General features: G+C 72.3%; 50 protein-coding genes, 1 other RNA gene, 6 pseudogenes and 1 riboswitch (1 of these 58 running past the window's edge). Of the genes and pseudogenes, 25 read left to right on the forward strand and 32 right to left on the reverse strand.

Features of this window, described 5'->3' with window-relative positions; all coding sequences use genetic code 11:
* Positions 1-190: 190 nt before the first annotated feature.
* From BN1555_RS22395 to BN1555_RS22420, 6 genes are all read left to right on the forward strand, one after another.
* Positions 191-2,326 carry a bifunctional glycosyltransferase 87/phosphatase PAP2 family protein gene (locus BN1555_RS22395; protein ID WP_093801049.1) on the forward strand — a complete coding sequence of 712 codons (2,136 nt, stop codon included), beginning with the start codon at positions 191-193 and terminating at the stop codon, positions 2,324-2,326.
* A gap of 332 nt (positions 2,327-2,658) precedes the next feature.
* The gene (locus BN1555_RS41335; protein ID WP_304364357.1) at positions 2,659-4,425 is read left to right on the forward strand and encodes an ATP-binding protein; all 1,767 of its coding nucleotides are present in this window, start codon (positions 2,659-2,661) and stop codon (positions 4,423-4,425) included.
* A 53-nt stretch (positions 4,426-4,478) separates the two neighbouring features.
* Positions 4,479-4,898: a roadblock/LC7 domain-containing protein gene (locus BN1555_RS22405; RefSeq protein ID WP_176710300.1), complete on the forward strand. Its 420-nt coding sequence runs from the start codon at positions 4,479-4,481 to the stop codon at positions 4,896-4,898.
* On the forward strand, positions 4,895-5,254 hold the full coding sequence (locus BN1555_RS22410) for a DUF742 domain-containing protein (RefSeq protein ID WP_093801051.1): 360 nt from the start codon (positions 4,895-4,897) through the stop codon (positions 5,252-5,254). Before BN1555_RS22405 ends, BN1555_RS22410 begins: the two co-directional genes overlap by 4 nt.
* Complete coding sequence (locus tag BN1555_RS22415) at positions 5,235-5,861, forward strand: GTP-binding protein (RefSeq protein ID WP_093801052.1); 627 nt, start codon at positions 5,235-5,237, stop codon at positions 5,859-5,861. Before BN1555_RS22410 ends, BN1555_RS22415 begins: the two co-directional genes overlap by 20 nt.
* Positions 5,858-7,129, forward strand: coding sequence for a cytochrome P450 (locus BN1555_RS22420; protein ID WP_093801053.1), 1,272 nt, complete (start codon positions 5,858-5,860; stop codon positions 7,127-7,129). Before BN1555_RS22415 ends, BN1555_RS22420 begins: the two co-directional genes overlap by 4 nt.
* Before the next feature lie 160 nt (positions 7,130-7,289).
* On the opposite strand, the gene BN1555_RS22425 is transcribed toward BN1555_RS22420, so the two are convergent.
* The 7 genes from BN1555_RS22425 to BN1555_RS22455 all read right to left on the reverse strand — a co-directional run bounded on the left by BN1555_RS22425 (position 7,290) and on the right by BN1555_RS22455 (position 15,185).
* Positions 7,290-7,808: a hypothetical protein gene (locus BN1555_RS22425; RefSeq protein WP_093801054.1), complete on the reverse strand. Its 519-nt coding sequence runs from the start codon at positions 7,806-7,808 to the stop codon at positions 7,290-7,292.
* A gap of 218 nt (positions 7,809-8,026) precedes the next feature.
* Complete coding sequence (locus tag BN1555_RS22430; protein ID WP_093801055.1) at positions 8,027-9,250, reverse strand: cytochrome P450; 1,224 nt, start codon at positions 9,248-9,250, stop codon at positions 8,027-8,029.
* A gap of 242 nt (positions 9,251-9,492) precedes the next feature.
* The gene (locus BN1555_RS22435; protein WP_093801056.1) at positions 9,493-10,347 is read right to left on the reverse strand and encodes an ECF transporter S component; all 855 of its coding nucleotides are present in this window, start codon (positions 10,345-10,347) and stop codon (positions 9,493-9,495) included.
* A complete protein-coding gene (locus BN1555_RS22440; RefSeq protein WP_093801057.1) occupies positions 10,344-12,134 on the reverse strand; it encodes an ABC transporter ATP-binding protein in 1,791 nt (596 codons plus the stop codon). Before BN1555_RS22440 ends, BN1555_RS22435 begins: the two co-directional genes overlap by 4 nt.
* Positions 12,131-13,255 (reverse strand): energy-coupling factor transporter transmembrane component T, encoded by a 1,125-nt coding sequence (locus BN1555_RS22445; RefSeq protein ID WP_093803563.1) that lies wholly within the window; start codon positions 13,253-13,255, stop codon positions 12,131-12,133. The genes BN1555_RS22440 and BN1555_RS22445 overlap by 4 nt, the downstream gene beginning before the upstream one ends.
* Positions 13,255-13,932 (reverse strand): SCO2322 family protein, encoded by a 678-nt coding sequence (locus tag BN1555_RS22450; RefSeq protein WP_369688990.1) that lies wholly within the window; start codon positions 13,930-13,932, stop codon positions 13,255-13,257. Before BN1555_RS22450 ends, BN1555_RS22445 begins: the two co-directional genes overlap by 1 nt.
* Positions 13,929-15,185 carry an SCO2321 family membrane protein gene (locus BN1555_RS22455; RefSeq protein ID WP_093801058.1) on the reverse strand — a complete coding sequence of 419 codons (1,257 nt, stop codon included), beginning with the start codon at positions 15,183-15,185 and terminating at the stop codon, positions 13,929-13,931. The genes BN1555_RS22450 and BN1555_RS22455 overlap by 4 nt, the downstream gene beginning before the upstream one ends.
* Positions 15,186-15,298: 113 nt before the next feature.
* Positions 15,299-15,373, reverse strand: a riboswitch (cobalamin riboswitch).
* Between the two features lie 240 nt (positions 15,374-15,613).
* Here BN1555_RS22455 and lanKC point away from each other — a divergent pair.
* From lanKC to BN1555_RS22475, 4 genes are all read left to right on the forward strand, one after another.
* Complete coding sequence (lanKC, locus tag BN1555_RS22460) at positions 15,614-18,193, forward strand: class III lanthionine synthetase LanKC (RefSeq protein WP_093801059.1); 2,580 nt, start codon at positions 15,614-15,616, stop codon at positions 18,191-18,193.
* Between the two features lie 79 nt (positions 18,194-18,272).
* A complete protein-coding gene (locus BN1555_RS22465) occupies positions 18,273-18,395 on the forward strand; it encodes a SapB/AmfS family lanthipeptide (protein ID WP_093801060.1) in 123 nt (40 codons plus the stop codon).
* A 146-nt stretch (positions 18,396-18,541) separates the two neighbouring features.
* The gene (locus tag BN1555_RS22470) at positions 18,542-20,320 is read left to right on the forward strand and encodes an ABC transporter ATP-binding protein (RefSeq protein WP_093801061.1); all 1,779 of its coding nucleotides are present in this window, start codon (positions 18,542-18,544) and stop codon (positions 20,318-20,320) included.
* The gene (locus BN1555_RS22475) at positions 20,310-22,193 is read left to right on the forward strand and encodes an ATP-binding cassette domain-containing protein (protein ID WP_255306126.1); all 1,884 of its coding nucleotides are present in this window, start codon (positions 20,310-20,312) and stop codon (positions 22,191-22,193) included. The genes BN1555_RS22470 and BN1555_RS22475 overlap by 11 nt, the downstream gene beginning before the upstream one ends.
* Here BN1555_RS22475 and BN1555_RS22480 read toward each other — a convergent pair.
* Both BN1555_RS22480 and BN1555_RS22485 read right to left on the reverse strand, forming a co-directional pair.
* Positions 22,119-22,697 (reverse strand): annotated as a pseudogene (locus BN1555_RS22480) (DNA-binding response regulator); the annotation flags it as partial. The gene BN1555_RS22475 and the pseudogene BN1555_RS22480 overlap by 75 nt on opposite strands.
* Positions 22,698-22,807: 110 nt before the next feature.
* Entirely contained in the window at positions 22,808-23,449 is a 642-nt protein-coding gene (locus BN1555_RS22485) for a TetR family transcriptional regulator (RefSeq protein ID WP_093801062.1), read from the reverse strand.
* A gap of 227 nt (positions 23,450-23,676) precedes the next feature.
* On the opposite strand from BN1555_RS22485, the gene BN1555_RS22490 reads away from it, so the two are divergent.
* From BN1555_RS22490 to BN1555_RS22500, 3 genes are all read left to right on the forward strand, one after another.
* Positions 23,677-24,993, forward strand: coding sequence for a glycosyltransferase family 4 protein (locus tag BN1555_RS22490; protein ID WP_093801063.1), 1,317 nt, complete (start codon positions 23,677-23,679; stop codon positions 24,991-24,993).
* 106 nt (positions 24,994-25,099) lie between these two features.
* The gene (locus BN1555_RS22495) at positions 25,100-25,846 is read left to right on the forward strand and encodes a class I SAM-dependent methyltransferase (protein WP_093801064.1); all 747 of its coding nucleotides are present in this window, start codon (positions 25,100-25,102) and stop codon (positions 25,844-25,846) included.
* Positions 25,843-26,910 carry a prenyltransferase/squalene oxidase repeat-containing protein gene (locus BN1555_RS22500; protein WP_093801065.1) on the forward strand — a complete coding sequence of 356 codons (1,068 nt, stop codon included), beginning with the start codon at positions 25,843-25,845 and terminating at the stop codon, positions 26,908-26,910. The genes BN1555_RS22495 and BN1555_RS22500 overlap by 4 nt, the downstream gene beginning before the upstream one ends.
* 13 nt (positions 26,911-26,923) lie before the next feature.
* Here BN1555_RS22500 and BN1555_RS22505 read toward each other — a convergent pair whose 3' ends face one another.
* Positions 26,924-27,217 carry a hypothetical protein gene (locus tag BN1555_RS22505; RefSeq protein ID WP_093801066.1) on the reverse strand — a complete coding sequence of 98 codons (294 nt, stop codon included), beginning with the start codon at positions 27,215-27,217 and terminating at the stop codon, positions 26,924-26,926.
* Between the two features lie 73 nt (positions 27,218-27,290).
* Between BN1555_RS22505 and BN1555_RS22510 the strand changes: the two genes are divergently transcribed.
* Entirely contained in the window at positions 27,291-28,076 is a 786-nt protein-coding gene (locus BN1555_RS22510; RefSeq protein WP_093801067.1) for a maleylpyruvate isomerase family mycothiol-dependent enzyme, read from the forward strand.
* A 99-nt stretch (positions 28,077-28,175) separates the two neighbouring features.
* On the opposite strand, the gene BN1555_RS22515 is transcribed toward BN1555_RS22510, so the two are convergent.
* The 4 genes from BN1555_RS22515 to BN1555_RS22530 all read right to left on the reverse strand — a co-directional run bounded on the left by BN1555_RS22515 (position 28,176) and on the right by BN1555_RS22530 (position 32,100).
* Complete coding sequence (locus tag BN1555_RS22515) at positions 28,176-29,414, reverse strand: IS30 family transposase (RefSeq protein WP_093801068.1); 1,239 nt, start codon at positions 29,412-29,414, stop codon at positions 28,176-28,178.
* An 87-nt stretch (positions 29,415-29,501) separates the two neighbouring features.
* Entirely contained in the window at positions 29,502-30,341 is an 840-nt protein-coding gene (locus BN1555_RS22520) for a DUF5336 domain-containing protein (RefSeq protein WP_093801069.1), read from the reverse strand.
* Between the two features lie 120 nt (positions 30,342-30,461).
* Positions 30,462-31,430 (reverse strand): N-acetylmuramoyl-L-alanine amidase, encoded by a 969-nt coding sequence (locus BN1555_RS22525; RefSeq protein ID WP_255306127.1) that lies wholly within the window; start codon positions 31,428-31,430, stop codon positions 30,462-30,464.
* A 22-nt stretch (positions 31,431-31,452) separates the two neighbouring features.
* Positions 31,453-32,100, reverse strand: a complete 648-nt coding sequence (locus tag BN1555_RS22530) for a class I SAM-dependent methyltransferase (RefSeq protein ID WP_093801070.1) — start codon at positions 32,098-32,100, stop codon at positions 31,453-31,455.
* Between the two features lie 195 nt (positions 32,101-32,295).
* Here BN1555_RS22530 and BN1555_RS22535 point away from each other — a divergent pair, with 195 nt between their 5' ends.
* Positions 32,296-33,144, forward strand: a complete 849-nt coding sequence (locus BN1555_RS22535) for a helix-turn-helix domain-containing protein (RefSeq protein WP_093801071.1) — start codon at positions 32,296-32,298, stop codon at positions 33,142-33,144.
* The gene (locus tag BN1555_RS22540; RefSeq protein WP_093801072.1) at positions 33,104-33,451 is read left to right on the forward strand and encodes a DUF397 domain-containing protein; all 348 of its coding nucleotides are present in this window, start codon (positions 33,104-33,106) and stop codon (positions 33,449-33,451) included. The genes BN1555_RS22535 and BN1555_RS22540 overlap by 41 nt, the downstream gene beginning before the upstream one ends.
* A 320-nt stretch (positions 33,452-33,771) precedes the next feature.
* Here the strand turns inward: BN1555_RS22540 and BN1555_RS39095 are convergent, their stop codons facing one another.
* Positions 33,772-34,047 (reverse strand): hypothetical protein, encoded by a 276-nt coding sequence (locus tag BN1555_RS39095; protein WP_176710101.1) that lies wholly within the window; start codon positions 34,045-34,047, stop codon positions 33,772-33,774.
* 9 nt (positions 34,048-34,056) lie between these two features.
* On the opposite strand from BN1555_RS39095, the gene BN1555_RS22550 reads away from it, so the two are divergent.
* Positions 34,057-34,986, forward strand: a complete 930-nt coding sequence (locus tag BN1555_RS22550) for a hypothetical protein (protein ID WP_176710102.1) — start codon at positions 34,057-34,059, stop codon at positions 34,984-34,986.
* A 215-nt stretch (positions 34,987-35,201) separates the two neighbouring features.
* On the opposite strand, the gene BN1555_RS22555 is transcribed toward BN1555_RS22550, so the two are convergent.
* From BN1555_RS22555 to BN1555_RS22565, 3 genes are all read right to left on the reverse strand, one after another.
* On the reverse strand, positions 35,202-35,951 hold the full coding sequence (locus tag BN1555_RS22555; protein ID WP_093801074.1) for an NIPSNAP family protein: 750 nt from the start codon (positions 35,949-35,951) through the stop codon (positions 35,202-35,204).
* Between the two features lie 89 nt (positions 35,952-36,040).
* On the reverse strand, positions 36,041-36,469 hold the full coding sequence (locus tag BN1555_RS22560; RefSeq protein WP_093801075.1) for an Rrf2 family transcriptional regulator: 429 nt from the start codon (positions 36,467-36,469) through the stop codon (positions 36,041-36,043).
* A 142-nt stretch (positions 36,470-36,611) separates the two neighbouring features.
* The gene (locus BN1555_RS22565) at positions 36,612-36,896 is read right to left on the reverse strand and encodes a hypothetical protein (protein ID WP_255306128.1); all 285 of its coding nucleotides are present in this window, start codon (positions 36,894-36,896) and stop codon (positions 36,612-36,614) included.
* Between the two features lie 246 nt (positions 36,897-37,142).
* Here BN1555_RS22565 and BN1555_RS22570 point away from each other — a divergent pair, with 246 nt between their 5' ends.
* Positions 37,143-38,579 (forward strand): MFS transporter, encoded by a 1,437-nt coding sequence (locus BN1555_RS22570; protein ID WP_176710103.1) that lies wholly within the window; start codon positions 37,143-37,145, stop codon positions 38,577-38,579.
* Between the two features lie 34 nt (positions 38,580-38,613).
* Here BN1555_RS22570 and BN1555_RS22575 read toward each other — a convergent pair whose 3' ends face one another.
* The 4 genes and pseudogenes from BN1555_RS22575 to BN1555_RS22590 all read right to left on the reverse strand — a co-directional run bounded on the left by BN1555_RS22575 (position 38,614) and on the right by BN1555_RS22590 (position 41,880).
* Positions 38,614-39,219 (reverse strand): response regulator transcription factor, encoded by a 606-nt coding sequence (locus tag BN1555_RS22575; protein ID WP_093803568.1) that lies wholly within the window; start codon positions 39,217-39,219, stop codon positions 38,614-38,616.
* A pseudogene (locus BN1555_RS40515) lies at positions 39,216-39,545 on the reverse strand (ATP-binding protein); the annotation flags it as partial. The gene BN1555_RS22575 and the pseudogene BN1555_RS40515, both read right to left, overlap by 4 nt.
* Before the next feature lie 28 nt (positions 39,546-39,573).
* A pseudogene (locus BN1555_RS22585) lies at positions 39,574-40,245 on the reverse strand (ABC transporter ATP-binding protein); the annotation flags it as partial.
* A 471-nt stretch (positions 40,246-40,716) separates the two neighbouring features.
* Positions 40,717-41,880 carry a hypothetical protein gene (locus BN1555_RS22590; protein WP_093801078.1) on the reverse strand — a complete coding sequence of 388 codons (1,164 nt, stop codon included), beginning with the start codon at positions 41,878-41,880 and terminating at the stop codon, positions 40,717-40,719.
* A gap of 675 nt (positions 41,881-42,555) precedes the next feature.
* Between BN1555_RS22590 and BN1555_RS22595 the strand changes: the two are divergent.
* The 3 genes and pseudogenes from BN1555_RS22595 to BN1555_RS22605 form a co-directional block, all read left to right on the forward strand.
* Positions 42,556-43,404: pseudogene (locus tag BN1555_RS22595) on the forward strand (Nif3-like dinuclear metal center hexameric protein); the annotation flags it as partial.
* A gap of 31 nt (positions 43,405-43,435) precedes the next feature.
* Positions 43,436-44,179 carry a zinc ribbon domain-containing protein gene (locus BN1555_RS22600; protein WP_093803569.1) on the forward strand — a complete coding sequence of 248 codons (744 nt, stop codon included), beginning with the start codon at positions 43,436-43,438 and terminating at the stop codon, positions 44,177-44,179.
* A gap of 2 nt (positions 44,180-44,181) precedes the next feature.
* Positions 44,182-45,416, forward strand: a pseudogene (locus BN1555_RS22605) (bifunctional RNase H/acid phosphatase).
* A gap of 86 nt (positions 45,417-45,502) precedes the next feature.
* On the opposite strand, the gene eda reads toward BN1555_RS22605, so the two are convergent.
* The 4 genes from eda to BN1555_RS22625 form a co-directional block, all read right to left on the reverse strand.
* Positions 45,503-46,120, reverse strand: coding sequence for a bifunctional 4-hydroxy-2-oxoglutarate aldolase/2-dehydro-3-deoxy-phosphogluconate aldolase (gene eda / locus BN1555_RS22610; protein ID WP_093801079.1), 618 nt, complete (start codon positions 46,118-46,120; stop codon positions 45,503-45,505).
* Positions 46,121-46,179: 59 nt separating this feature from the next.
* Positions 46,180-46,983, reverse strand: coding sequence for a peroxide stress protein YaaA (gene yaaA, locus BN1555_RS22615; RefSeq protein ID WP_093801080.1), 804 nt, complete (start codon positions 46,981-46,983; stop codon positions 46,180-46,182).
* A gap of 98 nt (positions 46,984-47,081) precedes the next feature.
* Positions 47,082-47,786: a hypothetical protein gene (locus BN1555_RS22620; RefSeq protein WP_255306129.1), complete on the reverse strand. Its 705-nt coding sequence runs from the start codon at positions 47,784-47,786 to the stop codon at positions 47,082-47,084.
* A gap of 85 nt (positions 47,787-47,871) precedes the next feature.
* Positions 47,872-48,621, reverse strand: coding sequence for a MerR family transcriptional regulator (locus BN1555_RS22625; RefSeq protein ID WP_093801081.1), 750 nt, complete (start codon positions 48,619-48,621; stop codon positions 47,872-47,874).
* Between the two features lie 76 nt (positions 48,622-48,697).
* Here BN1555_RS22625 and rnpB point away from each other — a divergent pair.
* Positions 48,698-49,098: RNase P RNA component class A (gene rnpB / locus BN1555_RS22630), an RNA gene on the forward strand.
* A 282-nt stretch (positions 49,099-49,380) separates the two neighbouring features.
* On the opposite strand, the gene BN1555_RS22635 is transcribed toward rnpB, so the two are convergent.
* Complete coding sequence (locus BN1555_RS22635; protein ID WP_093801082.1) at positions 49,381-49,653, reverse strand: YrhB domain-containing protein; 273 nt, start codon at positions 49,651-49,653, stop codon at positions 49,381-49,383.
* Between the two features lie 58 nt (positions 49,654-49,711).
* Here BN1555_RS22635 and BN1555_RS22640 point away from each other — a divergent pair, with 58 nt between their 5' ends.
* The gene (locus BN1555_RS22640; RefSeq protein ID WP_093801083.1) at positions 49,712-50,479 is read left to right on the forward strand and encodes a transposase; all 768 of its coding nucleotides are present in this window, start codon (positions 49,712-49,714) and stop codon (positions 50,477-50,479) included.
* A 201-nt stretch (positions 50,480-50,680) separates the two neighbouring features.
* Here the strand turns inward: BN1555_RS22640 and BN1555_RS22645 are convergent, their stop codons facing one another.
* The 3 genes from BN1555_RS22645 to BN1555_RS22655 all read right to left on the reverse strand — a co-directional run bounded on the left by BN1555_RS22645 (position 50,681) and on the right by BN1555_RS22655 (position 52,731).
* Positions 50,681-51,466: a hypothetical protein gene (locus tag BN1555_RS22645; protein WP_141662878.1), complete on the reverse strand. Its 786-nt coding sequence runs from the start codon at positions 51,464-51,466 to the stop codon at positions 50,681-50,683.
* Positions 51,467-51,518: 52 nt separating this feature from the next.
* A complete protein-coding gene (locus BN1555_RS22650; RefSeq protein WP_255306130.1) occupies positions 51,519-52,058 on the reverse strand; it encodes a class I SAM-dependent methyltransferase in 540 nt (179 codons plus the stop codon).
* A 202-nt stretch (positions 52,059-52,260) separates the two neighbouring features.
* Positions 52,261-52,731: a glycine-rich domain-containing protein gene (locus BN1555_RS22655; RefSeq protein WP_218058198.1), complete on the reverse strand. Its 471-nt coding sequence runs from the start codon at positions 52,729-52,731 to the stop codon at positions 52,261-52,263.
* Between the two features lie 288 nt (positions 52,732-53,019).
* Between BN1555_RS22655 and BN1555_RS22660 the strand changes: the two are divergent.
* A pseudogene (locus BN1555_RS22660) lies at positions 53,020-53,784 on the forward strand (XRE family transcriptional regulator).
* A gap of 545 nt (positions 53,785-54,329) precedes the next feature.
* Here BN1555_RS22660 and BN1555_RS22665 read toward each other — a convergent pair.
* Positions 54,330-54,596 (reverse strand): putative antibiotic biosynthesis monooxygenase, encoded by a 267-nt coding sequence (locus BN1555_RS22665; RefSeq protein WP_093801086.1) that lies wholly within the window; start codon positions 54,594-54,596, stop codon positions 54,330-54,332.
* A 113-nt stretch (positions 54,597-54,709) separates the two neighbouring features.
* On the opposite strand from BN1555_RS22665, the gene BN1555_RS22670 reads away from it, so the two are divergent.
* The gene (locus BN1555_RS22670) at positions 54,710-55,306 is read left to right on the forward strand and encodes a TetR/AcrR family transcriptional regulator (protein WP_093801087.1); all 597 of its coding nucleotides are present in this window, start codon (positions 54,710-54,712) and stop codon (positions 55,304-55,306) included.
* Between the two features lie 89 nt (positions 55,307-55,395).
* On the opposite strand, the gene BN1555_RS22675 is transcribed toward BN1555_RS22670, so the two are convergent.
* Positions 55,396-55,779 carry the 3' portion of a PhzF family phenazine biosynthesis protein gene (locus BN1555_RS22675; RefSeq protein WP_093801088.1) on the reverse strand. The gene runs 504 nt beyond the window's last position, so the window shows 384 of its 888 coding nt (coding positions 505-888); its start codon lies off the right edge, out of view — the gene reads right to left on this strand; it ends in the stop codon at positions 55,396-55,398.

Genomic DNA, 55,779 nt, shown 5'->3' on the forward strand with positions numbered 1-55,779 from the left:
CGCACCCCTCGTCTGTGATCCATCTCGCGCTCCACCGGTGGAACGAGGATCGTGGAAGGAGTCGTCCTTCGGACAAAACCGGATGACGGCCAGGCGAATCGGGGGTTGCCTGCGTCTTCCGTACGGGGCAGTGCGACGCTCTACGCACCGTGCACGCGGGTGCGGGACAGGTGGGGAGGGTCGGCGCGACATGGCGAATGCGGAGCGGGGCGGACCGGGCGGAGCCGTCGGTACGATCGGCGCCGGTGGCAGGGTCGGCGCGGCACGGATCGTGCTGTGGGCCGTCGTGGCCGCACTGGCGGTGCGGCAGGTCGCGACGGTCCTGCGCACGCCGCCGGGCGAGCGCTTCACCGATCTGGAGACCTGGATCGGCGACCGGGGTGTGCTGCACGTCACCGGCTCCCTCTACGACACCGACCGCTTCAACGGCACGCCCTTCGCCGGCCTCGTCCTGAAACCGCTCGCCCGCTCGGCCGAGCAGAGCCTCGGTGTGGCCTGGACCTTCGGGACGCTGCTGCTCGTCGCCGTACTGGGCGTGGTCGCCGCCCGCGCCCTGCCGGGGCCCGTCTCGCGGCGTACCGCGCTGCTCGCCGCGCCCGTCGCCATCAGCCTGCTGATGCTGTCGCTGCCCGTGCGCAATACGCTCCACCTCGGCCAGACCAGCGTCATCCCCGTCCTCTTCGTCCTCCTCGGCTGCTTCCAGGCGCGCGGGGAACGCGGTTCCGGCGTCCTCATAGGGATCGCCGCCGCCCTCCAGCCCACCGTGCTGCTGTTCGCGCCGCTGCTGTGGCTGACGGGACGAAGACGCGCCGCGCTCACCACGGGCGCCACGTTCGCCGTCTGTTCGGGCCTGGCCTGGGCGGCGATGCCGCAGGACTCCTGGACGTACTGGGTGCACCACATGGCCGGCGCCGGGCTCGGCGCGCGCCCCGACAGCCTCGCCAACCAGTCACTGCACGGAGCGCTGCTGCGGCTCGGCCTGGAAGGCCCGCTGGAGATCGCCCTCCTCCTCCTGCTGGCCGCGGCCGTCGTCGTCCTGGGACTGCGCCGCGCGGTCCGCTACGCCCAGGACGGCCAGCTGCTGCTCGCCGTGGCGCTGACCGGCTGCGTCGCGGTCGCCGTGTCGCCGACGGCCTGGCAGCACCAGCTGCTGTGGGTGCTGCTCGCGGTGGTCGGACGGGTCGGCAGGCGGGCATCGGACCGCATGGTGTGGCCGACGGCCGTCGTACTGGTGATGACGCTGCCGGGCACGATGCTGCTGCCGAACGTGGCGCCGCTCGTGCCGGTCCGCGACAACGCGCTGCTGGTGGCGGCGGTGGCGGCGGCCTGCGCGGTGCCTTTCGTGTCGCGGACCTCGCCGTACTGGAGCCGGCCCGTCCCCACCGACTGCGCGGCGCCGGCGCCGGCCCGCTGGAGCCGGGTGCCGCTGGCGCCGTTCTGGCGCCGGGTGCTGACTCGCCCCAACCTGCTGCTCGAACTGCTGCTGATCCGCGCCGGCTACTCCCTCTACTCGCAGGTGCGCACCGCCGCGGCGGGCGGGCGCGCCACCGCCGAGGAGCACGCCCGGCAGATCGTCTCGGTGGAGCGGTTCCTGCACATCGACATCGAGCGCTGGGCCAACCACGCGGTGGTGAAGACGGACTGGCTGGAAGCCTTCTTCAACTTCTACTACTCGTCGTTCCACTTCGTCGTACCGCTGGCGATCCTCGGCCTGCTGTACGCCCGCCGCCCCGCCGACTACCGCTGGGCCCGCAGCTCGCTGGGGTTCGCGACCGTGCTCGCGCTGGTCGGCTTCTGGCTCTACCCGCTGGCGCCGCCCCGCCTGGTGCCGGGGCTCGGCTACATCGACACGATCCACGGCCCGCAGGACCTCGCGAGCCCGGAGTACGGCGCGCTGACCGCCCTGACCAACCAGTACGCGGCGATGCCCTCCCTCCACTTCGGCTGGTCGCTGTGGTGCGGGCTGGTCGTGGTCCTGATCGCGCCGAAGCCGTGGATGAAGCTGCTGGGCCTGCTCCACCCCCTCTTCACGGTGTGCGCGATCGTCGCCACCGCCAACCACTGGGTGCTGGACGCGGTGGGCGGGGCGGCGGTGGTCGGCGCGGGCTTCGGCCTGACGTACGTCCTGGCCGGCCCGCGCAAGCTCCTCCGGCCCGTGCCGCAGCTGCCGTCCGTGCCGCAGCCGTCGTCCGGGCCGCCCGCGCCGCAGCCGTCGTCCGCGCCGCAGCTGCCCGCGCCCGGAGCTCCGCTCCCCGGCGCCGGCAGGTCCGACGGCAGGGAAGTCCCGGCGGGCAGCGCGGGATCCGGCTCCGGTACGCCGAAGTAGGCGCGCACCGGCACGACTTCCGCCCACCGCCCCGGCCCCCGTCGGGGCGGTGGGTCACGGCCCGCTGCTGATTCTGTTGCCCGGATCCCCTTTCCCCGCCGATCCAGTCCAGTTGATCTGCTGGACCGACTATTTCAGTCGGGCGGGGCAAAACGGGACGATCTCCGCAGGAGCCGGGGGCAAAGGCGGACGTGGCCCTGGTGCATCACGTTCCGTGGTTACCATGGCCACGGCCCAGCGGAACATCACCGTCAACTCTCCTTGCTCCGCCACCACATGGTGTCTCCGCTGCCGGCCGGTCACCCCCACACACCGTCTGAGGGATCCGCGCTATGACCATGCCTGCCGCCGTCCGCCCGCGCCGCGCATCGAAACGGCGGCCGCCCTGGACTGCGCCGGTAGCAGGTCTCGTCGTCGCCGCCGCGGCCGGTGGCGCCGCGGTGGGGGCCGCTCCGGACGAGGCGCGCCCGTGGGTGCTCGGTACGGCCGCCGCCGGCGTCCTGTGCGTCCTCGCGCTCTCCGTCGTCGCCGCGGTACTGACCGAACGGCTCGCCGCCGCCAGGCGCGCGGCCCACGAGGAGCAGACCGCACTGCGCGAGCGAATAACCCGCAGCACCGGTGACACCGCGCACCTGGTGAACGTCACGCTGCCGCAGATGGTCCAGCGCCTGCGCGACGGTTCGGACACCGGCGAAGCGCTCGCTTCCGCCCAGCGGCCCGCCGACCCCCAGCTGGAGAACCTGCTGCGCGTCTTCACCACCGAACTGGGTGAGACGGCCCGCCGTACGGCGGCGGCGGAAGCCGACCACAGGGCAGCCGTACAGCGGATGACCCGGGGCGCGGCCGACCTGGAGCGCCTGACGGCCACCGCGCTGCCCGCAGCCGTGGCGGCACTGCGCCAGGGCGCCTCCGCCGACACGGTCCTCGCCGGACTGGACCTGCCCGCTGAGGAACGGCTGCGGGCGCTGCTGGAGCAGATGGTGCGCGAACTCGGCGTCAGCGAGCGCCGCGCGGCCGCCGCGCAGGCCGCCAGCGCCAAGGCGCTGGGCCGGGTGCAGGCCAGGGCCGTCAGCATGCTGGCCGACCTGCGCGAGATGCAGGACCGGCACGGAGCCGATGTCTTCAGCGACCTGCTCAAGCTGGACCACAGCACCTCGCAACTCGGGCTGCTCACCGACCGGCTGGCCATTCTGATGGGCGGCCGGGCGAGCCGGGCGTGGAACAAGCCGATCGTCATGGAGAGCGTCCTGCGCGGCGCGGTCGGCCGCATCGCCGACTTCCGCAGGGTACGGCTGCACTCGGCCAGCACCGCCGCGGTCGCGGGCTTCGCGGCCGAGGGCGTGATGCACCTGCTGGCCGAACTCATGGACAACGCCGCGAACTTCTCGCCGCCCATCGACGAGGTCCACGTGTACGTGGAGGAGCGCAGCGCCGGCATCGTGGTCACCATCGAGGACAGCGGCCTGCGCATGGCCGACGCCGCGATGCGCCGCGCCGTGGAAGCCGTGTCGGGCCGGTCCACCGACCTGGCGGCCCTTCAGGGCACCCGGCTCGGCCTGGCGGTGGTCGGCATCCTGGCCGCCAAGTACGGCATCTCCGTGAACTACCGGCCCTCCTCCCGGGGCGGCACCGGAGTGGTGGTGCTGCTCCCGCCGCAGCTGCTGGCCCAGCAGCGTGTCCCGGCCCCGTACCGGCCCGGACGCCCACGGCCCCCGCGGCCGTCCCGCGCCGCTGTCCGAGCCCGCCCCGCGGCCGGCGCTCCCGCCGGCCCCCGAGACCCCGCCGGTGCCCGCCTTCCCGCCGGCGCCCGCGCGCACCGACGCCACCGGGAGGGCACAGCGCCCCGCGACCGCGGGCGGCCTTCCGGTACGCCCGCCGGGACGCACGATGGCCGCCGCGGACCAGAAGCGCCCCGAGACCCCGGACGCCCGGCCCGCCCCGCCCGCCCGCAACGCCGGGTCGAGCTTCGGCGCCTTCCACCAGTCCCAGCGCCGCAAGGACCCGCGCCCGCCCGCCTGAGCGCCACGGTCCCACCTCCGCGCGCCGCATCTCCGCGCGCTGCCGTCCCGCAGACGACCGACCTTTCCCATGACCCTTGAGATTGGAGGCACGGGCCGACCGGAGCACCGCGCCGCACCGGCCCATGACCACCGTGCAGACCACCGACACCAGCCTGACCTGGCTCCTGGACAACCTCGTGGAGCGCACCCCCGGCACCCGGCACGCCCTGGTGCTCTCCCGCGACGGCCTCAAGCTGTGCCGCAGCAGCCACCTCACCCTCGACCAGGCCGACCAGCTCGCGGCCATCTCCTCCGGAATGCAGGCCCTCGCGCACGGTGCCTCGGTGGAGTTCGGTGACGGCACCGGAGGCGTCAACCACCTGATGGCCGAGTTCCGCGGTGGGCTGCTGCTCATCGTCGAGGCCGGCGAGGGCGCCCACCTCGCCGTCGTGGCCGGCGACGGCGCCGACCCGGGCGTGGTCGGGCACAACATGAGCGAGTTGGTCGAGCAGATCGGTGAGCACCTGCGGGCCGAACCCCGCACCAGTGCGCAGGACACCCCGACGTCATGATCCGCCGCCCCGTCGACACCGGGTCTCCGGACCGCCTCTACACGGTGACCGGTGGCCGCAGCCGCCCCGTGGACACCGCGGTGTTCGATCTGGTCACCCTGGTGGTCAGCGAGTGCGACCCGACGCCGGGCATGCAGTCGGAGCACGTCCGCATCCTCACCCTGTGCCGTCACCCCGCCGCGGTGGTGGAGATCGCCGCCGACCTGCAACTGCCCATCACCGTCGTACGGATCCTCCTGGAGGACCTGCTGGACGCCGGACGGATCACCGCCCGCCGTCCTCGTGCCGCGGCCGCCGCCGACCTGCCCGAATCCGCCCTGCTGAAGGAGGTGCTGCATGGACTCCGCAATCTCTGAGGCGACCTCCCCGGCGCCGGAGCGCACACCGCTCGCCGATGCCGCCGACACCGGACTGAAGATCGTCGTCGTCGGCGGGTTCGGCGTGGGCAAGACCACGCTGGTCAGGTCCGTGAGCGAGATACGCCCGCTGAACACCGAGGAGTACATGACGCAGGCCGGTGTCGGCGTCGACGAGACATCGGGGGTCGCCCAGAAGACCACCACGACGGTGGCCTTCGACTTCGGGCGGATCAGCCTCAACGAGACCATGGTGCTCTACCTGTTCGGCGCCCCCGGACAGGAACGGTTCTGGTTCCTGTGGGACCGGCTGTTCTCCGGCACCCTCGGCGCGGTCGTCCTGGTCGACACCCGGCGCATGAGCGACTCCTGGTACGCCATCGACCGGCTCGAACACCACAGGACGCCGTTCGTCGTCGCCGTCAACCGGTTCGACGACGACGCCGCGTACTACTCCCTGGACGAGATCCGCCAGGCGCTGTCGCTGCCCGCCCACATTCCGCTGCTCGACTGCGACGCCCGCGTGCGCAGCGACGGCAAGCACGTCCTGATCACCCTCGTCGACCACCTCTACAAACTGGCTCTGGCACAGGAGACGACCTCATGAGCGACCTCACCGCCTCCGCCTCCGCGGTGACGCCTCCGCCGGGCTGCCCCGCGCACCAGCCGGGCGCGATCAGGCTCAGCGGCCTCCAGTACCAGCAGACCCCCTCCGAGCTGTACCGGGCGATGCGGCGCGAACACGGAGCCGTGGCCCCGGTGCTGCTCGACGGCGACATCCCGGCCTGGCTGGTCCTCGGTTACTCCGAGGTCTCCTACGTCACCCGTCACGACGAGCTGTTCGCCCGCGACTCCCGGCGCTGGAACCAGTGGGACTCCATTCCCGCCGACTGGCCGCTGCTGCCCTTCGTCGGCTACCAGCCCTCGGTCCTGTTCACCGAGGGCGCCGAGCACCAGCGGCGCGCCGGCGTGATCAGCGACGCCCTGGAAGCCGTCGACCAGTTCGAGCTCGGCTACAACTGCCGCCGGATCGCCGACGAGCTCATCGACCGGTTCTCGGGCAGCGGCCAGACCGAACTGATGTCGGCGTACGCCCACGCCCTGCCGATGCGCGCGGTGGTCCAGATGTGCGGCATGCCGGCCCACGGCACCGACACCGACGACCTGGTCGAGGACCTGCGGATGTCCCTCGACGCGTCGGAGGGCGACGATCCGGTGGCCGCCTACGCGCGCGTGGGGGAGCGTCTCCAGCAGCTCGTCGTGGACAAGCGGGTCGCGCCCGGCCCGGACATCATCTCCCGCATGGTCGCCCACCCGGCGGGCCTGGCGGACGAGGAGATCGTCCAGGACCTCATCTCCGTCATCGCCGCCGCCCAGCAGCCGACCGCGAACTGGATCGGCAACACGCTGCGGCGGCTGCTCACCGACGACCGGTTCGCCCTGAACGTCTCCGGAGGGCGGCTCAGCGTCGGGCACGCCCTCAACGAGGTCCTCTGGCTGGAGACCCCCACCCAGAACTTCATCGGCCGCTGGGCCGACCGCGACGTCCAGCTCGGCGGCCGCCACATCAAGGCCGGCGACTGCCTGGTGCTCGGCTTCGCGGCCGCCAACACCGACCCGCAGATCTGGCCCGAGGGCCACGTCGGCGCGGAGGGCAATTCCTCGCACCTGTCCTTCAGCAACGGCGAGCACCGCTGCCCCTACCCCGCGCCCCAGCTCGCCGACGTCATGGCCCGTACCGCCGTCGAGGCCCTGCTGGAACGGCTCCCCGACCTGATGCTCGCGGTCGAGCCGGAGGAGCTGACCTGGCGCCCGTCCATCTGGATGCGCGGCCTGACCACCCTGCCGGTGTCCTTCACCCCCGTGTCCCACTAGGGCCTGCGGCGAAGCGCCGGTCACCGCCGCCCGTCGAGGGCCGGGCCGGCACGGCCGTCCCGTGTACCGCGCCTGCCCGCGCAGGCAGGCGCGGTACCTGCGGGAGCCGTACGCCTGTCCGCCCGGCCCGTCATGGGGAGCGGGCAGCCGGGGCGGGCGCTCAGCAGGCGATGCCCCGGGAGCGCAGCCACTCGCACTGGGTCTCGCCGGACGTCTTGCCGCCGTCGTACGCGCGCGGGTCCTTGTAACCGGGACCGACCGGCTCGTGCGGCTCGTAGACGCCGTCGCCGTCCAGGTCTCCGCCGTCGGGATCGATCGTCCCGCCCGGGTTGTGGCAGGCCGCCCGGTCGGCCGGGTCCGTCGTACACGCCCCCGGGCTGTCCGTGGCAGAGCCGGACCGCCCGGATTCCGGAGTCCGGTCAGGTGCCTTCGCGACCTCGCGTTCGACGGCCTTCCGCGCCGCCGCGTCCTGCGCCGTGGCCTGGGCCTCCAGCGTTTCGGTGAGCGAGGGGCCGAAATCCAGGGGCCCGGGGGAGACGAGAGCCGGTTCGCCGGCCTGCTGCCCCGCCGGGGGCGCGGTGGAACCGCATGCCGAGAGGGTGAACGGGAGGCCCGTGGCCAGAAGGACCGAGCCGGCGAAGACGGCTGCCCGGCGGCGGACGCGGAAGATAGCAACCATAGTGACCCTAATGGGCGATTAGCGCTGTTGGTGCGCTTCACCCTACGGTGACGCCCGAGAGCGGGTCAATGGCCCCAGGGGTGGCCGGAACGGCGGAGCCGGGGGCGGGCGCGCTCCGCCCGCCTGCGGCTCCCACCTCCGTGCCCCACTGGCCACTCCCCGCGCCGGGGCCTCCTGGACCACCGTCCGGTCACCGGCGCGGGGAGCGGCCGCAGTCCTCAGCCGACAGGTGTGAACACCACCGGCACGGCCTTCGGCCCCCGGGTGAACACCCCCTGCTCGGTGATCCCGGCGCCGTCCGCGAGCCGGATGCCGGGCATCGCGTCGAGCAACTGGTTCACCCCGATCTGCACCTCGACCCGCGCCAGCAGGGCTCCGACGCAGAAGTGCCGCCCCAGGGCGAAGGCCAGGTGGTCGGCGGCCGCGGAGAAGGCGTTCGTCGCGTTGAGGTCCTCCCGGAAGATGTTGAACGTGTCCGCGTCGGCGTAACGGCTCTCGTCGCGGTTGGCGGAGCCGATCAGGCAGGTGACGGTGGCGCCGGCGGGGACGGTGCCGCCGCTGAGGGTCACCTCCGCCGCCGTCTGGCGCATGATCATGTGCACGGGCGGAGAGAAGCGCAGCGTCTCGGCGAAGGCCCGGTCGATGAGGCTCCGGTCCTTCTGTACCGCGGCGAGCTGGTCGGGGTGGGCGAGCAGGTTGGCGAAGAGCGCCGCGATCGCCTTGTCGGTGGTCTCGCCGCCGGCGGCGAGCAGCAGGCTGCAGAACGCCTTGATGTCCTCGTCGCTCATCCGCACCCCGTCGACCTCCGCCGCGCACAGCGTGGACAGCAGGTCGGTCCCCGGCGCCTTCCGGCGCTCCTGGATGATCGGAATCATGTACTCGGCGAACTCCTCGCGCGTGCGCTCGCCCGCCGCGGCCACCTCGGGGTCACCGGCCAGATTGCCGAGGAAGGCGATCACCGTGGTGTACCAGTGGTGGAACTTGGCGTGGTCCCCCTTGTCGAGACCGAGCATGTCGGCGATGACGTTCACCGGGAAGCGGGTCGCGAACGCACCGACCAGATCGGCCGCGCCCCGGTCCCGGAAGGTGTCGATCAGCTCGCGGGCGTTGCTCTCGATGACCGGGAGGAACATCTCCTGGAGGTCCCTGCCCCGGAACGCGGGGGCCACCAGCGCCCGCCGCACGGCGTGTTCCCGGCCGCTGAGCTGAAGGATCGTCTTCCCGTGCACGGGCTCGATCTGCCAGTCGTAGTTGTCGGTGGTGAACACCGACTCCTTGTCCTTGAAGGCCCGTTCCACGTCCTCGTACCGGGAGATGACGTAACTCTGCATCGTCTCGTGCCAGAACAGCGGCGCGGACTTTCGCATCACCGCGTAGGCGGCGTACGGGTTCTCGGCGAACTCGGGCGAAAGTATGTCGGGGACCTGCTGGGCCGTGGACATGGTCGGGTGCTCCCTCGGAAGGCAATACGCGGTCGGGGCAACGTTATTGACCAACCGCCGGAACGGACAGACCGGATCCGCTTGCAGGAGTGCGTCCGTGCGGCTGCCGCCGGCGACGGCGCGGGGGCGCACCGCTCCCGAAGGGGCGGAGGCGAGCGAGGGGGGACCCGCCTCGGGGTGGTGCGGCGGTCGCTGCCCGCCGCGGTCGAGGACCGGGGCCGTGCGGGGCTCTCAGCGTCCCGTCACCGCTGCGGGCCCTCGAACGTGGCCTGGGCCTCGAAGGCCGCGCGGCGCGTGGCCCGGCGCAGCGCCTTCAGGAGGGGCGCACCGATGCCGAGGGTCAGTACGACGGTGAGCACGGCCCGGCCCAGGTCCCAGCCGAGGGAGGTGGCGAGGCAGTACGCGAGGAACCGGACCAGGTTCTCGTGCACCGGGTCGCCGGGATGGAAGGAGACGCCGGTCGAGAGGCCGCCGATGTACGTCCACCCCTGGAGGTTCATGACCGTGCCGTAGAGGAAAGCGGCCGCGCAGCCGTACGCCGCCAGCATCACCAGTTCGCCCCGGCCGCGCAGCCGCTCCGCGCCCGGCAGCAGGCCCGCGCCCATGGTGAACCAGCCCATGGACAGCATCTGGAACGGCATCCACGGCCCGACCCCGCCGGTGAGCAGCGCGGACGCGAACATCGTCACCGAGCCGAGCACGAAGCCGAAACCGGGGCCCAGGGCCCGCCCGCTCAGCACCATCAGGAAGAACATCGGCTCCAGGCCGGCCGTCCCCGCCCCGAGCGGACGCAGCGCGGCCCCGACCGCCGCCAGTACGCCCAGCATCGCGACGGCCTTCGCGTCGAGCCCGGAGTCGGCGATCGTCGCGACGACCACGGCGACGAGGAGGGGGAGGAGAACGGCGAGCAGCCAGGCGGCGTCCTGGGAGTGGTCGCGGGTGAGCTCGGAGGCGGGGTCGGCGAGGAGCGGCCAGCCGACGGCGATCACGCCGATCACGCTGATGAGCAGCAGCGCGGCGACGGAGCGCGGGCCGAGACGTACGGGGCGTGGGGGGCGTACGGGGCGTGGGGGACGCACCGGCTTGGTGTCGCTCATGCGGCTCCCTCCTCCAGCGCGTCCCGCACCTGTGCGACGGTCAGCCACTTCTGCGGGGTGAGGACCTTCGCGACCTGCGGGGCGAAGGCGGGGGAGGAGACGACCACGTCGGCCGTCGGGCCGTCCGCGACCACCTCGCCGTCGGCGAGGATCACGACGCGGTGCGCCAGTTCCGCGGCCAGCTCCACGTCGTGGGTCGCCAGTACGATCGCGTGCCCCCCGGCGGCCAGGGAACGCAGGACCCCGACCAGGCGGGCCTTCGCCGCGTAGTCCAGGCCGCGCGTCGGCTCGTCGAGGAGGAGGAGCGGAGGGCGCCCGGTGAGCACGAGGGCGAGGGCGAGGGCGAGGCGCTGGCCCTCGGACAGATCGCGCGGATGCGTGTCGTCCCGGATGCCCGGGAGCAGCTCCGCGACCAGGGCCCGGCAGGTGCCGGGGACCGCGCCCGCGTCGCTGTCGGCCGCCGCGCACTCGGCGGCGACGGTGTCGGCGTACAGCAGGTCGCGCGGCTCCTGCGGGACCAGACCGACCTCGCGGACCATGTCGCGGGGGCGGGTGCGGTGAGGAGTGCGGCCACCGACGGACACCGTGCCGGAGGTGGGCTCGATCATGCCGACGAGGGCGGAGAGGAGGGTGGACTTGCCGGCGCCGTTGCGGCCCATGAGGGCGATGGTCTCGCCGGGGGACACGGTGAGCGTGACGCGGCGGAGGGCCTCGACGCGGGCGCGGCGGACGCCGAGGCCGGCCACGGTGGCCACGGCACCGGCGGAGGCACCGGCGGCGGCCTCGGCGGTGCGGGCCGGTTCCGTGCCGCGGCGGCGCAGCAGGCGCGCGAGCCTTTCCCCCACCCGCCCCTTCCCGCTGTGGCCTTGTGCGGCTCCGCCGCGTGAGGGGCTCCGCCCCGGACCCCGCTCCTCGGACGCCGGAGGGGCCGGGTGCGGCCGGGCGGTTCCTCCGCGCCCCTCCGGTTCCGCGCCGGCCAGGCTCGCCCGCAGGGCCGTCGCCCGGCGGCGGGCGTCCCGTACCGACAGGGGAAGCGGGTCCCAGCCCGCCAGCCGGCCCAGTGCCACCACGGGCGGATGCACGGGCGAGACCGCCATGATCTCCGCGGGCGCGCCCATGCGCGGGGCCTCTCCCGGGCCCGGCAGGAGGATCACCCGGTCGGCGTACTGCACCACCCGCTCCAGCCGGTGCTCCGCCAGCAGCACGGTCGTCCCCAGGTCGTGGACCAGGCGTTGCAGCACCGCCAGCACCTCCTCCGCCGCCGCCGGATCCAGCGCGGACGTCGGCTCGTCGAGGACCAGTACCTTCGGGTGCGGGGTGAGCACCGAGCCGATCGCGACGCGCTGCTGCTGGCCGCCCGACAGCGTGGCGATCGGGCGGTCGCGGAGCTCCGCGAGGCCGAGCAGGTCCAGCGTCTCCTCGACCCGGCGGCGCATCACGTCCGGTGCGACGCCCAGCGATTCCATCCCGTACGCCAGCTCGTCCTCGACGGTGTCGGTGACGAAGTGGGCGAGCGGGTCCTGGCCCACCGTCCCGACGAGATCGGCGAGTTCGCGCGGCTTGTGGGTGCGGGTGTCGCGGCCGTCGACCGTCACGCGGCCGCGCAGGGTGCCGCCCGTGAAATGGGGGACGAGGCCGGAAACCGTGCCCAGCAGGGTCGACTTTCCCACCCCGGAAGGGCCGACCAGCAGCACCAGTTCGCCCTCCGGCACGGTGAGATCGACGCCCCGGATCACGGGCGGCGCGGCGTCGTCGTAGCCGACCGACACATTCTCGAACCGGATCACTGCGGAGTCTCTTTCACTACGGGAGGTACGGGAGGTACGGGAGCCACGAACGCCGGGAGCAGGCCGATCAGTACGGACGCCGCGGGCCAGAGCGGAAACTCGGGAGCGACCAGCGGCACGACCCCGGGGTGCAGGGCCCCCGGATCGTACGAGGCGGCCCAGATCGTCAGCGCCGCGACCGCCGCACCCGACCCGGCCACCAGCCACGCCCGTACGCCCCACTCGTCGGGCCGGTAGCGCGTACGGACGCTGCGCCGGCCGCCCAGGCGCAGCCCCGCCAGCGCGGCGACGACCCCTGCGGCCATGACCGGCAGGCCGTACGCCGCACCGTCGGCGGTCAGCAGCCCGTACGCCCCGGTGCACACCCCGAGCAGCCCGCCCAGCGTCAGCACGGTCGTCGTGTGCCGCACGGCGGGCGGGACCGGCGCCGTGCGCCCGTAGCCGCGCGCGTCCATCGACGCGGCCACCGCCACCGACCGCTCCAGCGCGCCTTCGAGGACCGGCAGCCCGATCTGGAGTACGGCCCCCACGCCACCCGTCGGCCGGCCGCGCAGCCGGCGCGCGGTGCGCAGCCGCACCACGTCGGCCACCATGTTCGGCGCGAACGTCATCGCGACGACGACGGCGACCCCGGCCTCGTACAGCGCGCCCGGCAGGGACTTGAGCAGCCGGGCCGGGTTGGCGAGCGCGTTCGCGGCGCCCACACAGATGAGGAGCGTGGCCAGCTTCGCCCCGTCGTACAGGGCGAAGACCAGCTGCTCGGCCGTCACCCGCCCACCGATCCGCACACCCTGCGCCCAGTCGGGCAGAGGCACTTCGGGCAACGTGAAGAGGGTGTGGCTGCCCGGGATCGGCGAGCCCAGGAAGACCGAGAACACCAGCCGGACGCCGATGACGAGCAGTCCGAGCTTGACGAACGTCCCGTACGAACGCGCCCACGGCGCATCCGTCCTCCGCGCCGCCACCACATACCCGGCCACCCCCACCAGCATCCCGAGCAGCAACGGATTGGTGGTCCGGGACGCGGCGGCGGCCAGACCGAGCGCCCACAGCCACCAGGCCCCGGCGTGCAGGGCGTTGCTGCGGCTCGCTCGCGGCGCGCGCAGGAGTATCGAGGTCATCAGCGGCGGCGGCGCGCCTGCCACACGCCCGCGGCGCCGAGCGCGAACACGGCGGCGAGGCCGACGAGCAGCCCGGCGGAGGGGCCGCCGCCGTCGTCGTCGCTGCCGTCGGTGGGCCCGGCGGTCGCCGAGGAGCGGGGTGTGCCGTCACGGCCGGACACCTGCTCCCCGCACCCCGTCTTCGGATAGCCGGAGATCGCGCAGAGCAGCGCCGTGCTGTCGTAGCGCAGCGGCTTCGCCACCGAGGCGAGCGCGTCCGCCGCGGTCGCGTCCGCAGCGGTCCGCGCGCACACGGAACGCTGCGCGGGCGGCTGCTCGCCGTCGGGGGCGTCGGCCGCCGTACCGGGGTCGATGACGACAGCGATCCGCTTGGTGCCGTCGCCGGCGGGCGTCCTGCCGCAGATCGCGTCGAAGCCGTCCGCCGCGTGGCGCGGCTTCGCGGAGTCCTGCGAGTTCTCGCTCACCGAGAACCGGAAGCCGATCACATCGCCGTCGGCGGGCCTGGCGGTGGCGGGTCCCTGGCTCGCGTACGTCCACTCGCCGCCGTCGCTCTCCCAGAACGACCAGTAGCGGTACCCCGTCGTCGCCTGCGCGGCCCCCGCCCCGGCCGGCACCGCGAGCGCGGCGCCGAGCAGCAGGACGAGAGCCGTCAGTCGCGTCCGCAGTCCCCTCGTCACAGCTGCTGGTTCTTCTTCTTGCGACCGCTGAAGAGGATGCCGGCGCCGACGCTGGCGATGAAGAAGACGGCGACGATCCACCAGGCACCGAAGCCGCCGTCGCCGTCCTTCTTCTCCTCGTCGGACTTGTCCGCGGACTTCTCCGCGGCCTCGGGCGCGGGCCCGGCCGCGTTGAGCCCCTTCACCAGATCGGTGCCGCCGAAGTTCCTCGGGTCGGTGCCGGTCGCGTTCGCGGCGAAGACCAGCTGGGCGTAGGCGGCGGGGCCGTGCTCCTCGGCCCAGCCCGCCGCGTTCTTCTCCAGCCACTTCAACGGCTTCTGCGCCCGCGCGGCGCCGCCCTGCGCGGCCAGCGCGACGACGGCGTCCGCGGTGTTGCCGAAGTCGGGCTGCGCCTCGGTGTCCTCGGCGCCGGGCATGGGAGGCGTGTCGAGGTGTCCGGACCCGGCGAGTACGCCGTCGAGGTACGCGGCACCGTTCGCGGCGGCCCGCGCGGGCGTCGGCTCGCCCTTCACGCACGCACCGGCCTTCTCGTCCTTCTCGCCGCCCCCGGCGGCCAGTCCCTTCCCGAGCCCGCCCAGCACACCCGCCGCCGTCGCGTCGGCGTTGGGCGCGAGCTTGCCGTCCTTGTCCGGCTGGTACGCGAACGCGCCGCCGCCCGTCTTCGCGTCGCACGGCACCGAGAAGGCGACGAGCGCGTCGTACGGCGACTTGCCCTTCGGCGACTTCACCGCGCCGGGCTTCTCACCCGCCGCCGCCAGCGCGCCGATCACGACCGAGGTGGAGTTGGCGTCGCTCGGGCTGCCCGGGTTGTAGCCCCAGCCGCCGTCCTGGTTCTGCGCGGACTTCAGCCAGCCGGCGCCCTTCTCCACGGCGGCGTCCTGCCCGCCGAGTGCGCTCAGCGCCTGCACGGCCGCGGCGGTGGCGTTGCTGTCCACCACGGTCTTCGCCGTGCACGGCTCGGCGGCGTCGGCGCGGAAGGAGGCGAAGCCGCCGTTGTCGCACTGCTGCCCGACCAGCCAGTTCACGGCCTTCCCGGCGGGCTTCACGCCCACCGTTTCCTGCGCGAGGAGGGCCAGCGACTGCCGCCAGACGCCGTCGTACGTCGGGTCCTTCTCGCCGTACAGCCCCGAGGGGATCACGGGCGACGGGGACGGGGACGGGGACGGCGCGGCGACGGCAGCCGTGGCCGCGCTCGCGCAGAGGACGGCGGAAGCGGCGAGCACGGTGGCCGCGCTGCGGCGAAGGGGGGTCATGACGGGCGGGGGCCTCTCCTGCTGAGGAGCCGGGCCCGGGCACGCGGAAACACACGCACCAGGCTCCGGCTCCGTATACCTCGACGGTGCCGAGCCAGTGGTCATGCCGGACCGGGCGTTCCGACTCGCCGTCCACCGGGGACGGCTCACGGCTGCGGGGTCAGTGCCGGATTCGCACCGGCTTCCCCCAGAACGGCATGATGACGACTCGCACACTCTACCGGCCCGTGGCGGGCGGCTCCGGGGGCGCCGGGGCGGCGGGACCATGGGGTTCTGCGGCGGAGGCGGTCGCGTGCCACCCCGCTTTCGAACAGGGGCGAACACTTCTTTATCCATGAGTAGCGCACTGTCACTACGTGACAGGTGTGACTGTTCCCGCCCCTCGGTCGCGTGGAAATCTCGGTGGCACCGCAGCCGAGGGGGGACCCATGGACAACCGGTACGAGGTCTTCTGCCTCGCCGACAGACAGTTCTACGAGACCCCGGACCGGCTCTCCGCGAGCCGGGCCGGACAGTCCTCCTCGGTGCCGCTGTACGAAGCGGCCCAGCGCGAGCTCCCGCCGGGGTGGCGCCGGTTCGTCTCCGGCGACTGGATGCACATCAACCCGGTCGGCGCCGACGGCGCACCGCTCCCCGGCCGGCCGGCGCAAGGCTGGAAGATCCACGTGTCGGCCTGCCTGGACAACGCCGAGAAGACGGCGGCCAAGGTGTGGGACTACTGCGTCCCGCGCGCTCTCCCCTTCAAGTTCGTACCGGGCCCGCAACCGCTCCACCTGCGCAACTCCAAGTACGCGGGGCGCGGCTCCAGCGGCAAGTTCGCCACGCTCTACCCCGCGGACGAGCAGGAACTTCACCTCGTGCTCCAGGAGTTGGGCGGCCTGCTCGACGGAGAGCCCGGACCGTACATCCTCACCGACCTCCGCTGGGGCAACGGCCCGCTGTACGTCCGCTACGGCGGCTTCGCGCACCGCTACTGCGTCGACGCCGCCGGCGCCCTCGTCCCGGCGATCGAGAACCCCGAAGGGGTCCTCGTCCCCGACCTCCGCGAGCCGGCCTTCCACGTCCCGGAGTGGGTGGAGCTCCCCGCGTTCCTGGAACCGCACCTCGCGGCCCGCAACGCCACCACCACCAACGACCTGCCGTACCGCATCGAAAGAGCCCTGCACTTCTCCAACGGCGGCGGGGTCTACCTCGGTGAGGACCTGCGCAGCGGCGAGAAGGTGGTCCTCAAGGAGGCGCGGCCGCATGCCGGGCTCGCCGCCGACCGGGCCGACGCCGTCACCCGCCTGGAGCGGGAGCGCGCCGCGCTGGAACGGCTGTCCGGGCTCGGTGTCGCCCCCGGGGCCCGGGACTGGTTCCTGCTCGGCGACCACCGCTTCCTGGTGATGGACCACCTGCCCGGCCGCACCCTCAACTCCTTCTTCGCGCAGCGGCACCCGCTGCTCGAACCCGAGCCGGACCCGGCCGCCGTCGCCGGCTACACCCGCTGGGCGCTGCGCATCCACCGCGCGGTCGAGGAGGCGGTCGCCGCCGTGCACAGCCGGGGCGTCGTCTTCAACGACCTGCACATGTTCAACATCATGGTCGGGCCGGACGAGGAGTCCGTGCGCCTGCTGGACTTCGAGGCCGCCGCGCACGTCGACGAGAACCACCGTCAGGCCATCGCACACCCCGGCTTCATCGCGCCCCGCGAGCGCACCGGGTTCGACGTCGACCTCTACGCCCTCGCCTGTCTGCGGCTGGCGCTCTTCCTGCCCATGACCACGCTGCTGGTCGTCGACCGCGACAAGGCGCGTCACCTGGCGGAGGTCGCCGCGCGCCGGTTCCCGGACGTCCCGCGGGAGTTCTTCGACGACGCGGTGGCGGTGATCTGCGGGACGGACACGGCCCGCGGCACGCCGTACGTGCCCGTGGAGCCCGCCGACTGGCCGCGCAGCCGCGACTCGATCGCCGCGGGCGTCCTCGCCTCCGCCACTCCCGGACGCGACGACCGGATCTTCCCCGGTGACATCGCGCAGTTCGCGGACGGCGGCGGTCTCGGCATCGCCCACGGCGCCGCCGGTGTCCTCCACGCGCTCGGCCAGGCCGGCGCCGGCCGGTACGAGGACGGTGAGGAATGGCTGCTGAGACAGACCGCCCCGCCGCCGCTCGGCACCCCGCTCGGCCTCTACGACGGGCTGACGGGCGTCGCCCACGTCCTCGACGGGCTCGGCCACCGCGCACGCGCCCTGGAGCTGGTCCAGCGGGTGCTGGACGAGAAATGGCAGCGGCTCGTTCCCGGACTGTACGGCGGACTCGCCGGCATCGGTCTCGTACTCGCGGAACTGGCCCGCACCACAGGGGAAACGTCCCTGCGGCAACGGGCCCTGGAAGCCGCGCAGCTCCTGGCCGACCAGCAGCAGTCAGGAAGCGGCACCAGCACCGGCAAGCGCGCCGGGCTGCTGCACGGCGCCACCGGTCCCGCGCTGCTCTTCCTGCGGCTGTACGAGGACACGGGCGCGCCGCAGCTCCTGGACCTGGCCGCCGACGCCCTGCGCGCCGACCTCGCACGCTGTGTCCGCAACAGCGCCGGCACGCTGCTCGTGGACGAGGGGGCGCGCACCATGCCCTACCTCGGGGCCGGTTCCGTCGGCATCGGCATGGTGCTCGACGACTTCCTCGGGCACCGCGAGGACGAGGAGTTCGAGGCGGCGCGGGGCGGCATCGTACGGGCCGCCCGCTCGCGCTACTACGCCCAGCCGGGGCTGTTCAACGGACGTGCCGGCATGGTCCTCCACCTGGCCAGGACGACCGCCCGCGAGGCGCGCCCCGACCACCTCGCCGCACAGCTCGAAGGACTCGGCTGGTACGCCCTGCCGTACGAAGGGCACCTCGCCTTCCCCGGCGACCAGATGATGCGCCTCTCCATGGACCTCGGCACCGGCGGCGCCGGCGTGCTCCTCGCGTTGGCAGCGGCCCGCGGCACCGGTGCCCACCTGCCTTTCCTCCCGCCGCTGAAGCGGCCCTAGAACCGGTCCTGTTCCAGCCCGGAGCCGGACCGCTACAAAACCCCGTCCCCACGGGAACGGACAACCGAAGGGAACCACCATGGCACTTCTCGACCTTCAGAGCCTGGACACCCCCGAGACCGACGGCGGCGGCGACCAGAGCAGCCTGAGCCTGCTGGCGTGCGACAAGCACAGCTCCAACAGCTTCCTGCTGTGCCTGTGACGTCGTGTCTGTGACGTCGTGCCTGTGACGTCGGGAGAAATTCCTGACGTGTTCTGACAGGGGCGCGGCCCCGGGTGGCACGCTCGCTGCCCGGGGCCGCATCTCTGTGCCGTACGAGCCGTACGTAGGAAAGGGGGTGGGCGCGCATGGAGCACGGCCCGGACCGGCACCGGGCGGCCGACCGGCTGTTACGCGCCTCTCTGCGGCACAGCGCCGTCCCCGGTACGGCGATCCTGTTCCTCAGCACCGCGGGCGCCGCGGCCGGTCTCGCACTGCCCGCCGCGCTCGGCCGCACCCTGGACCTGCTGCTGGCCGGGCGTCCCGCCACCACCTGGCTCACCCTCTGCGCGGCCCTCACCTGCCTGCTCGTCCTCCTCGACGCCCTCGACGGCGTGCTGACCGCCACCACCAACGCACGCTCCACCGCTTGGTTCCGCCGTCGTCTGCTGCGGCACGTCCTCGCGGCCGGCCCGCGCACCACGGACCGGAACCCGCCCGGCGACGTCGTGGCCCGCCTGGTCGGCAACGCGGCCCACGCCGGCGGCGCCCCGGCCGCGCTCGCGGGCACGGTGGCCGCCGTCGTGACACCCGTCGGCGGGCTCGTCGCCCTCGCACTCGTCGACCCGTGGACGGCCGGGGCGTTCCTCGTCGGCATGCCGCTGCTCGTCCTGCTGCTGAAGGCCTTCGTCCGCGAGTCCGGCGACAGCGTCGCGCGCTACCAGGAGCGCCAGGGCGAGATCGCCGCACGCCTCGTGGAGGCGGTGGGCGGCGCCCGTACGATCGCGGCCGCCGGCACGGCCCGCCGCGAGCAGGCCCGCATCCTGGAGCCGCTGGCGGGGCTCAGCGCCCAGGGCTACCGGATGTGGCGGGTCCAGGGACGTTCCACCGCACAGGCCGCCGTGATCGTGCCCCTGCTCCAGATCGCCGTACTGGCGGTGGCCGGAATCCGTCTTGCGGCCGGTGAACTCTCGGTGGGCGGGCTGCTCGCCGCCGCCCGGTACGCGGCGCTCGCCACCGGCATCGGCATGCTGGTCGGCCGGCTGAACGGCCTGGTGCGCAGCCGGGGCGCGGCCCGCCGCCTCGCGGCACTGCTCGCCGTACCGGCCACCGCGCACGGCGGCACGCCGCTCCCGCCCGGCGACGGGACGCTGGAGCTGCGCGGCATCACGGTGGCCCGCGGCGACCGGACGATCCTGGACGGCCTCGACCTCACCGTCCCCGGCGGCACCTCGCTCGCCCTCGTCGGCCGCTCCGGCTCCGGCAAGTCCACCCTCGCCGCCGTCGCCGGCCGCCTCGCCGATCCCGACGCGGGAACGGTCACGCTCGACGGCGTTCCGCTGTGCGAGCTGCCCCACGACGTGCTGCGCCGCGCGGTCGGCCAGGCATTCGAGCGGCCCGCGCTGCTGGGGGGCACGATCGGCGGCACGATCGCCTTCGGCCTCGACGAACCGGACCCCTCAACCGTGCGGGAGGCGGCTCGCGCCGCCTGCGCGGACAGTTTCGTACGCCGCCTTCCGCACGGCTACGACACCCCGTGCGCCGAGGCTCCGCTCTCCGGCGGTGAGGCGCAACGCCTGGGCCTGGCAAGGGCGTTCGCGCACCCCGGCCGGCTGCTGATCCTCGACGACGCGACCTCCAGCCTGGACACGGTCACCGAACTGCGGGTCGGCGGGGCCCTGACCCGTGGCGGGTCCGGCGTCGGCACCCGGCTGATCATCGCCCACCGGGCCTCGACCGCGGCTCGCGCCGACCGGGTCGCCTGGCTCCACGAGGGCCGCATCCGCGCGGTCGGACCGCACGCGCGCCTCTGGCGGCAACTGGCCGAATACCGCGCGGTGTTCGCGGAAACGGACACAGAAACGGACACGGACACGGACGCGTGCACGGACGCGGGCGGAACGGGACAGGCGCGTCATGACGGCTGACGCCGCCCGCCTGCGCACCGAGGGCCTGCGCTTCCTGAACCGGCGCCGTCCCGTGCTCGCGGGGCTGGCGGGCTGGTCGCTGCTCGAAACCGCACAGACCTTCCTCTTCGGGTACGCCCTCGCCCGCGCCCTCGACCACGGGTTCCTGGCCGGCCGTACGGCCGGGGGGCTGGGCTGGCTGGCGGCCGCCGCGGTGGCCGTCGCGGTCGGGGCGTACGGCACCGGGCGGGTCTTCAGGGCCGTGTCCGAGCTGGTGGAGCCCCTGCGCGACGGCCTCGTGCGCCGGGTCGTCGACCGCGCTCTGCGGGACGCCGACCACGCGGCGGTGTCCCGGCTCACCCATCAGGTGGAGATCGCCAGGGACACCTTCGCCGGGCTGGTGATGGTCTCCCGGTCGTTCGTCTTCACGGCGGCCGGGGCGCTGGCCGGGCTCGCCTCGCTCGCGCCCGTGCTGCTGCTCGTCGTGGTGCCGCCGCTGGTCCTCGGCCTCGGTCTGTTCCTCGTGACGCTGCGGCCGATGGCCCGCCGCCAGGAGGCGTTCCTCACCGCCGACGAAGCGGTCGCGCAGACGCTGGACGCGACCGCCGCCGGGCTGCGGGACATCACCGCGGCGGGTGCGCAGACGCGGACGGCCGCCGAGGCGGACGCCCGGTTCACCGCCGAGTTCCGCGCCGCGCGCGCCCTCGCGCGCTGGGGCGTGCTGCGGGTGCTCGCGGTGGCGGTGGGCGGCCGGCTGCCGGTGGTCCTGCTGCTGGTGACCGCCCCCTGGCTGCTGAGCCGCGGGGTGACGCCCGGCGATCTGGTGGGCGCCCTCACGTACCTCATGTACGCCCTGCTGCCCGCCCTCCAGAGCCTGATGCAGGCCCTGGGCACCGCGGGTTCCCGCCTGGCCGTGGTGCTCCGCCGCCTCACGGCCCCGGGGCACGGGCCGCCCGTGCCCGGGCGGGCACCGGACGCCGGACGGGCGCCCGCGCCCCGCCCGCCCGCCGCTCGCGCGCCCCGGCGGCCGGGGCGCGGGGGGACCGCGGTGGAGCTGCGCGGGGTGACCTTCGCGTACGGGCCGCACGCCGAGCCGGTGTTCCGAGAGCTCGATCTCGTCGTCCCGGCCGGCGGCCGTCTCACCGTCGTCGGGCCCAGCGGCATCGGCAAGTCCACCCTGACCGCCCTCGTCGCGGGGCTGCTGGAACCCGGCCGCGGCGAAATCCTGGTCTGCGGAGAGCCGGTGCGCGGCGCCGCGCACCGGCGCGTCCTGGTGCCGCAGGAGGCGTACGTCTTCTCCGGCACCCTCCGTGACAACCTCACCTACCTGTGCCCGGGGGACCCGCCGCCGGATCCGGCCGTGCTCGACTCGGCCCGCGCGGTCGGGGCGTACGCACTGCTCGTGCGGCTGGGCGGCCTGGACGCCGCGGTGACACCGGGCGAACTGTCGGCGGGCGAGCGGCAGCTCGTCGCCCTCGCCCGCTCCCACCTGGCGCCCGTGCCCGTCGTCCTGCTCGACGAGGCGACCTGTCATCTCGACCCCGCCGCCGAGGCCCGCGCCGAGCGCGCCTTCGCCGAGCGCGCCGATACCACACTGATCGTCGTGGCCCACCGGATCAGCTCGGCCCGGCGCGCGGACCGCGTGCTCGTGATGGACGGTAAGCACGCGGTCTGCGGTACGCACGACGAGTTGATCCGGCGCTCCGCGCTCTACCGGGACCTGGCCGGGAGCTGGTCAGAGCCAGCCGGCGCCCTGCGAGATGCGAATGGCGTCCACGCGGTTGCGGGCCCCGGTCTTGCGGGTGATCGCGGCGATGTAGTTGCGCACGGTCCCGTTGGTCAGGTGCAGGCTGCGGGCGATCTCGGTGACGCCCGCCCCCTCGGCGGCGAGTGACAGCACACTCAGCTCGCGCGTGGTGAGCGGACTGCGGGCGGCTTCCAGGAACCCGCAGGCGAGGGAGTCGTCGACGAAACGTTCGCCCGCCGCCACCCGGCGTATCCCTTCGAGGAGCCGCTCGGCCGGGGCGTTCTTGTTGACGTACCCCTGGGCCTCGGCCTCGTACGCGCGCCGCAGCAGGCCCGGTTTGCCGGCCGGGACGAGGACGAGCACCGCGCAGCCCGGGTACGTGCCGCAGGCACCCGCCACCTCCACGGCGGCGGTCAGGCCCGGCGATCCCGGCCCTTCCGCGTCGGCCACGCACACGTGCGGCGGTAACGACCGCGCGTTGCGTAACGCTCCGTCCGGCGTACTGGTGGATATCCCGATGTCGGGCTCCTTTTCGAACAGCGCGGCCAGCCCCGACCGCATCAGACCGATGTCGTGCACGAGAAGAACACGGATCATGCGGCTCACTGTCTGCTCCCCCTGAGGTCCCACCGTGTAGCACTGCATGGACATGGCACGTCGCTCATTAGTACCCGTGGCGGTCGATGTCAGAGGGACCGGTTCAGGCCAACAGGGAGCGCGAGAGGGGTGTGGTGGGCGCACTTCGGGCGCGCGTGCGCCTGCTACCGACGGTAACGCGGGTCGGCCGGTCCGTCTCGGCCGGCCGGACCGGTCAGGTCGATCAACCTGCACACCGTCTCGATGTCGATCCCCGCCTGGGCGATCGAGGCCCGGCCCGAGAGCCACGTGATGAGCGTCGAGTGCCAGGTGTGCTCGATGACCCTGACCGCCGCCAGCTGCTCCGGCGTCGGCGGCCCCGGCAGGTTCATCGCCTCCAGGACGATCGCCGTCGTCTGCCGCGAGACCGTGTCCACCTCCGGGCTCACGCTGCGGTCCGCGAAGGTCAGCGCCCGCACCATCGCGTCCGCCAGCTGAGGCTCCCGCTGCAGCGCGCGGAAGGCCCGCATCAGCGTCTCGGCGACCCGCTCGGCCGCGCTCTCCCCGGCCGGGGGCCGTTTGCGCAGGGTGCTGTGCAGGTGTTCGAGCTGGTCCTGCATGGTGGCGACCAGCAGGTGGATCTTGGAGGGGAAGTAGCGGTACAGCGTGCCCAGTGCGACGCCCGACGACTCGGCGACCTCGCGCATCTGCACCGCGTCGAAGCCGCCCCGGCCGGCCAGCTGCGCGCTGGCGTGCAGGATGCGGCGGCGACGTGCCTCCTGACGCGCCGTCAGGGGTGGCGGCGCCGACTTGACTTCCACGGTCATGCGTCCCATTCCATGGCTTCTGTGCGTACTGCGGGCCTGAGGGGGCGGGCCCCGGGTGGCACAGCATGGCAGGCGCCCGTCGTGGCGTGAATCACCTGATCCGACGCTTCCGGTTGCGCTACCTGCCGGTAGATTCAGAGCTCGTCGAGCGATCGATACTGAAACTTGTTCTAGGTTAGCGCCAGCGGCTACGCTCCGGTGAAAGAGCAGTGAGAAGGGGGCCGGGAGTGACCGCTGAGGCCATGGAGGCGAGCCCCCACGCGGGGGACCCCGGCAAGGGCGAACGCCCGCTGCGCATCGCGCTCCTCACCTACAAGGGCAACCCCTTCTGCGGAGGCCAGGGCGTCTACGTACGCCACCTCTCGCGCGAGCTCGCCCGGCTCGGCCACAGCGTCGAAGTCCTCGGTTCCCAGCCCTACCCCGTACTCGACGAGGGCGTACCGCTCACCGAGCTGCCCAGCCTCGACCTGTACCGCAGCCCCGACCCCTTCCGCACCCCCGGGCGCGACGAGTACCGCGACTGGATCGACGCCCTCGAAGTGGCGACGATGTGGACCGGCGGCTTCCCCGAGCCCCTCACCTTCTCGCTCCGCGCCAGGCGCCACCTGACGGCCCGCCGCGGCGACTTCGACGTCATCCACGACAACCAGACGCTCGGCTACGGCCTGCTCGGCGACCTCGGCGCACCCCTGGTCACCACCGTCCACCACCCCATCACCGTCGACCGCCGGCTCGACCTCGCCGCCGCGACGAGCCGCCGCAAGCGCGCCTCCGTGCGCCGCTGGTACGGCTTCACGCGCATGCAGAAGCGCGTCGCCCGCCGGCTGCCCTCCGTGCTCACCGTCTCCGGCTCCTCGCGGCAGGAGATCGTCGAGCACCTCGGGGTGCGCCCCGACCGCGTCCGCGTCGTGCACATCGGCGCGGACACCGGCCTCTGGTCGCCCGATCCGTCCGTCGCCGAGGTCCCGGGGCGGATCGTGACGACGTCCAGCGCGGACGTACCGCTCAAGGGCCTCGTCCACCTCGTCGAGGCGCTCGCCAAGCTCCGCACCGAGCAGCCCGACGCCCACCTCGTCGTCGTCGGCAAGCGCGCCGAGGACGGCCCGGTCGCCCAGGCCATCGAGCGGTACGGGCTCCGGGGCGCCGTCGAGTTCGTCAAGGGCATCAGCGACCGCGAGCTGGTCGACCTGGTCCGCAGCGCGCAGATCTCCTGCGTCCCCTCCCTCTACGAGGGCTTCTCGCTCCCCGCCGCCGAGGCCATGGCCACCTCCACCCCGCTCGTCGCCACCACCGGCGGCGCGATCCCCGAGGTCGCGGGCCCCGACGGCGAGACCTGCCTGGCCGTGCCGCCGGGCGACGCCGGCGCGCTGGCCGCCGCGCTCGGCCGGCTGCTGGACGACGCCGGGCTGCGCCGGCGCCTCGGCGCGGCCGGGCGCGACCGGGTGCTGGACAAGTTCACCTGGGCCAGGGCCGCCCAGGGCACCGCCGAGCTCTACCGCGAACGGATCGCCGCGCACGGCGCGGTGCGCGGGGGAGCCCGGTGAGACCCCGCTGAAGCGGAAACCGCCCGCCCCCGACCCCTGCCACCCCCCGCCACGCGTGCCCGGTGACCCGGCGCCGCAACCATCCCCACCCGGAAGGGCAGACCCCGTGCTGACCGTGGACTTCTCCCGCTTCCCGCTCGCCGCGGGCGATCGCGTACTCGACCTGGGCTGCGGCGCGGGCCGGCACGCCTTCGAGTGCTACCGGCGCGGCGCCCAGGTGGTGGCCCTCGACCGGAACGGCGAGGAGATCCGCGAGGTCGCCAAGTGGTTCGCCGCCATGAAGGAGGCCGGTGAGGCCCCGGCGGGCGCCACCGCCACCGCCATGGAGGGCGACGCGCTCAACCTGCCCTTCCCCGACGCCTCCTTCGACGTCGTGATCATCTCCGAGGTCATGGAGCACATCCCCGACGACAAGGGGGTGCTGGCCGAGATGGTCCGCGTACTGAAGCCGGGCGGCCGCATCGCCGTCACCGTGCCGCGCTACGGGCCCGAGAAGGTCTGCTGGACGCTGAGCGACGCGTACCACGAGGTCGAGGGCGGCCACATCCGCATCTACAAGGCCGACGAACTGCTCGGCAAGATGCGCGAGGCGGGCCTGAAGCCGTACGGCACGCACCACGCGCACGCGCTGCACTCGCCCTACTGGTGGCTGAAGTGCGCGTTCGGCGTGGACAACGACAAGGCGCTGCCGGTCCGGGCGTACCACAAGCTGCTGGTCTGGGACATCATGAAGAAGCCCGCGGCGACGCGGATCGCCGAGCAGCTGCTCAACCCGGTGGTCGGCAAGAGCTTCGTGGCGTACGCGACCAAGCCGCACCTGCCGGCCCCGTCGGTAGCGGCGGCCGCCAAGTGACGACTCCAGGACGTACGGAACACCTGGTCCTCCCCGGTGTCCTCACCGCCGGCGAGGCCGCCGAGACCGTGGCGGGCATTCTCGCCGTGCAGCGCGAGGACGGCGCCATCCCGTGGTTCCGCGGCCACCACCTCGACCCGTGGGACCACACCGAGGCCGCCATGGCGCTCGACGCGGCCGGCGAGCACGACGCCGCCGCCCGCGCCTACGCGTGGCTGGCGAGGCACCAGAACGCGGACGGCTCCTGGTACGCGGCGTACGACGACGGGGACGCGGAGCGGGTCACCGACCGGGGCCGCGAGAGCAACTTCTGCGCGTACATCGCCGTCGGCGTCTGGCACCACTACCTCGCCACCGGCGACGACGCGTTCATCGACCGCATGTGGCCGGCCGTCTACGCGGCGACCGAATTCGTCCTCGGGCTCCAGCAGCCCGGCGGCCAGATCGGCTGGAAGCGCGAGGACGACGGCACGCCCGTGGGCGACGCGCTGCTGACCGGCAGTTCCTCCGTCCACCAGGCGCTGCGCTGCGCGCTCGCCATCGCCGAGCAGCGGGAAGAGCCACAGCCCGACTGGGAGCTGGCGGTCGGCGCGCTGCGGCACGCCATCCAGCGCCACCCGGAGCGGTTCCTCGACAAGAGCCGCTACTCGATGGACTGGTACTACCCGATCCTCACGAGCGCGGTGACCGGACCGGAGGCCAAGGCCCGCATCGAGGCGGACTGGGACCGGTTCGTCGTCCCGGGTCAGGGCGTGCGCTGCATACTCCCCAACCCCTGGGTGACCGGGGGCGAGAGCTGCGAACTCGCCCTGGCCCTGTGGGTGATGGGCGAGTCGGACCGGGCGCTGGAGATCCTCCAGTCGATCCAGCACCTGCGGGCGCCGGGCGGCATGTACTGGACGGGATACGTCTTCGACGACGACGCCGTGTGGCCGCGGGAGCAGACGACGTGGACGGCGGGGTCGCTGCTGCTCGCGGTGGCCGCCCTGGGGGGAGACGAGGCGACCACCGCGGTCTTCAGCGGCGAACGGCTGCCGCTCGGCCTGGACCCGGACTGCTGCTAGCCACGTTGCCGTTTCAGTGGCGGCGCAGGACGTTCGCCAGCGCGTGCCCGGCGAAGAGGTACACGAGCGCGGCGAGACCGTAGCCGGCGACGACGCGCGCCCACGCCTCGTCGAAGGTGAACAGGTCGTGCGACCAGCCGGCCAGCCACCGGGCGGCGTCCTGGACGAAGTTCACCAAGTCGTTCGCGCGGTTGGCGTCCAGCAGGTACATCAGGATCCACAGGCCGAGAACGAAGGCCATGATGTCGGCGATGACGACGACGATCGTCGCCGCCCGGCTGCTTCCACTGCGATGGCGGGGGGACATGCCCGTCGTGTTGCCGCTTCACGCCCGCCGAAACCCGGGAGACCGTACGGACGGGCCCCATTAGAGTGCCTGTATGACCGACCTCGGATATGCACGTCATTGTGATGAAGTCGTCCGTCAGACCGACCTGTTGAGAGCCGTGCTGGTGGACGCCGACCTGACGGCGAAGGTGCCGACCTGTCCCGGATGGACTCTGGGCCACCTCGCACGCCATGTCGGCGGCGCGCACCGCTGGGTCGAGGCGATCGTACGGACGAAGGCTTCCGAGGCCGTCCCCGAGGACCAGGTGCCCGACTTCGCGGGCCCCGGGGACGCCGAACCGGCGGCCCTGGACGCATGGCTGGAAGAGGGCGCGCGGAAGGCCGTCGACGCGCTGCGCACGGCCGGGCCGGACGCCGAGGTGTGGTCCTGGAACGGGGACAACAGCACGGCCTTCTGGGCGCGCCGCATGGCCCACGAGACGGTGGTCCACCGCGCGGACGCGGCGATCGCCGCCGGGATCGTCTTCGAGGTGGATCCCGACGTCGCCTCGGACACCATCGACGAATGGCTGGAGATCGTCGCCTGGGTGCAGTCCACCGGCACCGACGAGCAGGTGAAGGAACTGCGGCGCGGCGGGGGCCGCTCCCTCCACCTCCACGCGACGGACGTGCCCGGCGCGGAGTGGCTGATCGAGTTCGGCGAGGACGGCTTCACCTGGCGCCGCGGCCACGAGAAGGCCACGGTCGCCCTGCGCGGTCCGCTCACCGACGTGCTCCAGGTCTTCTACCGCAGGCTGCCCGCCGACAGCGACCGGGTGGAGGTGCTGGGCGAGGCGCAGCTGCTGGACTTCTGGCTGGAGCGCTCCTCCTTCGGCTGAGCGCCGGGGCGAGGGGCACCCGGCGCAGGCCGGGTCGCCCCAGCACAACGGCCCCCCGCCCGGAAGGCGCATTCCAGGGGTCGTTGCAACACAAGTTGATCAACTGGCTGTCGCCAGGAGCTTAGCGAGACGCTCGGCTGGGGTTTCCCAGCCGAGCGTTTTGCGTGGTCGGCTGTTCAGCTCAGCCGCGACGGCGTCCAGCTCCTCACGGGTGTAGCGGGCCAGGTCGGTGCCCTTGGGGAAGTACTGCCGCAGCAGGCCGTTGGTGTTCTCGTTCGAGCCGCGCTGCCAGGGACTTCCCGGGTCGCAGAAGAAGACCGGCATGTCGGTGGCGATGCTGAACTCCGTGTGCAGGTGCATCTCGGAGCCCTGGTCCCAGGTGAGGGAGCGTCTGAGCTGGGCGGGCAGGGTCGAGACGGTCTCGATCAGCGCGTCCCGCATCTGTGAGGGCCGGCGGCCGTCGGGCAGGTGCACCAGGGTGACGAAGCGGCTGGAGCGCTCCACCAGCGTGCCGATCGCGGACTTGTGGGCCTTGCCGATGATGAGGTCGCCCTCCCAGTGCCCGGGGACAGCCCGGTCGGCTGCCTCGGCAGGCCGGTCGCTGATCATCACCATGTCCCTGGCCATGCGTGGCTGGCGCCGGTAGGACTGCCGGTGAGGCCGGCGCATTGTGCGGCCCGTGCGCAGTGCCTTGGCCAGCTCCCGGCGCAGGTCGCCGCGGCCTTGGACGTAGAGGGCCTGGTAGACGGTTTCGTGGGTCACGTGCATCTCCGGCCGGTCGGGGAAGCGTGCCCGCAGAGCCTGGCAGATCTGCTCGGGGCTCCAGCGCCGTTCGAGGTGGTGCTGGATGAAGTCCCGCAGCTCCGGGTTCTGGCCGATCTTGCCCGGCTTCGGCCGAGGCCGGCGGGCGTCGGCACGGGACTGGGCGGCGTGCGGCCGGTAGGCCCACCGAGAGGCGTCCCCGCGCAGTGGCATGCCGTTGCGGCGTATCTCCCGACTGATGGTGGAAGGGCTCCGGCCCAGCTCAGAAGCTATCTGCCGGATCGACGCCTTCTCTCGCAGGCGGTCGGCGATGTGGATGCGGTCGGCCGCGCGCAGATACCGCGACGAGCCGTCAGAGCTGAGCGGCCGACGGATCGGCGGTGCACCGCGCGTGCTTCCCGTGGCCTGGCGTCCGTTGCGCCACCGCTTCCCGGTGCGCCGGTTGATGCCGACGATCCGGCAAGCCTCCATGCTGCTGACGCCCTGGTCCATGAGCCGGAAGTATTCCTCCCGCTCACGGACCAGGGCCCTACGGCCTGGAGCCTGCCCCCGGTCCTCCCGAATCTTGAAGTCCATCGCATCCCCTGAACTGGGGTGTTGCGACGACCACTAGAACGGAAGGAAGGGGCGGGGGGCCGTTGTGCTGGGGCGGGGCGTGTGGCGTCAGCCGCGCTGGATGCCGGTGGTGTCCTGGAGGACACCGCGGCGGCCGTCCTGCGTCTGGGCGACCAGACCGGGACCGCGCTGCTCCACCGCCAGGTACCAGGTGCCGGGCGCGAGTTCGGCGATCGGCGTCGGCGAACCGTCCTCGGCGTACAGCGGACGGGCGACCGGCACCGCGAACCAGAACGGCGCGAAGTCGGAGGCCGGCGCGCCGCCCTGCTGCTGCCCCTGCGGGGCCGGGGTCTGCTGCGCCTGCGGCTGGCCGCCGTACGACTGCTGCTGACCGGGGCCGGGCTGGCCCGGCTGACCGCCGTAGGGCTGCTGCTGGGCGCCGGGGTAGCCGTAGCCGCCGGGGCCCGGCTGACCGGGCTGGCCGCCGTACGGCTGCGCGACCTGCGGCTTCGGGGCACCCATGAGCGGGGCCTTGAGGGCCGGGACGAGCGGGGCCGCGACGGCGGCGGCGGCGAGCACGAGGGTGGCCAGCAGACCGAGGATCATACCGGCGCCCGCGTCACCGGGCATGTCGATGAGCGTCCAGAAGGCCGTCCACAGCGCGAAGACGGCGAAGGCCACCCCGAACTGCCCGAGGTCCAGACCAGCGACCTTGCGCCCCGGCATGGCGCGGCTGAGGATGATCAGCGCCGCGGCGATGACACCGGCGAGGAACATGCTCATCAGCAGGCCCAGCGAGTCCCACGCACTGGGTGACGAGGACGAACTCGGGCAGAACTCGCCACTGCATTCGGGCACGGAGACAAGGCTGAGGAACGAGGCGATGAACAGCACCACCGCTGCTCCGATCACCACGCCGTCGCCTCGAGTGAGGGAGCGGATGTTCACTTTGAAGGTCCTTAGTGGGTCGACTCGTCGGGGCGGCACAGTGCGAAGCTCGGGGGAAGCTCCCCATCGTACGGATGAATGTATCGTCCCCCCGGCAGGGTCGGCCGCCGGGTATCGGACCTACCCCTTGAGGTAGCTGCCGATGCCGTCGGAGATTCCCCGCGCCGCCTTCTGACGCCAGCCGCCGCTTGCCAGCAGGGCCGCGTCCTTCGGGTCACGCATATTGCCGCATTCGACGAACACTTTCGGCACAGTCGTCAGATTGAGACCACCGAGATCCTCGCGCACGTCCAACGCCGTGCCGTCGCCCACGTAGTTGGAGGGCGCCATGCCGGTCGCCTGGACGAACTTCCCCGCGATGCGCGTGCCGAGTTCGCGCGAGGGGCCGACGATCTTCGCGGTGTCCGCGGCGCCGGCCTTCACTGCGGCGGGCAGGATCACGTGGAAGCCGCGGTTGCCGACCGCCGAGCCGTCGGCGTGGACGGAGACGACGGCGTCGGCCTTCGCCTCGTTGCCGATACGGGCGCGCTCGTCGACGCAGGGGCCGTACGGACGGTCGTCGTTCTGCACCAGCGCGACCGTCGCGCCCTGCTCTTCCAGGAGAGCGCGCAGGCGGCGCGAGACGTCGAGGGTGAACGCGGCCTCGGTGTAACCGTCGTTGGTGGACGTGCCGGTGGTGTCGCACTCCTTGCGGTGCGTTCCGACGTCGACGGTCTTGTTGATTTCTTTCGTATGGCGGAAGTTGCCGGGGTTGTGGCCGGGGTCGATCACCACGACCTTGCCGGTGAGCGGCCCGGCCCGGTCCGGCTTGTCGTCCTTCGGTCCGGACGGCGTGGATGTCGGGGCGGTCGTGGGCGTGGGCGTGGGCGCCGGCTTCGAGGCGGTCGCCGTCGCGGACCGGCTCTTGTCGGGCAGCGGCATCACCGTCGGCCCGCCGTCGCCGGGGCCGCTCATCGCCTGCCACGCGAACCAGCCCGCCAGGGCGGCCGGCGCGAGCACGGCGACCGCGACGGCGAGGGCCCTGGGGCCGAAGAGGCGAGGAGGAGTGGGGGAAGGAGGCGAAGTGGGGGGCTGGCTGTCGTACGACACGCGGCGATGCTATCCGGGCCGGTCAGATCCCCGAGGATGTACGACGCAGGACGCGCAGCGAGTCGGTCACGGAGATCTCGGTGAAGGCACCGGACGCGAGGGCGCGCTGATGCACGCGGTACGGGGCCTGGCCGCCGTCCGCCGGGTCCGGGAAGACGTCGTGGATGGCGAGCAGCCCGCCGGCCGCGACGTGGGGGGCCCAGCCCTCGTAGTCGCCGTTCGCGTGCTCGTCGGTGTGTCCGCCGTCGATGAAGACGAGGCCGACCTCACCGCCCCAGACGGCCGCGACCTGCGGCGAACGCCCGACGATCGCCACCACGTGGTCTTCGAGGCCCGCCTTGTGGAGGGTCCGGCGGAAGGTGGGCAGGGTGTCCATCAGGCCGACCTCCGGGTCCACGACCGTCGGATCGTGGTACTCCCAGCCCGGCTGCTGCTCCTCACTGCCCCGGTGGTGGTCGACGGTCACGGCGACCGTGCCGGCCTCGCGGGCGGCGTCGGCGAGGAGGATCGTGGAGCGTCCGCAGTACGTGCCGACCTCCAACAGCGGAAGCCCGAGCGCGGCGGCCTCGGTGGCGGCGGCGTACAGGGCGAGCCCCTCGCGTACCGGCATGAAGCCCTTGGCGGCGGCGAAGGCGGCGAGCGTCTCCGGCTTGGGAGCGGCGGCGGCCATGGGGTTCTCCTACTGGTCGGTACGTACGGGCCGCCCATTATCGCTTCACGTCGTTCCCGGGCCGTTGCACCGCCCTGCCTCCGGGCCGCGGACAGCCAGTTGTGTGATTCGCGTCACCGGAGTGTGGTGATGTGATTACGCTCGGCTACGTACCGAACCGAACGCCGCACGGCGTCAGCTTGGGGGGACCGTCCCATGGTCAACATCCGCGACCTCGATCCCGGCGCTTCGCCGCTGGACTACTACGGATCGGAACTGCGCCGCCTGCGGGAGGAGGCCGGCCTGAACCAGGGGGAGCTGGGAGGCTGCGTCTTCTGCACGGGCTCGCTGGTCGGGCAGATCGAGACGGCGAGGAAGGTGCCGACCCGCGACTTCTCGGAGCGCGTGGACGCGGCGCTGGGGACGGGCGGGGTGTTCTCGCGACTGGTGGGGCTGGTGCTGCGGAGTCAGCTGCCGACGTGGTTCCAGGCGTACGCGGAGATGGAGGCGAAGGCGGCGTACATCTCGTCGTTCCAGGCCCAGCTGGTTGATGGGCTGCTCCAGACGCAGGAGTACGCACGGGCCGTGCTGGGAGTGCGTACCGAGGGCGATCTCGATGCGAAGGTCGCAGCCCGTATGGAACGGCAACGCATCCTGGAACGGGAGCAGCCGCCCTTGATCTGGGTGGTGCTGAGTGAGGCCGTACTGCACCAGGAGATCGGCGGCCGGGAGGTCATGCGGCACCAACTCGCCCATCTGCTGGAGGTGCAGGGGCGGGAGTGGGTGAAGGCGCAGATCCTGCCCTTCACGGCCGGTGAGCATGCGGGACTGATGGGCTCGTTCAATCTTCTACGGTTTGAGGACGACCCGGACATCGTCTACACCGAGGACTTCGTCCAGGGCCATATGACGGCCAATTCGCAAGCCTTCAGGGAGGGTTCGCTCCGTTACGATCATTTGCAGGCCGCCGCGCTCTCCGTGGAGGATTCGGCAGCGCTGATCGCCCGCGTAATGGAGGAGCGTTATGGGAACGAACCGGAACCTGACGGGCGCGCGGTGGCGTAAGTCGTCGTACAGCGGTGACACCGGCGGCCAGTGCGTCGAGTGCGCCCCCCTCGGCGCCACCGCTTGGCGCAAGGCGTCGTACAGCGGTGACACCGGCGGCCAGTGCGTCGAGTGCGCCCCCCTCGGCGCCACCGCTTGGCGCAAGGCGTCGTACAGCGGTGACACGGGCGGGGACTGCGTCGAGATCGCCGCCCAGCCCTGCCGCATCGCAGTCCGCGACTCCAAGAACCCCGGAGGACCCGCCTTCACCGTCGCGCCCTCCGCCTTCGCGGCCTTCGTGGCGGCGGCGGCCGACGGCGCGGTCTAGTCCGCCGGGCGGGGCCGGCGGACAGTACGGCCCCGCCCGGTGAGTCAGGGCGTGGCGCCCGGGTTGCGGGATGTGGCGAGGGGGCGAAAGGTGGTTCTTATAACGCCTGTACACCGTTGAGGTAGGGATCTCCGGTGACCCTGAGCCGCCGGGACCACGTCCGCAAGGGCAAGGCGACACATCACAAGTGCATCTGGAACCATCATGGCCAGAACCGCCCGACGGCGAATCCCCCGCATTGTTGGCGCGTCCTGCTTGACTGCCGCGCTCGCACTTCCAGTAGGCATGGGCACTGCTGTGGCAGCGCCTGATGCCCTCACTCACGTTACGGCGATGGCGGGGCCTCCCGACCCCCGGACCCGCCACCGCAGCCGGAGCAGCAGGACCCGCCACCGCAGCAGGAGCAGCAGGATCCCCCTCCCCAGCAGGAGCAGCAGGACCCGCCACCGCAGCAGGAGCAGAATCAGCAGGAGCAGAATCAGCAGGAGCAGAACCAGCAGGAACAGAATCAGCAGGAACAGAACCAGCAGGAACAGAACCAGCAGGAACAGAACCAGCAGGAACAGAACCAGCAGGAACAGAACCAGCAGCAGCAACTGAAGCAGTTGAACACGCCTGAGGAGCAGAAGAAAGTCCAGGATCAGGTAGGGGACGCACCGCAGCAGGTGAGGGCCAACCTGGACAAGGTGCTGACCGAGGCGCTGAAGATAATCAACAGCCCGACCGCATCGAATGTGGACAAGGAGATATACGCAGCCATTGTGGCCGATATCAGCAGAACGCTGAACGTCATCGACGACCCGAATACGTCGGCAGAGGACAAGGCCACGTACACGAAGTTCCTGGCCGGGATCACCGGAGCGCTGCAAATAGCCCAGGATCCGAAGAAGTCGGCGAACGACCGGGCCGTGTACAGGGATATAGCCGATGACCTTGCCATTTGGGTGACGGTCATGCAATCCCCCGAGACGAAGCCTGCGGACAAGGCGTACTACAAGGCGCGGGTGGAGCTGCTCAGCGACGCACTGGCGAAGCTCGCGAAGGGGGAGGTGAAGAAGCCGGAGCAACAGAAGAAGATCGAGACGGGCGTGAAGAAGACCCTCGACGCGCTGAAGGCAATTCAGAACCCGAACACGAAGCCGGAGAATCCGCAGGATCAGGACAGCATCAAGCAGGTCGTCGAGAGGAACAGCGAAGCACTGGTGACAGCCCAGAACCCGGATGCGTCGGAGCAGGAGCGGAATGACGCGCAGGCAACGGTGGACCAGCTGGCCGGCGCCTCCCAGAATTCCCAGTTCCAGGAACTCATGGAAGAAGTCAAGCGTCTCGGAGCACCCTCGGCCTGTGTCGAGGCGATAGAGAGCCGAACGAATGAGGCCGGCTGGCCGGACGGATCTCTCTGGGGCCTTTCTGACCCGTCGTGTGCCAATACGGTGGCTGCGGGTGCCAATGAAGGCGGCAAGTGGAGCGCGCTGTTCGAATGCGTGCAGAACGGCCCGTTCTCTGAATGTGTGGGCACCCTTCCCAAAGAGTAAAGCCACGAGGCCGGTTCCAGACTCCGGGTAGGCCGCGAGAAGGCCCTCCGCGACGAATTCACAGTGGGCCTTCTTCCGCTCGGGCCTTCGGTGACGTGGCGTGTGAACACAGGGAGCGATACGGCGCGGCTGTGGCTCGGCGTCAGGCTCGCCACTGCCTCATACGGTTGACGAGCCGCTCGCCCTCCGCCCGTCGGCTGCCCTCGGAATTCACCTCACCGCAGCATCGACCGCTCCGTGGGCGCCAGCCGTAGCCGCTGCGGGGCCCTGGCCCACCGTTTCGAAAGGGTCGGCAGCACCCCCTCGCGCCAGCGTTCCGAACGCCGCAGGCGGTTCAGGTGGTCGTCGATGTAGCCTTCGCCGGCGAAACGCGCGAACCATACGAAGACCTCCTCGTCCGTCCGTACCGGTAGCGCCGGGAAGGTGTTCGGGGCGTGCTCCGACCGCAGGTACGCCAGTGGTTCGCCGCCGGTCTCGGCCAGGACGGGCCGTACCCGCTGCTCGAAGAACTCGACGAACGCGGTGTCGAACGGACCGTGGCCGTACCAGATCGTGGCGAGGACCAGCGGTGGTGGCGATGACGGCGGCCATGCCGCCGGTTCGCCGGGGGCTCGCCGGGCGGCGGCCGGGACGGGGAACCCGCCGCGCGCCGAGGCCGGCCGCAGCAGCAGGACGTCGTCGGAGTCGGCCATCGTCGCGTTGGCCCGGTCGCGGTGCGCCTGCCAGACCGGCCCGCCGTAGAAGCGCTCCAGTGCCTCGGCGCGGCTCGGCATGTCGTCGAAGCCGCGGAGCCAGACGAACCGGTCGGGGGCGTCCAGGTCGCGGAACTGCCCCAGGACGGTCATGCCCATTGCCTCTTGGGGCTCGACGAACTCCCGGTCGAACAGGTCGATCAGTACGTCCCGCTGCCCTGGGCGCAGGGTGTACTGCCGCAGTTCGACGACCGGACACCGTAAGGGTTTCAACAGTCTCGCTCCTCGTTCAGTTGCTGGAACAGTCTTTGTTACAACAAGCGGTATGCGGCACGGCGACCGCCCGGCCACCGGCCTGACGGCTAGTTCACCAGCGTCTCGCGCAGTACGTCGGCGATCGACGTGCCCGCCAGCTCCCGCCGCATGGCCTGCTCGGCCCGGTCGTAGACCTCGCCCAGAGCGGGCCGGATGCCCCGGCCGACCGGACACTCCAGGTTGGGCTCGGTGCGGTGCAGGCCGAACGGCGGCTGCGCGCCGACGGCGTCGTGCACTTCGAGCAGGGTGATTTCCTCCGGCCCGCGGGCCAGGCTCCAGCCCGCGCCGGCGCCGTGGCGGACCTCCACCAGACCGGCTCGCCGCAGGTCACCGAGGCTGCGCCGGATGATCACGGGGTTGGTGTTGACGCTGGCCGCGACCTGCTCCGAGGTGAGCACCTCCTGGCCGCGGCGCTGCGCCAGTGCCAGCCAGGCCAGTGCGTGCGTCGCGATGGTCAATCGGCTGTTCGCCGCCATTGCTTCCTCCTTGCTGCAACAGCTTCTGTTACAGGCGCGTCCGCAGTCAAGACACGTCAACCGCCCGGAGCCCGGCGCGGCGCGGAGAGCGTGAGGCGTGAGGCGTGAGGCGTGAAAGCAGCTGGTACCGCCCGCAGTTGGATCAGCCCAGAGACGCGAGCGTGAAGTGCCGCACCCGAAGTGGTGCCACGAGGTGCTCGTCCTCGCCCGGCAGGACCACGGGCTGGTCACGCCAGTTCTCGCCGGCGTAGCCGGCCAGGTCCTGCTCGCCGCGCCAGCGGCTGACGTACAGCAGCGAGTCGGGCGGCGCGAGCAGTACCTCGTGGTCCACCAGCCCCGGGTAGCGGCTGGGAAACTCGCGTACCGCCGGGACGATCATGTCGCGGAACGCCTCGAAACGTTCAGGACGTGCGCGTGCTTCACTCACCCTGATGATCAAGGCCGTCAGGGTGTCACGCCGGCAGACGCGGCGTCACCCCCTGTTCGCACCGCGCGTTCCGGCGGCCCTCGCCCCCCGCCCCGGCCGGCACCCGGAATCCAGGCCGTCACCTCCCCCTTTCAGCAGCTCGGCGACCGCGCGAACTCCTGACGCCCCGCCAGAGAGGCCCAGGGCTGCGGGCGTACGCCGATGGCAGGATGTACGGGCCGACAGGCACCTGGGACCATGACACCCATGGTCCAGCCGCACACAGACACCGAGCCCGCCCGCGCCTCCTCCCGCCCACCGCGCCCCCTGCGGACCTGGACCGTGGTCCTGGCAGCCTGCGCGGGGCAGTTCCTCGTCGTCCTCGACGTCTCCGTCGTCAACGTCGCGCTGCCCTCGATGCGCGCGGACCTCGGGCTGAGCGCGATCGGCCTGCAATGGGTGGTCAACGCGTACTCGATCGCCTTCGCCGGGTTCATGCTCCTCGGCGGGCGCGCCGCCGACCTGTTCGGCCGCAAGCGGACCTTCCTGACCGGGCTCGGCCTGTTCACCGCCGCGTCCCTCGCGGGCGGGCTCGCGCAGGAGGACTGGCACCTGCTGGCCGCCCGCGCGGTGCAGGGACTCGGTGCGGCGGTGCTGGCGCCCGCGACGCTCACCATCCTCACCTCGGCCGTCCCCGAGGGACCCGCCAGGACACGGGCCATAGGGACGTGGTCGGCGGTCGGCGCGGGCGGCGGGGCCGCGGGCGGGCTCGTCGGCGGCGTACTGACGGACGCGCTGTCCTGGCGCTGGGTGCTGCTGATCAACGTGCCGGTCGGCGCGCTGGTCCTGGCCGGCGCGGCCCTGTGGCTCGTCGAGAGCCACTCCAGGGACGGCCGGCGCCTGGACCTGCCCGGCGCGCTGCTGGTCACGGCCGGGCTCGCGACCCTGGCGTACGGGATCGCGCAGACCGAGGCCGAGGGCTGGGCGGCGGCGGCCACCCTGGTCCCGCTGACCGCCGGGCCGGCCCTCCTCGGCGCCTTCGTGGCGGTGGAGGCGCGGACCGCGGCACCGCTGATGCCGCTGAAGTTCTTCCGGGTGCGGGCGGTCTCGGCGGCGAACGCGGCGATGTTCGTGAACGGCTCCGCGATGTTCTCCATGTGGTTCTTCATGACGCTGTACGCCCAGAACGTGCTGGGCTACACCCCGCTCGGCGCCGGGCTCGCCCTCGTCCCCAGCTCGCTGAGCATCGTCCTCGGCTCGAAGCTGGCCCCGCGCCTCATGGCCAGGGCCGGTGCCCGCCGGGTCGCGATCACCGGCGCCCTGATGGCGGCGGGCGGAATGGCGTGGCAGTCCACGATGAGCGCCGAAGGGACGTACCTCACGGCCGTCCTCGGCCCGGGCGTCCTGATGATGGCCGGTGCGGGCCTCGCCTCCACCCCGCTGGCCTCGCTCGCGACGTCGGGCGGCGAGCCGGGCGACGCCGGGCTCCTCTCGGGGATGATCAACACCTCCCGCACGATGGGCGGCGCGCTCGGCCTCGCGGTGCTGTCGACGGTCGCGGCGTCCAGGACGGCGGGCGAGGCGGGCGCGCAGGCGCTGACGGCGGGATACGCGCTGGCGTTCAGGGTGGGGGCGGGGGCGCTGCTCGCGGGGGTGGTGCTGATGCTGGTCTGGCTGCCGCGCCACCGCAGGAAGCAGGCGTAGCGCGGGAGAACGCGGGAGAACGCGGGAGAAGGGGTCAGAGCCAGCCCTGCTGCCTCGCCGCCCGTACCGCCTCCATGCGGTTGCGGGTGCCGGTCTTGCCGATCGCCGACGACAGGTAGTTCCGTACGGTCGACTCGGACAGATGCAGTTTCCCGGCGATGTCCGCGACGGTCGCCCCGTCCACCGCCGCGTTCAGTACGTCGCACTCGCGCGCGGTGAGCGGGCTGGGTCCGGAGCTGAGGGCGGCCGCCGCGAGCACCGGGTCGATGACGGTCTCGCCGGTCAGCACCCGCCGGATCGTCACCGCCAGCTCCTCCACCGGGCCGTCCTTGACCAGGAAGCCCGCCGCGCCGGACTCCATCGCGCGGCGCAGGTAGCCGGGCCTGCCGAAGGTGGTGAGGATCAGTACCCGGCAGTCGGGGGCCTGGTCGCGCAGCAGCGCGGCGGCGTCGAGCCCGCTGAGGCCCGGGAGCTCGGTGTCGAGGAGCGCCACGTCGGGGCGGGACATGAGGGCGGCGTCCACGATCTCGTCGCCCGCGGACACCTGGGCGACGACCTCGATGTCCGGTTCCAGGCCGAGCAGCAGGGCGAGGGCGCCGCGCATCATGCCCTGGTCCTCGGCGAGGAGGACTCTGATCATGGGGTGGGCTCCAGTTCTGGTTCCGGTTCGAGGTCGGTGCCCACGGGCAGTTCGGCGCTCACCGGGAAGCCGCCGCGGGCGGAGGGGCCGGCGTCGAGCGTGCCACCGGCCGCCGCGAGGCGTTCGGTGAGCCCTTTCAGGCCCGCGCCGCCGGCGCCGGTGGCGGGCTGCCCGGAGCTTACGCCGCGGCCGTTGCCAGTGATCTTCACATGGACGCGTTCGGGCGAGCTGTCCACCACGATCTCGCAGCGGTCCGCTCCACTGTGCCGCACGGCGTCGGTGACGGCCTCCCGTACCACCCATCCGAGCAGCGCCTCCGTCTGCGGGACAGGGGCGGCCCCGTACGTCGACGTCGACGTCGAAGGGGACGAGGCTACCGCCGGCCGCGCGCCTGAGGCGGTCGCCGCTGTCGTCGGCGACGATCCGGCCCCGGTCGACGACGACGATGCGGTCGGCGTTGTCGTCGGCCTCCTCCAGGTAGTGGGTGGAGAAGAGCACGGTGTTGCCGCGGCCGACGTAGGCCCGCATCGACTCCCAGAAGGCGCGCCTGGCCTCCACGTCGAGGGCGGCGGTCGGCTCGTCCGGGACGACCAGTTCGGGGGAGCCCGCGAGGGCGACGGCGAGGCGGACGCGCTGTGTCCGGCCGCCGGAGAGCTTGTCGACCCGGCGGTTCCCGAACTCGCCCAGCCCGGCGAGGTCCAGCGCCTCGGCGACCGGCATCGGGCCCGGGTAGGTGCTCGCCACGAACGCGACCAGCTCACGCACCGTCACCCGCGGAACCGGCCGGCCGTCCTGGAGCATCGCCCCGACCCGTCCGGCCCGTACCGCCCGCGCCGGGCTGTCCCCGAAGAGGAGGACCCGGCCCTCGTCGGGCTCGTCGAGGCCGAGCGGCAGCGAGAGGGCGGTCGACTTGCCCGCCCCGTTGCGGCCGAGCAGCGCGACGGTCTCGCCGCGCCGGATCTCCAGTCCGATCCCGTCCAGGGCACGTACCGCGCCGAAGCTCTTGACCGCCCCCGCGAAGCTCACCGCGGGTCCGTCGTCCCTTGTCGTCGTCATGCGGACGACGTTATGGAGCGGGGGCGGTGTCCCGGCAGATGCGCTTGTACGGACCGGGCCGGGACAAATGTACTGACGCGGCGGCCGCGCCCCGGTTTGCGGGCCCGAACGCCGGACGGGCCCGGTTTCCCGGGCCCGTCCGATGCTCTTGGACACGCGTGGAGCGCGCCTGACGCCGCGCCTACGGGCGGCGGTGGCGGCCGTGGGCCGGAGCGCTCGAATCCTCCGTCGTGGCCGCGCCCCCTCGGTGCTTTCCGGAGCGGCCGGCGGCGTCCCGTTCGGCGGCCGAAGGCTGCGGCCGCGTCTGGATCGTGTCGGTTCGGGCTTCAGACATGGTGGGAGGTCCCCTGGAATCGCTGCGATCACTTTCAGGTGGTGCAAGGCCCGCCCCGCCGTCACCGTCGGCGTCCAGCCAAACGGCTGCGTAGCCCCGGGCCGAGTCTAACCAGGGGCCCCGCGCCCGGTGAGGGGCGCCTGCTGCAGCGGTACGGGCTTGCACACCACAGGAGTCTCCCCGGCCGCGAATGGTTCCCGACCTGCGCGTTCCGCTTGTGCGGTTTCGGTGATCACCACGTCTTCCGGGGCTTCGACGGAGGCCACCCCGCACGGCACCGCACCCGTCGCGTACGGCAGTCGCAGCACCCCCTCGCGCGTCCAGAGCCCGGCCCCCGCCAGCCACCCCGCCGGCGCCGCGAGGTGGTGCAGCCTGCGCCCGGAAGGACGCCACACCCCGACCCAGCTCCCCGCCGCCCCGTCGATCCGCAGCGCCACCGCGCAGTTCTCCGGCATCAGTTCCTGCCCCGGCTGCACCGCGAAAGGCGTCACCGCGCAGTCGGCGGGCCCCAGGCACTCGGGGAAGCGCACCGGGAGCATGCTCCCCAGCACGCCCCAGCCCAGCCGGTCGTGCCCCGGCGCGTCCGACCTGATCAGCAGCAGCCCGCTGTCCGCGTCGGCGAGCAGCAGCCGGTCGTTGCTGTCCTCCGCGATCTGGAGCAGCGGCGTCACCTCCCCGCCCCGCTCCAGGTCGACGGCCACCGTCTTCGTCACCCCGTCGGCCTCCCGGTCCAGGGCGAGCATCCGCCCCGCACGGTCGAGCCATACGCCCCCCGAGCAGCGCCCCGCGACCTCGGCGACGCGCTCGGGCCCGAAGGCGCCGCCCGCCACCAGCCATACGGTGGTGGACTCCCCGCCCACGGCCAGGGCGTACGCGCGACTGCCGTCCGGGGCCGGCGGCAGCAGCACGAGCCGCTCGCACTCGACCGCGCCGACGGGCAGCTCCCCGGTCCGCGGCCCCGTCGGATACAGCAGCGAGAAGGAGTGCCGTCCGCCGCCACCGCCGAAGAAGTGCGAGGCGCCGCCGTGGCGCCGGTGGATCAGCACCCGCCCGTCCGCCAGCGGCAGCAGCCCGGTGTCCGGCTCCTCGGGCTGGTCGGCGGGGAGCGGCACGGCGTAGGGCTCGGGTCCGTCGAGCGTCCACCGCTCGGGGAACCGCGCGTCCCCCTCGCCCGCCAGCCGCGCGCCGTAGGAACCGTCAGCGGCGATCGTGAACACCACCGCGCCCAGCGCGTCGCCGTCAGCGGCGGTCTCGATGGCAGGGGCCGTCATCGTCAGTCACCTCCGGTGACCGAAGCTAGTTTTCCCCTCCCTGCCGAACAGCACGAGACCGTGCACTTCACACATAAGGGTGGCCATCGCCCGGTTCGGCTGAGGGGGCGGGGCGGGTGTGCTGGGGGGATGCGCCGGGGGTTGTGCGTGAGGCATGCCCGACCGAGGCCGCCGAGAAGAAGGCGGAGCGGTCCGGCACCGGCACCGGCGCCGGGAAGCCCGCCCTCTCGACGGTCCGCTGCCTCCCTGCCTCCCCGCCTCCCCGGCAGGATCCACCCGTACGCGAAGGTCTCCTTCATCGGCGCCGTCCGCGAGGACGCGGGCCTGCCGCGCCCGGCGAACCGGCGCATCAACGGCCTCGCCGCCGGGGTCGGCCCCGGGAGGATCGACGCGGCGGACGCCGACCGGATCCCCACCGGCGTCTACGGCGTCTACGGCGGCCCGAGGCCACCGGCCGGGACAAGGCCGGGGACAACGCCTTCCGGAAGCAGCTCGACGCCGTGAGGAACGGGCAGGCCGAGGACGTTCCGGACGAGACCCGGCCCCTCGGGCCCGGTGCGACCGCCGCCGGCCGGGTCCCCGACGGCCTGCGCGCGTATGCGGTCAAGTGGGGCCGGCCGGGCGGGCCGCCTACGCCATGGCGGGCGGGGCACGTGGCGCAGGTAACCTGTCTGCGTGCCCCGTCTGTCTGAAGTCATCGCCGCGCTCGACGCCCTCTGGCCCCCGGAGCGGGCCGAGAGCTGGGACGCGGTCGGTACGGTCTGCGGCGATCCCGACGCCGGGGTGAGCCGGGTCCTGTTCGCCGTCGACCCGGTCCAGGAGACCGTCGACGAAGCCGTGGAGCTCGGCGCGGACCTCCTCGTCACCCACCACCCCCTCTATCTGCGCGGTACGACGACGGTCGCGGCGTCCACCTTCAAGGGCCGCGCCGTGCACACCCTGATCAAGAACGACATTGCGCTGCACGTCGCCCACACCAACGCCGACAGCGCCGACCCCGGCGTCTCCGACGCCCTCGCGGGAGCGCTGGACCTGCGGGTCACCGGCCCCCTCGTCCCCGACCCCACCGACCCCACGGGCCGCCGGGGCCTCGGCCGCGTCTGTGAACTCGACCCGCCGGCCACCCTGGGCCACTTCGCCGCCCGCGTCGCCGCCCGGCTGCCCGCCACCGCGCAGGGCATCCGCGTCGCCGGCGACCCGGACGCGCTCATCAGCACCGTCGCCGTCAGCGGCGGCTCGGGCGACAGCCTCTTCGCCGACGTACGGGCCGCCGGCGTCGACGCCTTCGTCACGGCGGACCTGCGCCACCACCCGGCGTCCGAGGCCCGCGAGCAGACCCCCCTCGCGCTGATCGACGCCGCGCACTGGGCCACCGAATGGCCCTGGTGCGAGCAGGCCGCCGCACAGCTCGACGAGATCTCCGACCGCCGCGGGTGGGACCTGCGCGTCCACGTCTCGAAGACCGTCACCGACCCCTGGACCTCCCACCACGCCCCCACGACCGCCCTTCCGACGAGCGCCTCGCGCGCCCCCTTTGATCCTTCTGGAGCCCCAACTGAACGCCGCGCCCGCCGACCAGATCCGTCTTCTCGACGTCCAGGCCCTCGACCTGCGCCTGTCCCAGCTCGCCCACCGGCGCAACTCGCTCCCCGAGCACGCCGAGCTCGAATCGCTCACCAAGGACCTCGCGCAGCTCCGCGACCTGCTGGTCGCCGCGCAGACCGAGGAGAGCGACACCACCCGCGAGCAGACCAAGGCCGAGCAGGACGTCGACCAGGTCCGCCAGCGCGCCGTGCGCGACCAGCAGCGTCTCGACTCCGGGGCCGTCTCGTCCCCCAAGGACCTGGAGAACCTCCAGCGCGAGCTCGTCTCGCTCGCCAAGCGCCAGGGCGACCTGGAGGACGTCGTCCTCGAGGTCATGGAGCGCCGCGAGTCCCTGCAGGAACGTGTCGCCGAACTGTCCGGCCGCGTCGCCTCCGTCCAGGCCAAGGTGGACGACGCCACCGCGCGCCGCGACGCCGCGTTCGAGCAGATCGACGCCGAGGTCGCCACGGTGACCAAGCAGCGCGAGGTCGCCTCGGGCACCATCCCCGCCGACCTCCTCAAGCTGTACGAGAAGCTCCGCGTCCAGTCCGGCGGCGTCGGCGCGGCCCGCCTCTACCAGCGCCGCTGCGAGGGCTGCCAGCTGGAGCTCAACATCACCGAGGTCAACGAGGTGCGGGCCGCGGCCCCCGACGCGGTCGTGCGGTGCGAGAACTGCCGCCGCATCCTTGTCCGTACGTCCGAGTCCGGCCTGTAGCCATGGGACGCAGCCTCGTCATCGAGGCCGACGGCGGCTCCCGGGGCAACCCGGGCCCCGCCGGCTACGGCGCGGTCGTCCTCGACCCGCAGACGGGGGAGACGCTCGCCGAGGCCGCCGAGTACATCGGCGTCGCCACGAACAACGTCGCGGAGTACAAGGGCCTGATCGCCGGGCTCCGCGCCGCGCACGCGCTCGCACCGGACGCGACCGTCCACGTCCGCATGGACTCCAAGCTCGTCGTCGAGCAGATGTCCGGCCGCTGGAAGATCAAGCACCCGGACATGAAGCCGCTCGCTGCCGAGGCGGCGACCGTCTTCCCGCGGGTCCGGGTCACCTACGAGTGGATCCCCCGGGAGAAGAACAAGCACGCCGACCGGCTCGCCAACGAGGCGATGGACGCGGGCAAGAAGGGCAAGAAGTGGGAGCCGTCGGCTTCCACGGCCGACCTGGTCTCCGGCCCTCCCCGGGTGGTGGGCGACGCGGTGGCCGGTGCGGCCAAGGCCCGGGCGGCGCTGGGACGGGCGGTGGCCGAGCCGCTGACCCTGCCGGACGCCTCGGAGGCCGAGCCCGTCGCCGCCCCCACCGTGGGCTGGGGTGCCTCCGCCGATCTGGGCACGCCCGCGACCCTCGTCCTGCTGCGCCACGGCGAGACCGCGCTCACCCCGAGAAGCGGTTCTCCGGAAGCGGCGGTACGGACCCCGGGCTGTCGGCGGTCGGCCGCCGCCAGGCCGAGGCGGTCGCCGCCTCCCTGGCCGCGCGCGGCACCGTCCAGGAGATCGTCAGCTCCCCGCTCAGGCGCTGCCGCGAGACGGCGGACACGGTGGCGGCGCGGCTCGGCCTGGACGTACGCGTCGAGGAGGGCCTGCGCGAGACGGACTTCGGGGCGTGGGAGGGCCTGACGTTCGGCGAGGTGCGCGAGCGCTACCCCGCGGACCTGGACGCCTGGCTGGCCTCCCCGAAGGCGGCGCCGACGGGCGGCGGCGAGAGCTTCGCGACGGTGGCGCGACGGGTCTCGGCGACGCGCGACAAGCTGATCGCGCGTTACGCGGGCCGCACGGTCCTGGTCGTCACCCACGTGACCCCGGTCAAGACGCTCGTACGCCTGGCTCTGGGCGCTCCGCCCGAGTCCCTGTTCCGCATGGAACTCTCGGCGGCGTCGCTGTCGGCGGTGGCGTACTACGCGGACGGCAACGCGTCGCTGCGTCTGCTGAACGACACGTCGCACCTGCGGTGAGCGGTGCCGGACGCCGGGTCCCGCGGGAACGGCGTCCGGCACCGCACGCTGTGCTTCCCCGGGGCCGGCCCCGGGCCCCGGCGGGGTCAGCGCCGCAGCGCCGCCGCCTCCCGGGCCAGCGTCTCCACCCGGCCCCAGTCCTTCGCGGCCAGCGCGTCCGCCGGGAGCATCCAGGTGCCGCCCACGCACCCCACGTTCCCCAGCGCCAGGTACGACGGCGCCGAGGCCGGCGTGATGCCGCCCGTGGGGCAGAAGCGTGCCTGGGGCAGCGGGGCGCCCAGGGACTTCAGGTACGCCGTGCCGCCCGCCGCCTCCGCCGGGAAGAACTTCATCTCGCGCACGCCGCGCTCCAGCAGCGCCACGACCTCCGAGGCCGTGGAAACCCCCGGCAGGAACGGAACCCCGGACGCCGTCATCGCGTCCAGCAGCGCGTCCGTCCACCCCGGGCTCACCAGGAACCGCGCCCCGGCCGCGACCGCGTCGTCCACGCCCGCCGGGGAGATCACCGTGCCGGCCCCGACCACCGCGTCCGGCACCTCCGCGGCGATGGCCCGGACGCAGTCGAGCGCGGCGGGGGTCCGCAGCGTCACCTCGATCGCCGGCAGCCCGCCCGCGACCAGCGCACGCGCGAGCGGCACCGCGTCGGCGGCGTCCTCCAGGACAACGACGGGGACGACGGGCGCAAGGTCCAGTACGGAAGTCATGCCGTCATCCTGCCGTCGACAGGCGCAGTGCGCAACGGGCGTTGCAGAGCATGCAACGCTCAGTGGATCTGCCTCACCACCACATCCAGCGCCCACGCCTTGCCGGCCTTCTCCGGAGCCGAAGCCTCCACCACGTGGCCCAGATCCCGCAGCGCCGAAACCAGCTCCGCGGGCCCGGCCGGGGCCGCCCCCGACACGAGCAGGTCCCGTACGATCCGCCCCTTCGTCGCCTTGTTGAAGTGACTGACGACGGACCGCTTCTCGACCCCGGCCGCGTCGGTCCGCGCGTGCAGCACCCGCACGGTCGCCGTCCGCCCCGCCACGTCCCCCTTCGGCTTCCAGGCCGCCGCGTACGCCGACGACCGCAGGTCCAGCACCAGCCCGTCACCCGCGGCCACCGGCATCGCCGCGGCCATCGGCCCCCGCCAGTACGCCCCCAGCGCCCCCAGCCCCGGCAGCTTGACGCCCATGGAGCACCGGTAGGAGGGGATGCGGTCACCGATCCCCACCGCACCCCACAGTCCCGAGAACACCAGCAGCGACTCCCGGGCCCGCGCCCGCGCGGCCGCGTCCAGGGTGGCCAGGTCCAGCGCGTCGTACAGCACGCCGGTGTAGATCTCCCCGGCCGGCCGCGCCCCGGCGGTCCGCAGCTCCACGTTCTTGGCGATCTCGCCGCGCAGCCCCTCGCTCAGGCCGAGGACCGCGCGCGCCTTCTCCTCGTCGGCGGCGCACAGCTCCACCAGCTCGTCCAGCACCGCGGCCCGCGCCCCGGCCAGCTCCGGCAGCGACAGGGACTCCGGCTTCAGGGGCGCGCCGGAGCCACTGGCGGCCTTTCCTTCGGACGGCGGCAAGAGCACGAGCACAGCGGAACTCCTCGATGACGACGACGCGCGTACACACGGCAAAACGCCAGGGTAAGCGGGCCCCGCCGGGCCGCCCCGCCCCGCCGTCCCGCCGACCGTCACGCGGGCTGCGCGGGCGAGCCGTCCGACGCCCGCGTGACGGCGTCGACGAACGCGCGCGGATCGTCGGCGTGCAGGCGCACGGTCCGCGTCTCGGCCCGTTTCCCGAGCGGCCGCAGATAGGCGACCGGCCCGGTCAGTTCCAGGACGACGGTCGTCTGCCCGCCCACGCGGAGGCCGAGGACACCGTCCTCCCCGGTGTCGGAGTAGCGCCGTTCGACGCGTACGGACCGGACCGAGGCGGCCGGCACGCGCACGTCGTAGAAGACGCCGTACCGGATCCGCAGCGACCCGTCCGCGCCGACGACGTGCGGCCGGGTCACGCAGGCGGCGTGCAGCCCGAGGATCTGGATCACCGTGTACACGTCCAGGAACAGCACGACCGCGTGCACCGCCGGCCACGGGATGAGCAGCGCCAGCACCACCGTCTCGACGACGGCGGCGAAGAGCAGGCCGAAGAGCAGCGCCGTCTGCGGCCCGGTGTACGGCGCCGCGTACGCTCCGGGCCCGACCCCGTGCCGCCGCCTCGCGAGCCAGAGCGCGAGGCTGTGCAGCGCCCGCACCTCGTGCTCCACGAGCCGCAGCGTCCGCACCGGAGCGGCGGCGCGCACCGCCGGCCGGCCCCCCTCGGCGTACAGCCGTCGCATGCGCGACGCCTGCCGCACCAGCGCCGCGAGCACCAGCACCTCGGCGGCGACGATCACCGGGGCGGTACGTCGATCCCGGCCGGCAGACACGTGACCAGGGCGAGCTCGGCTCCCACGACGAGGATCCCCGCGGTCCGCCCCGTCACCGCTCCATCCTCTCCGCGAGCAGCTCCATCACCCGGCGTACGACGGCGGCCTGGGCGGGGGCGAAGTCCGCGAGCACGGCTTCCCCGTACGTACCGGCCGAGGCGGCGGGCCCTTCGGGCGGGATCGCGGCGATCGCGGCGTCCGGCACGGCCGCAGCGAGTTCGTCGGCGAGCGGCCCGATCCGGGGGTCGTCGCGGGAGGCGCCGGCCAGCGCGTCGAGCCGCTCGTACAGCACCACCACACCCGGGTCCCGGGTCATCGGAGCGAGCGCTTCCAGCAGCTGATCGCTCTTCCCGTCACCGGCCAGCAGGGTCAGATGGTCCCGGTCCTTCGCCGCCGACGGCGAATCGGTGACCGGCAACCCGCCCAGCAGCTCGGCCAGCGCGGGCGGCACGGGACCCTCGGCGGGCAGCGTCCCGGCCTCGGCCTGCGCCAGCAGCTCGCCGAGCCGCGCCCGCCGCCGCCGGACGTCCGCCTCCTGGCGGGCGAGGTCCGCGTCCAGTTCGCGCAGTACGACGGCGAGTTCGGTCCCGGCGTCGTCGGCGAGGACGTCCCGCACCTCGTCCAGGCCGAGCCCGAGCCCGGTCAGCCGCCTGATCCGGGCCAGGAGGACGGCGTGCCGCACCCCGTACACGCGATAGCCGTTGGCCAGCCGCGGGGGCTCGGGCAGCAGGCCCTGGTGGTGGTAGTGCCGCACGGCACGGGGAGTGACCCCGGCGAGGGCGGCGAGTTCTCCGATCCGCATGAGGCCAGTAGAAACCCTGACGCTGCGGCAGGGTCAACCGGACCGGCCTGGCGGGTAGCATGGTCGGCACGGCAGACGAGCCGGGCGGACGGCCGCGTGGGGATCTCCGGATCTCCCCGAGGAACGTCCGGGCTCCACAGGGCAAGGTGGTGGCTAACGGCCACCCGGGGTGACCCGCGGGACAGTGCCACAGAAAACAGACCGCCGGGGACCTCGGTCCTCGGTAAGGGTGAAACGGTGGTGTAAGAGACCACCAGCGTCTGGGGTGACTCAGACGGCTAGGTAAACCCCACCTGGAGCAAGGTCAAGAGGGGCCGTCGCAAGACGGCCCTGCGCGGACGATCGAGGGCTGCCCGCCCGAGTCCGCGGGTAGACCGCACGAGGCCGGCGGCAACGCCGGTCCTAGATGGATGGCCGTCGCCCCGACGACCGCGAGGTCCCGGGGCACAGAACCCGGCGTACAGCCCGACTCGTCTGCCTCTTAAGGCTTCTGGTCAGTGAAAACGCAGGTCAGGGGCCTTCTCCCGTGGATTGGAAGACTCGGTCCGTACCGTTTCAAACCGGACCGCACGGCTATGTACGTAGCTTCGAAAGCAGCCACGAAGGTGGCCGTGTCCCGCAGGGCCGGATCCGATGTCGGGGCCTTCGGAGCGCCGCCGCCCCATAAACGCCCAGGTGACGCCGGTGTAGCGCCCAGTAGGAGAAGTACTCGTCTAAGAGTTGTCCCGTAACTGTGGTGGCGGAGCAGCCGCAGCCTCGTCAGGCGCTCGGGTTCCTCCACAGATGCCGCTCGTCCAGGGTCCCGAACCGCACGTCTCCGCGTTCAAGGCCGACGAGGATGGGCCAGCAGTCCAACAGTTGCTGTCTCACATCGCGCGAGGCGAGGTACTGCACGGAGTTGTAAGGCACGATCAGGAGCCCGTTGCTCTCGCGGACTCGCTCAGTGTCGATGGCGAGAGGCGGCTCGTCATCACGCTGGCTGTGCGCGAGAAACGCCACCGCGAGTTGCAGGGCTTCGTCCTGCTCTATCATCCGTCTCCAGTCCGTCGGCTCGACGAAGGCACCCTAACCGTCCTGGGATGATCTCGGCGTGGCTGGTGTGATCACGGCGTCACAGCCGACTTGGATAGCCCCGTTCACCGGGTTGAGCCCGAGGCTGTTCGGGAAGCTGGTGACCGTTCTGCGGTGCCAGGGTGCGGATGCCGTTCGCAGGGGCCGGCCGTGGAGTCTTCCGCTGGAGGACCGGGCCCTGCTGGTCGCGGCGTACTGGCGCACGAACCTGACCATGCGGCAGCTCGCCCCGCTGTTCGGGGTCTCGAAGTCGGCGGCGGACCGGATCATCGACCACCTCGGGCCGATGCTCGCGCTCCAGCCCCGCAAGCGGTTCGCCAAGGACAGCGTGCTCATCGTGGACGGCACCCTGGTCCCCACCCGGGACCACACCGTGGCCGAGCAGTCCAAGAACTACCGGTACTCCACCAACCACCAGGTCGTCATCGACGCCGACACCCGCCTGGTCGTCGCAATCGGCCGACCGCTTGCCGGAAACCGCAACGACTGCAAGGCATGGGAAGAATCCGGTGCCAAGGCCGCTGTCGGCACGACCATGACGATCGCCGACGGTGGCTATCCGGGCACCGGGCTCGTGATGCCCCACCGGCGACGCAAAGGCGAGGAGCTGCCCGACTGGAAGCAGGCCCACAACAAGTCCCATAAGCAGGTCCGCGCCCGTGTCGAGCACGTCTTCGCCCGCATGAAGACCTGGAAAATCCTCCGCGACTGCCGCTTGAAGGGCGATGGTGTCCACCACGCCATGCTCGGCATCGCCCGGATGCACAACCTCGCCCTCACCGGATAGGCCAGCGACAACATAGCGATCGACCCTGCCATGGGCGACTCATAGATCATTTACGGGACAGCCCTTAGTGTCCTGGCTACCTGCGACGACGAAGTTGAAGGGAGGCTGGCCTGCGGGGATGGGCATCGTTCGTTCCGGTCGTTTCCGGTTGTCACTCGGTATCTGGTATCCAGGATGAGTCCAGAAACCGACGCCTTCGTGTCAGCCAACCAGGTGCTTCAGGAAGTCGCTCACAAACTTCTGGACCTCTGCTTTCGTCGTGCTGTCTTCTACGCACAGACGGTCCACGTCCCTGATTCCAGCGTGCTTGAACAAGCGGTCCCGGCTGCGGTCGGCAGAGGCCCGGCCCTTATGGTGCGGGCCGTCCACCTCGATGACCCCGACGCGTCCGCGATACGTGATCAGGAAGTCCGGCTCGAAGGTGTGTCCAGGCACTCGCAGTGCCCCGAGGGGCATGATCCCGATTGTTTCATTTTCCGCAAGTCGGGCCTGGTGCTCCTTGAGCACATGGTAGACACGCTGTTCCCATTCATTCGTGAAGTGGAGACCGTCCTCGGCTGGATGCCGAGGTTCGAGCCGGACCTTCCGGGCCTGGTTCGTCTGGTAGCCGCCCTTGAGATCACGGGCCAGCTGCTCCCGCCAGTTCGGCCCGACCCTCGGGACTACCTCTCGGATCAAGACATCCTCGATGTCCCGTCCACACCCGACCGCGACAGTCTGAAAAGCCGACTTGATGTCGTTGAGGAGATAACTGGTGTTGTGAATGAGGTGAGGCTCCAGCTCAAGGACGACCTCTTGGTACTCCCTGTCATAAGAGTAGGACATCGTCTCTTCGTAGACGCTGTGCCTCTCGATTCGGGCGCTCGTCACGTCCAGCATCAATGCGGCTGCCCTCGTGTGCCCCCGCTGAGCCAGCAGCACTGATGCGGCACCGATCACCTCGTCGTCGCTCAGCTCGATGTCACGCGAGCGCACCTGTTCACTCATGGGCAGGATTGTCGCATCGCCTACTGACAACCGAGCAGCCGGCTAAGGGCAGTTATGCGATGCCTCGAACAAGGAGCGTCCCAATGCGCTTGCCAGTCGGCGGTGCGATGACTTCGGCCGTCACGTTCGTGAATCCCGCCCGTTCAAGGGTGACCACCCAGGCCTGCGGCTCGTAGTCCCAGCGCTTCACGTACAACGGCTCCGCGCCCTTCCCCGGCGGCTGTATCTGAGACGCCTGAAGGCCGTAGCAGCCCGCCAGAGCAGGAGGATTGTGGGAGAACGCGAATACACCACCGGGCGCGAGGCGCGCGCTCACAAGCGGCAGCAGCACGGCAGGGTCGGTGAACCAGGCAGCTCCGAACACGGAGAAAATAGCCGCGTACTTCTCCTTCTGGGCGGAGAGGAAGTCCTCGGCAGCTGCCTCCCTGACATCCAGGTACGGCCAGCGACCGCGAGCCTTGGCGATCTGCACGGGCGAGATGTCCACACCGACCGCTTCGGCTCCCAGCTCGACAAGGTGGGCAAGGTTTCCTCCACTGCCGCAGCCAAGGTCGAGGACGCGTGCACCGGCAACGTTGCCGAGGATCTCCACGTCCGGTCCGTGATCCGGCCACTGTGTCCAGTTGAACCACGTGGGCGCCCCGGCCGCGTTCGTCTCCCTGCGACCCGACTTGGCCGCGCCCCACACGTCCCATGCACTGATGTCTTGCTCTCGCACCGGCCCTCTGATTCTGTCGCCGTACGGGTCGAGCCCTCCTTCTTGGCCTGGGGGAGGGGGAGGGCCCGACTGCTGCTTACTTCTTGCCGCCGACGGGGCTGTCGGTGCAGCCCGCGTGGCACTGGGTGCACTCGGCGGCCTTGGACCACAGCGCCTCGTCCACGGCGAATCCTGCCGCACCGATCGCCGCCAGGGTGCGGTTCCGGACAGCCTCCGGGCCACCGGTCTCCGTCGCGTCGGGCACGCCCGGGTGGTGGTGCAGGAACCGGCCCGCGTGCCGGTCGCAGAACTCCTGATACGCCTGCGTGCGAAGCAGGAAGGCGTGCCAGCCCCAGTCCACTCGCTCGGACGGCGACAGCGGCGCGTCCGTCGTCGTCCCGGCGATCAGGAACGCGACGGTCTGACCGACGATCCTCTCGGCCAGGACCCGGCTCGTACCGGGGTGCGCCTTGATGACGTCGGCGGTCAGGGCCTGCCACACCTCGCGAGGCAGGTACATACGGGGCTCGGTGCGGTGGATCGGGGGATGCTCAAGCGCGATGGTCACCTGGATGTCTCTTTCCTCTCGGCGGAGCGCTGCGTGCGGCGGCGCGGGCATGTGCAGACCGGCATCACGCTGGTCGTCAGGGGCGGGCCACCCTCACCCTCGTACAGAGTTCGGGGCTTGGTGCGGGTGCCGTCTGGCCTGACCGTGTAGGCGTCGATGCGGATCGGCATGGCATCCATCGTCGGCGCGCGGCCAGGTCATTGCGGCGGCAGACATGGCGTCATCCGGGCGTCACTCGTGGGCGTCAAATCGGTGTCATTCAAACCGCGTTGAGGCTACCTTCGAACCATGACGACTGCCGCGACGAACGATGTTCTGCGGGCCGTGCGAATCAGCCTGCGCATGAGCCAGGACGATTTAGCGAAGGCGCTCCGCACAGCCGGCGAGGAACTGGGCGACCCGAACGAAGCAAGCAAGCGTCTCGTCCAGCGCTGAAAATCCGGCACCAGCCGCGCTCCACGCCCCGTATACGCCCGCGCTCTGGAGCACGTCACGGGGCGCCCCGTCGAAGCCTTGGGCTTCGCCCTGCCCGTGCCGCGGGCACGCGTCCATCCCGATTCCGCAGGAGGCCACGACATGGACCTCGGGCCCGAAGGCATTCAGGCGGCCACCGCCACACAGCCGCCACCGGGTGGTACGAACTACTCTGGCGTCTGGCTCTCCCGATACGAATTCTTCAGCTCCTCGCGCGGCGAGACGTTCGAGGCCGAGCACTACGTAGTACTGCTTCAACACGGCACCCGGCTGACCGGCCAGAGCCTGCCTGGAGCGTCCGGCAACCCGGACAGCCCACTCACCCTGGACCTGACCATCGACCGCAGCGTAGTCACCGGTTCGTGGGTTGAGCAGACCGCCGCCGACGGCTACTACCAGGGCGCCCGCTACCACGGCGCGATCCAGATGCTGGTGGAGCCGACTGGTCGCCGCATGGCGGGCAAGTGGGTCGGCTTCGGCAAGGACTTCGATGTCAACACCGGTCCCTGGGAACTGAGGCTCATCGACACGTCCACGTCGAAGGCAGCGCTTCAGAAGTACAGCCGCCCGCCGCAGTAGGGCCACTCGGAGAATTGCTTCTCGGGGAGCAAAGCGGTGGCAGGTCGGAGGTCGACCGCTGACCTGGCGGTTACGTCGACACGCCTCCCCCTCCCTCTCCACCGACGGCGGCATCCCGCCGAACACCGCCGCTCCCACACCCGGCACCCACCGACACCCAGCAGACCCCACAAGGCGGGCGTCGCGATGACACCGACGGCAGCACCGGCCGCAACAGAGACAACGCCATGGCGGCTGGGCACGTAGGTGCCCGAGGTCGTGGGACTTCCCCGTGTAGGCGGTGATGGTGCGTACGCTGCGGCCCGACTGTCCCAGAAGCGACGAAGCCCCGCTGGATGGCTTGGCGCCGGGGCGGGGACTTCGTGCTGCGAGGCGAGACGGGGTGTATCCGCGCCTGCGTAGCCGTCACATAGCCACGCTGGTGGCCGTACCGTCCGTTTGTGAGGTCATAGCGATGTGGCGACCCTCCCCGGCGTACAGCCCAGCTCGCCTGCCGTCTGCCGTCTGCCGTCTGCCGTCTGCCGCCCACGCCCGAAGGTCTGTCCTCAGGACTGGAGCCGGGCCGTTTCCTTTGCCCGGTCGCGCCGGGACAGTGCGGCGGCCATGCGCATCAGCGGCGGCAGCAGCCCGTACGCGGCCACCGGCACCACTATCGCCGTCAGGACGAGCGTCTGTACGGCGAGCGGCAGCGGACTGACCCACGGGCGCAGCGCGACCATGACGAGGGTGATCGTCGGGTACACGGCCAGCCAGGTCAGCAGGGCCCGGACGTGCACCGACGGGGCGAACGGGGTGGAGCGTGGTGAGGACATGGGTCTATCCCTCCTGAGTGCTGGAGACGTCTCCAACTCTTTGGTTGGAGATACTGGCACGGCCCGGCGACCATGTCCAACCGCCTGGTTGGAACTGACATACCCTGAGGCCCATGGCATGGGACACGGAACGGACGAAGCGGCTGCTCCTGGAGGCCGCCAGGGCGGAGTTCGCCGAACACGGCATCGCCGGAGCGCGGGTGGACCGGATCGCGGCGAAGGCCGGAGTCAACAAGGAGCGCATCTACGGCTACTTCGGCAACAAGGAGAAACTGTTCAACGTGGTGCTCGTCGACGCCATGACGGAGCTGGCCGACAAGGTGCGGCCGGGCGAGGGCCCGGTCGGCGAGTACGTCGGCCGGCTCTTCGACTTCCACCGCAGGGACCCGGCGCTGCTGCGGCTGCTGATGTTCGAGGCGCTGTACTACGGGGACGCGCTGGTGGACCGGAGCCCGAGGCGCATCGAGTGGTACGAGGACGCGGTCGCGACCCTGGCGGAGACCAGGGGCTGCACGACGGAGGAGGCCGGGCACCTCCTGATCATCCTGGTCGGGCTGGCCGCCTGGCCGATCGCGATGCCGCAGCTGGCCCCGCTGGTGCTGGGCGCGCAGGGGCGGGACGACGAGGCGCTGACCGGTCTGCGGCAGTTCGTGGTCGCTTTCGCGGAACGCGGCGTGCGGCCGGGGGGAGAAGGCGGAAAGCCGGAGTGAGAAGACCGCGGGCCTGCGGACCCGCGGTCCTCCTCGGTCCGCCTCGGCTCTTCTCGGTCTTCCTCGGTGCCGACGGCCCGGCCGGGTGTTCAGGCGCTCGCGCCGTCCCCCTCCTCCGGGATGCGCGCGCCCGCGCCGCCGACCCTGATCCGCCCGTCGCCCGCGCGCAGCCCCACCGTCAGGACGCCGGGGCGCCCCATGTCGTCGCCCTGGTGGAGAGTGAGCACCGACTCCTGCGGTACGAGACCCAGTTCACGCGCGTACGCACCGAAAGCCGCCGCCGCGGCCCCCGTCGCCGGGTCCTCCACGACGCCGCCCACCGGGAACGGGTCGCGGACGTGGAACGTCGTCGCGTCCTCGCGCCACACCAGCTGCACCGTCGTCAGGTCCAGGCGGCGCATCAGCGAGGCCAGCCGCTCGAAGTCGTACGACAGCCGCGCCAGCCGCTCGCGGGTCGCGGCCGCCAGGACCAG

The sequence above is a fragment of the Streptomyces sp. Wb2n-11 genome (genome assembly GCF_001049855.1).
In the GTDB taxonomy this organism is placed as follows: domain Bacteria; phylum Actinomycetota; class Actinomycetes; order Streptomycetales; family Streptomycetaceae; genus Streptomyces; species Streptomyces altiplanensis.

Excerpts from the sequence above, each read along its gene's own strand:
- BN1555_RS22395 (WP_093801049.1), top strand. The coding sequence starts at position 191 with ATGGCGAATGCGGAGCGGGGCGGACCGGGCGGAGCCGTCGGTACGATC.
- BN1555_RS41335 (WP_304364357.1), top strand. The coding sequence starts at position 2,659 with ATGACCATGCCTGCCGCCGTCCGCCCGCGCCGCGCATCGAAACGGCGG.
- BN1555_RS22410 (WP_093801051.1), top strand. The coding sequence starts at position 4,895 with ATGATCCGCCGCCCCGTCGACACCGGGTCTCCGGACCGCCTCTACACG.
- BN1555_RS22415 (WP_093801052.1), top strand. The coding sequence starts at position 5,235 with ATGGACTCCGCAATCTCTGAGGCGACCTCCCCGGCGCCGGAGCGCACA.
- BN1555_RS22420 (WP_093801053.1), top strand. The coding sequence starts at position 5,858 with ATGAGCGACCTCACCGCCTCCGCCTCCGCGGTGACGCCTCCGCCGGGC.
- BN1555_RS22425 (WP_093801054.1), bottom strand. The coding sequence starts at position 7,808 with ATGGTTGCTATCTTCCGCGTCCGCCGCCGGGCAGCCGTCTTCGCCGGC.
- BN1555_RS22430 (WP_093801055.1), bottom strand. The coding sequence starts at position 9,250 with ATGTCCACGGCCCAGCAGGTCCCCGACATACTTTCGCCCGAGTTCGCC.
- BN1555_RS22435 (WP_093801056.1), bottom strand. The coding sequence starts at position 10,347 with ATGAGCGACACCAAGCCGGTGCGTCCCCCACGCCCCGTACGCCCCCCA.
- BN1555_RS22445 (WP_093803563.1), bottom strand. The coding sequence starts at position 13,255 with ATGACCTCGATACTCCTGCGCGCGCCGCGAGCGAGCCGCAGCAACGCC.
- BN1555_RS22455 (WP_093801058.1), bottom strand. The coding sequence starts at position 15,185 with ATGACCCCCCTTCGCCGCAGCGCGGCCACCGTGCTCGCCGCTTCCGCC.
- lanKC (WP_093801059.1), top strand. The coding sequence starts at position 15,614 with ATGGACAACCGGTACGAGGTCTTCTGCCTCGCCGACAGACAGTTCTAC.
- BN1555_RS22465 (WP_093801060.1), top strand. The coding sequence starts at position 18,273 with ATGGCACTTCTCGACCTTCAGAGCCTGGACACCCCCGAGACCGACGGC.
- BN1555_RS22470 (WP_093801061.1), top strand. The coding sequence starts at position 18,542 with ATGGAGCACGGCCCGGACCGGCACCGGGCGGCCGACCGGCTGTTACGC.
- BN1555_RS22475 (WP_255306126.1), top strand. The coding sequence starts at position 20,310 with ATGACGGCTGACGCCGCCCGCCTGCGCACCGAGGGCCTGCGCTTCCTG.
- BN1555_RS22485 (WP_093801062.1), bottom strand. The coding sequence starts at position 23,449 with ATGACCGTGGAAGTCAAGTCGGCGCCGCCACCCCTGACGGCGCGTCAG.
- BN1555_RS22505 (WP_093801066.1), bottom strand. The coding sequence starts at position 27,217 with ATGTCCCCCCGCCATCGCAGTGGAAGCAGCCGGGCGGCGACGATCGTC.
- BN1555_RS22510 (WP_093801067.1), top strand. The coding sequence starts at position 27,291 with ATGACCGACCTCGGATATGCACGTCATTGTGATGAAGTCGTCCGTCAG.
- BN1555_RS22515 (WP_093801068.1), bottom strand. The coding sequence starts at position 29,414 with ATGGACTTCAAGATTCGGGAGGACCGGGGGCAGGCTCCAGGCCGTAGG.
- BN1555_RS22530 (WP_093801070.1), bottom strand. The coding sequence starts at position 32,100 with ATGGCCGCCGCCGCTCCCAAGCCGGAGACGCTCGCCGCCTTCGCCGCC.
- BN1555_RS22535 (WP_093801071.1), top strand. The coding sequence starts at position 32,296 with ATGGTCAACATCCGCGACCTCGATCCCGGCGCTTCGCCGCTGGACTAC.
- BN1555_RS22540 (WP_093801072.1), top strand. The coding sequence starts at position 33,104 with ATGGGAACGAACCGGAACCTGACGGGCGCGCGGTGGCGTAAGTCGTCG.
- BN1555_RS22560 (WP_093801075.1), bottom strand. The coding sequence starts at position 36,469 with ATGGCGGCGAACAGCCGATTGACCATCGCGACGCACGCACTGGCCTGG.
- BN1555_RS22570 (WP_176710103.1), top strand. The coding sequence starts at position 37,143 with ATGGTCCAGCCGCACACAGACACCGAGCCCGCCCGCGCCTCCTCCCGC.
- BN1555_RS22575 (WP_093803568.1), bottom strand. The coding sequence starts at position 39,219 with ATGATCAGAGTCCTCCTCGCCGAGGACCAGGGCATGATGCGCGGCGCC.
- BN1555_RS22590 (WP_093801078.1), bottom strand. The coding sequence starts at position 41,880 with ATGACGGCCCCTGCCATCGAGACCGCCGCTGACGGCGACGCGCTGGGC.
- eda (WP_093801079.1), bottom strand. The coding sequence starts at position 46,120 with ATGACTTCCGTACTGGACCTTGCGCCCGTCGTCCCCGTCGTTGTCCTG.
- BN1555_RS22625 (WP_093801081.1), bottom strand. The coding sequence starts at position 48,621 with ATGCGGATCGGAGAACTCGCCGCCCTCGCCGGGGTCACTCCCCGTGCC.
- BN1555_RS22635 (WP_093801082.1), bottom strand. The coding sequence starts at position 49,653 with ATGATAGAGCAGGACGAAGCCCTGCAACTCGCGGTGGCGTTTCTCGCG.
- BN1555_RS22645 (WP_141662878.1), bottom strand. The coding sequence starts at position 51,466 with ATGAGTGAACAGGTGCGCTCGCGTGACATCGAGCTGAGCGACGACGAG.
- BN1555_RS22665 (WP_093801086.1), bottom strand. The coding sequence starts at position 54,596 with ATGTCCTCACCACGCTCCACCCCGTTCGCCCCGTCGGTGCACGTCCGG.
- BN1555_RS22670 (WP_093801087.1), top strand. The coding sequence starts at position 54,710 with ATGGCATGGGACACGGAACGGACGAAGCGGCTGCTCCTGGAGGCCGCC.